Origin of the sequence: Streptomyces diastaticus subsp. diastaticus (assembly GCF_011170125.1) — a bacterium.
Classification (GTDB): Bacteria; Actinomycetota; Actinomycetes; order Streptomycetales; family Streptomycetaceae; genus Streptomyces; species Streptomyces diastaticus.
Genome location: NZ_BLLN01000001.1, coordinates 339,492 through 397,162, shown reverse-complemented (window position 1 = coordinate 397,162; position 57,671 = coordinate 339,492). Strand labels below are relative to the sequence as shown.

Here is a 57,671-nt window from a genome sequence, read left to right as displayed (position 1 = left end):
CTGCCCCATCGGCGCCACCGCCGACGAGGGCGTCGTCGACCCGTACCACCGGCTCTACGGCCACCCCGGCATCACCGTGGTCGACGGCTCGGCGGTCTCCGCCAACCTCGGCGTCAACCCCTCGCTGACCATCACCGCGCAGGCCGAACGCGCCGCATCGCTCTGGCCCAACAAGGGCGAGGCCGACCCACGCCCCGAGCAGGGCCTGCCCTATGAGCGGATCGCGCCCGTCGCGCCGCTCCGCCCGGCGGTCCCGGCCGAGGCGTTCGCCGCGCTCGACCTGCCGTTCCTCGGGATGCCCGCGATGCCGCCGAAGCGGCGCGACGAGGCGGGGGCGACCGAGGGGGCGTGACCTCCGGCCGCCCGGCCCGCGACGGCGAAGGACCTGCACCCCCCTCCGAGTGCAGGTCCTTCTTCGTGCGCACACCGCCCCCCCGTACGGCCCCGGCGCGGCGGCCGGGGACCGTCCGGGGGCGGGTCAGGCGGCGGTGCCGACGCCGCCGCGACGGCGGACGGCGAAGACGACGCCGGCGCCGGCGAGGACGGTCACGCCGCCGACGAGGCCGAGCACCGGCAGCATCGAACCGGCGCCGGTCTCGGCGAGCTGACCGGTCGGCTCCAGGGTCTTCTTCTCCTCGACCGGCTTGTAACCGCCCTGCGGCTTCTTGCCCTCGGTCTCCTTGGCGTCACCCGGCTTCGGGGTGGCGCCCGCGCCGATCACCGTGAAGTCGTAGTAGGCGTACGCGGCGGTGACGCAGTTCTCCTCCTCGTTCAGGTAGCCCGTGAACCCGAACGCGTAGCCGGCGCCCAGCGGGGCGTCCTCGGCGACGGTCATGCGGAGCTTGATGTCGATGGTCTGGCCCGGGGCGAGCGTGGTCTCACCGAAGACGACGCCGAAGTCGTAGAGGGAGACCCAGCTGTCGCTCTCCGGGTCGTAGAAGGACAGCTCGACCTTCTCGAACAGGCCCTCGCGGAGTTCCAGGTCGTCGTCGTTCATGACGGAGGCCTCCCACTCCACCCCCTCGAGGGTCTGCTTCCCGGAGTTGGCGGCGCTCAGGGTGAACTCCTGAGTGGAGCCGGCGCGGACCTGGCCGGGCAGGCCGGAGACGGAGACGCCCAGGTCGGCCAGTTCGTTGCCGTCCTCGTCGAGGCAGATCTCGTAGCCGTCCTCCTCCTCGCCCTCGTCGTCCTCCTCGCCCTCGTCGTCGGACGGGGACGGCGAGGGCTCGGTGCTCTCGGTCGGCTCGTCGGTCGGCTCCTCGGACGGCTCGCCGCTCGGGTCCTCGGTGCCGGGGGTCTCCTCCGCGGGCGCCGAGTCGGTGGCGGTCGGGGCCGGCCCGGTCTCCTCCGGCGCGGTCGGCTCGGCCGACTCCGCGGGAGCCGTGGTCTCGCTCTCCGACGCGGTGGGCGCCGGGGTGGTCTCGCTGGTCCGGCCGTCCTGCTGCCCGTCCGTCGCGAAGGCGGCGGGGGCCGCGAGCAGCGCGACGGGGCTGATGACGGCGGTCGCGGCGGCGACGGCCATGGCACGGCGAAGCTTCATTCAGACCTCGTGTGTAGGCGTACCGCCTGGAGGGCGGTACGGAGGTGAAGGCGGCCGCCCGCCGCGGAAAAGCACGGAAGTGGCCGGTGTTCGCATGGATGACCGTGCGCCCGCCCGAATGGTTGTACGGAACTTCACAGAATTCTTACGCGGTCGGGCACATGCCCCGGGCAGTGTCCCGGTTGCCGCTCCTTGATCCCGTAATGCCCGGTGGGTGAGGAGCCCCGCTTCCGGACACGCGAAAGGGCCCCGCGGCGTCCTCGTCCGGACGCGGCGGGGCCCTTCGGTGCGGCACGGTGTCGTCGGGCGCCAGGGTGCCGGGCGGCGGCGCCGGGGGAGGGGAGTGGCGCCGGAGAGCCGTACGGAGGTGAATGAGGGGGTGCCGGGCCCGCGCGGGGAGGACGGGGGCCCGAGACGACCGGTCCCGGGCGTCCCCGGAGCCGGCCGTTCAGGGGGTGACCGGACCGCTGTCCCCTGCCGTCCGGTCACGCTGGAGCGAGGTCCCACGACGTGCGGACAGGCGCCGCACGTCTCATCGCTCCAGTGAAAGCCACGCGTGGTTCTTGCTGGCCCGCCCCTGGCTGGCACGGACACCGGGACCAACGAAGCCCGGCGCCCACCGGTCACGCGCCGTACGGGTGAGAAGCGATGCGAACTCAGGTGCGGGGGCTTGCGGCAGGCCCTCAGACCCGGCCCCGCGAGAGTTCGAGGAGCGTCATGGCGAGCGAGGTGCCAGGCGCGCCGAGGGCGTCCCGGTAGTGGCTGAGGATCTCCATCTCGCGGGAGAGGTTGACGCGGCGGCCGCCCGAGGAGATCCGCGCCTCCTGGATGACGGCGGAGACCGCGATCCGCTCCTGGACCAGGCCGATGATCCGGTCGTCCAGCGCGTCGATCCGCTCCCGCGCCCCGCCGATCAGCTCGGCCGCCTCGGGGGTGCGGGCGCCGGTGCGTTCGGCGGGCTGGGCGGTGGCGGTCGGGGCGGTCGGGGTGGTGGTCATGGGAAGGGCTCCTGCTCCGTCGGGGCCGGTCCGGGTGGGCCGGTGAGGTGGGGCGGTGAGGTGGGGCGGGCGGGGAGCCCCGGGTGCGAGAGGTCCGGGAAACGGAAGGCGCCCCGGGCCGTTCGGCCCGGGGCGCCTTCGCACGCTTGTCAGTGGATCAAGCAGCACGACCATGGCAGCCGGCGGGCCGGGTGCCATAGGTAAAGAGGAAGCTCAGGTGCTGGATCACGGGGTCAGTATGCACCCGCCGCCGGGACCCGGGGCAAGCCGGGCCGGATGGTGAGACGGCCCACACGTGAACGGGCGGCCCCGGACCCGAACGGCCCGACACGGCCGCCCGGCCCGGCGTGGAGCGGGTCCCTCCACGGGGACGAGACGGAATGAAGCGGACCGGGGCCCCGTTAGAATCAGTGGACATCCACCCTCTGTGATCAGCCCATGAATCACCCGATCACCCGCCGGAAGGCCGCCGCAGTGCCCTCAGCGTCCCCCGCGTCGCCCGCCACCGCCGAGACCGTCCTGGTCGTCGACTTCGGCGCGCAGTACGCCCAGCTCATCGCCCGCCGCGTCCGTGAGGCCCGCGTCTACAGCGAGATCGTGCCCAGCACGATGCCCGTCTCCGAGATGCTCGCCAAGAACCCGGCGGCCATCATCCTCTCCGGCGGCCCGTCCTCGGTGTACGCGGAGCACGCCCCCACCCTGGACCGCGCGCTCTTCGAGGCCGGCGTCCCGGTCTTCGGCATGTGCTACGGCTTCCAGCTCATGGCGCAGACCCTCGGCGGCACCGTCGACAACAGCGGCGCCCGCGAGTACGGCCGTACCGAGCTGACCGTCTCCAAGTCCGCCTCCACCCTCTTCGAGGGCACCCCCGACGAGCAGTCGGTGTGGATGTCGCACGGCGACGCCTGCTCGGCGGCGCCCGAGGGCTTCACCGTGACCGCCTCCACCGCCGTGGTGCCGGTCGCCGCCTTCGAGAACGACGAGAAGAAGCTCTACGGGGTGCAGTACCACCCCGAGGTGATGCACTCCACCCACGGCCAGCAGGTGCTGGAGCACTTCCTGTACCGGGGCGCGGGGCTCTCCCCGACCTGGACCATGGGCAACGTCATCGAGGAGCAGGTCGCCGAGATCCGTGAGCGGGTCGGCACCAAGCGCGCCATCTGCGGCCTCTCCGGCGGCGTGGACTCCGCGGTCGCCGCGGCCCTCGTCCAGAAGGCCGTCGGTACGCAGCTGACCTGCGTCTACGTCGACCACGGCCTGATGCGCAAGGGTGAGACCGAGCAGGTCGAGAAGGACTTCGTCGCCGCCACCGGCGTGCAGCTCAAGGTGGTCGACGCCGAGGAGCGCTTCCTGACCGCGCTCGCCGGGGTCAGCGACCCCGAGCAGAAGCGCAAGATCATCGGCCGGGAGTTCATCCGCGTCTTCGAGCAGGCGCAGGCCGAGATCGTCGCCGAGGGCGAGGACGTCGCCTTCCTGGTCCAGGGGACCCTCTACCCGGACGTGGTGGAGTCCGGCGGCGGCGCCGGCACCGCCAACATCAAGTCCCACCACAACGTGGGCGGCCTTCCCGACGACATCGAGTTCGAACTCGTCGAGCCGCTTCGCGCGCTCTTCAAGGACGAGGTCCGGATGGTCGGCCAGGAGCTGGGCCTGCCCGAGGAGATCGTCCAGCGCCAGCCGTTCCCCGGGCCCGGGCTCGGCATCCGCATCGTCGGCGAGGTCACCAAGGACCGCCTCGACCTCCTCCGCGAGGCCGACGCCATCGCCCGCGAGGAGCTGACCGCGGCCGGGCTCGACCGCGACATCTGGCAGTGCCCCGTGGTGCTCCTCGCCGACGTGCGCTCGGTCGGCGTCCAGGGCGACGGGCGGACCTACGGCCACCCGATCGTGCTGCGACCCGTCTCCTCCGAGGACGCGATGACGGCCGACTGGACCCGGATGCCGTACGACGTGCTGGCCCGGATCTCGACCCGCATCACCAACGAGGTGGACGAGGTCAACCGGGTCGTGCTCGATGTGACGAGCAAGCCGCCGGGGACCATCGAGTGGGAGTGAGCCTGGCGGCTCAGGGTTGACGCTGGATGCCGTTGTGCCCCCTTGCTGGGGGTGCGGCGGCATTTGGTGTTTCCGGGGTGCTTCCCGCCGCGGGGTTTGCGTGCGCGCCGTGGGGGCGCGCCACTGATGGCCTCAAGCGCCGGCCGGGCTGGGTTTTGGGCTGAGGTGGTGCCTGTAGTGCGGGTGCTGGATGGCCTCAGGCGCTGGCCGGACTGGGGGGGCCTCAGGCGCCGGCCGGGCTGGGTTTTGGGCTGAGGTGGTGCCTGTGGTGCGGTATCCGCACGGGGAGTCCTGTCGGGATACCCGTCATCTCCTGTCGGGTATCGGTGGCGGGTCCAGGCCGCCCCGTTTCCGTTCCGCGGCGGGGGCGCGCGGGCTCGCGCCCCCTTCCGTCGCAGGTCAGGGAAGTCTTCGTGGCCCAGAGGGCCCGGGCGGGGAGCTCGCGCGCCCCTGATGTGCCCCGGAGGCCGCCCATACGGCACAATTTGCAGTCACCGCGCGCCAGTTGGCGGGCCCTTGAAGCGGGCCCGGGACCGGTGCGCGCCGAGGGTGCCGTACGGCACCGGAACCAGCGGGACGACGGTGAAGGCGGGCATGGACCGTGGCGGGGCGAGAGGCCGGTAACACGGCGGACGACACCAGCGGGGCCGGCGGCGCGCCGTCCGCCCCCGCCCACCGCACGGGCGAGGCCCCGCTGCCCGTGCCGGGACAGCCGGGCGCCCCCGACGAGAAGCCCGCCTCCGAGAAGACCGGCCCGGCCGCCGAGGACGGCGCCGCGGAGGACGGGCAGGCCGACGCCCCGCACCCGCACACCTGCGCCTGCCCCGCCTGCCCGCGCGGCACCCGGGCCGCCCACCGCGAGGCGCAGGCCGCCTTCCGGGCCCGGCGCGACGCGCTCGCGGCGGGCGAGGGGCTGCCCGCCGCCGTCTCGTACTCGGCCGGGGCCTCGCGCCAGTGGATCTCCGACGAGCTGACGCAGGCGGCCCGCGAGGTCGGCGCCCGCGCCCGGGCCGAGGCCGAGGGCTGGTACGTGCTGCTGTGGCGGCGCACCCTGAACGTCGTCTGGGGGGCGGTCGCCGTGCTCTTCCTCGGCCAGGTCGCCACCGCCTTCGCCGCCGGCTGGACCGCCGCCCGTACCGCGGGACTGCTCGCGGCCCTGATCGGCGCCGGACTGCTCACCGGCGCCGCCCGGCTCCACGGACGGCGCGGCGGCGTCCTCGCCCCCGTGATCGGCGAGGACAACCGGCTCTCCACCTCCCGCGCGGTGGCCGCCCTCTGGGTGCTGCTCACCGCGTACGCCGTTCTCGTCCTCGCCGGGCGGCTGGCCTTCGCCTCCGGTGCGGAGGAGCGGGACACGCTCATCGCCGGGCTCGACCTGGCGCGCGGCGCGGGGCTGGTCACCGTGCTCGCCGTGACCTGCGCGGTGGCCGTCGTGGTCCGACGCGTCGTCGCCGTCCGCGTCCAGGGACAGCGGCTCCAGAAGGCCCAGGCGCCCCGCCCACGCGCCGCCGACCTGCTCACCGACGACAGCGGCCGCGCCCACTTCGCCGACACCCAGTACGTCCTGGTCAGTGCCGTCGCCCAGGTCTACGCGGCGGTCCGCCTCGCCCGCCGCCCCGACCAACTGCCCGATCTGCCCTGGGGCCTGGCCCTGCTCGTCCTCGTCTCCGCCGCGACCTACCTGGCGAGCAAGTACGCCGAGGGGTCCCGGCCCGTCATCCACGCCGTGGTGCGCGCCCGTGAGGCCGGGGACCTGGACGGGCCGATCCGGACGGGCGACGACATCGAGATCCGCGGCGCCGGGTTCCTGCCGCCGAGCGCCCGCACCCCGGACCGGCTCGCGCGGATGGTCGTGCGGATAGGGGCCGTCCACGTGCACGTGCCGCTGGTGCCCGTGCCCGGCGGCTTCACCAACCCGTCCGACACGACGCTGACCGTCCCGGTACCGGTCGAGGTCGAGCCCGGCAAGGCCGAGGTCCAACTGGTCTCGGCGGCCGGCGTCGAGACCAACAAGGTGACCATCGAGGTCGGCGACTGACCAGGTGCCAGACGCCGGTACGGTGAGCCGGGCCCCCGCGACCGACGGGGGCGGCGTGTGACGCGGAGGTCCCTCATGACGATGACCGGTGCCGGTACCACGAGGCAGCCCCTGACCGTGGTGACCGGCGGCAGCCGGGGCATCGGCGCCGCCGTCTGCGCCCGGCTCGCCGCCGACGGCCACGACCTCGTCGTCGGCTACCGGTCCGACCGGGCCGCCGCCGAGTCCGTCGCCGAACGGGTCCGCGCCGCCGGGCGCCGCGCGCTCGCCGTCGCCGTCGACACCGCCGACGCCGCCTCCGTCGACGCGCTCTTCGACGAGGCCGCCACCCTCGGCCCCGTCACCGGCCTGGTCAACAACGCCGGGACGAGCGGCCCCGTCGGTCGCCTCGCCGACGCCGACCCGGCCGGGATCTCCCGCGCCCTGGACGTCAACCTCCTCGGCTACCTGCTCTGCGCCCGCCGTGCCGTCCGCGACCTCTCGGCCTCCGGCGGCGGCGCACTCGTCAACATCTCGTCCGCCGCCGCCACCCTCGGCAGCCCCGGCGAGTACGTCCACTACGCCGCCGCCAAGGCCGGCGTGGACACGCTCACCGTCGGCCTCGCCAAGGAGGTCGCGGACGAGGGGATCCGCGTCAACTGCGTGGCCCCCGGGGTCATCTGGACCGGCTTCCACGCCGACCCCGAACGCCCCGCCAAGCAGGGGCCGGGCATTCCGCTGGGCCGCGCCGGGCAGCCCGAGGAGATCGCCGGAGCCGTCTCCTGGCTCCTGTCGCCCGACGCCTCGTACACCACGGGCGCCGTCCTCCGGGTCGCCGGAGGCCGCTGACCCGCTCCTCGCGCCCGCCCGCCACGTATGGCCGCCGTCCGGAACGGGCAGGGACGCCGACGAGCCCCGCACCCCACCTTGAGAGGCGGCCCCACCAGCCATGGCACACGGCACCCTGCTCGAACAGCCGGGCGGCCTCGGCCCCCGGCGCGGCCTGCGCGGCACCCTGCGGCGGTACGCCCTGCTGCCGCTCCGCGCCTTCCTCGGCGTCACCTTCGTCCACGCCGGCCTCGACAAGCTCACCGACTCGGCCTTCCTCTCCGCCACCGGCCCCGGCTCCCTCGGCGAACTCCTCGACGCCGTGCACGCCACGGCGGGCGCCCCCTTCCTCGTCGACCTCGCCCAGCACAGCCCCGTCGGCTTCGGCTACGCGCTCGCCCTCGGCGAACTCCTGGTCGGCCTCGCCACCCTGCTGGGCTTCCGGGCCCGCGTCGCCGCAGCCGGGGGCGCCCTCATCTCCCTGGTCCTGTGGCTCACCGTCAGCTGGCCGACCACGCCGTACTACTACGGCAACGACCTGGCCTACCTGCTGGCCTGGCTGCCGCTGGCCCTGGCGGGCGCGGAGCACTTCTCGGCGGACGAGGCGCTCCGGCAGCGGCGGCGGAGGGGCCGGGACATCGGGCTGGGTCTGGGGGACTGAGCCGGTCCGGGGCGGGGGCACGGGGTGGTGCGACCGGCGTGTCAGCACCCGTTGACGCCGCCCTCCGTCCTCCGCCTCCGCCGCCTGCGCCACAGGTGTCCGAACAGTCCCACCGCCGCCGCCAGCCACAGGCCGCCGCAGACCAGCGGGAAGAGCGCCCACCACGGGACCGTCCAGGCGGAGACGGCGTCGCCGGTGTAGAGGACGGCGGCGGTGACGAGCGCGATGCCGGCCAGGAGCCGGCCGGGCTGGGGTTCATGGCGTAGCACGGGTGACCTCCGTCAGACCGAAGCCTGTTTCGACGTGGACGGTGAGGACGCCGCCGTCCCCCGCGGGGTAGGTGGCCTTGCGGGAGACGTCGTTGCCGACCGACACCCCGCCGTCCCGGTCGCCGGGGAGGTGGACGGTGCCGATGCCGGACTCCGCGGTCAGGTCGACGGTGCTGGTGCGGGGAAGGAGGACCCGCAGGTGCCCGGTGGCGACGCGGGCCCGGACCGAGGCGCGTTCGCCCCTGGGCACCGTGACCTCGCTCAGGTCGAGGGTGGCGTCGCCGGTGCCGATGCGGTAGTCGGGGCGGAGCGCGGCCGTGTCGGCGGGACGCCAGGTGGGGGAGGACCAGTCGGTGGTGGCGTCGCGGGGGAGGTTGGCGGCGCCGGCCAGCGCGACGGCGGTCAGCACGGCGAGGAAGATCGTGCCCAGCCCGGTGCGGCCGAGGAAGGCGCTCACCGCGACACCGAGGCCGAGGACGCCGAGGGCGACGGCGAGCCCGGTCTGGAGCGCGGTGCCCAGCGGCTGGGTGTGCCAGCCGGCGAAAGCGGTGAGGGTGCCCGCCGCGCAGGCCAGCAGGAAGGTGAGGAAGCCCAGGGAGCGGGGGCGGCGCGGCCGTTCGGCCAGCGCGTCGGCGGGCCGCCGGCCGCAGCCGGAGGCGCGGGCCCGGGTACTGGCGGCGCCACCCGTCCCGTCGGCCAGGGCGGCCGGGCCCCAGAGGTAGCCGGTGGCGCCGTCGTGGGTGCCGTCCTTGACGATCGGGCCGCGCCACCACGACTCGGGTCCGTCCGGCACGGGCGGGGCCTGCGGCTCGGGGGGCATCCCCTCCTGTGCCCTCTCGCCCTGTTCGGGCCGGGTCCGGGACCAGTGGGCGGCCCCGGCGAGGAGCAGCCCGAGCAGCACGGCGAACCAGAGGAGCTGGCCGTTGTTGATGACCGAGAGGAGCAGTCCGCAGCCGACCAGGGCGAAGAGGACGGCGGTGAGCGCGGGCCCGTCGACGCGGCCGGAGAGCAGCCGCCGCGCCTCGTTCTCCTCCTCGCCCTCGTAGGGCACGAGCAGCCAGGCGAAGCCGTAGAAGAGGAGGCCGACGCCGCCGGTCGCGGAGAGCACGGCCAGGCAGATGCGGAAGATCAGCGGGTCCAGGCCGTAGTGCAGGCCGAGCCCCGCGCAGACGCCGCCGATCTTGCGGTGGCGCCGGTCGCGGCGGAAGCCGGGGGGCCGCTCCTCGGTGCGCGGCTCGGGGGCGGGCGGGGCACCGGTGGCTCCGGTGGGCGGCGGTGTCATGGCTCCATGGTGACGGGGCGGGCGGCCGGTGGGCAGCCGGTACGACCCTGGACGGACCCTGAGATCGACCCCGAGAGCCCGCCCGGGCCCGACCGCGCGGCCACGGGGCGGAGGGCCGGCCGGAACCACGGCTTCCGACCGCGCCGCGCCGCCGGACCGGGGGCGGCCTCCGGGACAACCCTGATGCCGGTGGCCGGGCCGCCGTGTGACGATCGGTCCATGCCGGACGCCGCAGCAGGGACCATCGAGCAGGAGCGGGAGCCGCGCAAGCTCTACCGCAGCAGCGACGGCCGCTGGCTGGGCGGAGTCGCGCGCGGCCTCGCCGGCCACCTCGGCCTGCCGGTCTTCTGGGTCCGGCTCGCCTTCGTCGCGCTCTTCGTCGCCAACGGCCTGGGCGCCCTGCTCTACGCCGCCTTCTGGTCCTTCGTACCGCTGGGCGTGGGCGGCCTCTCGCCGCAGCCGCCGAGTGCCCCGGCCAAGGCGGACCGGGGCCAGCTCGTCGCCCTGCTGGCGCTGCTCGTCGCCTCCATGGTCTTCGTCGCCTCGGTCGACCTGAACGGCACCGCCCGCGCCTACCTCTTCCCCGCCCTGCTGGTCGGCGCCGGTGTCGCCGTGGTCTGGCGGCAGGCCGACAACGCCCGCCGGGCCCGCTGGGCCGAGGCCGGGCTCAGGCGGCGGAACCTCACCCTGGCCAGGTCGGCGGCGGGAGTGCTGCTGGTCGGCGCCGGGGTCTCCGGGATGTTCGTCCTCCAGGGGTCGGCCGAGCACCTGGGCGCGGTCCTCCAGGCGTCGCTCGCGGTGCTGGTCGGGGTGGCGCTGCTGGCCGGGCCTTGGCTGGTGCGGATGGCGCAGGATCTCGGGCAGGAGCGGCTGATGCGTATTCGCGCCCAGGAGCGGGCCGAGGTAGCCGCCCACGTCCACGACTCGGTGCTGCACACCCTCACCCTGATCCAGCGCAACGCCGACCGGCCCGCCGAGGTCCGCCGCCTCGCCCGCTCCCAGGAGCGCGAACTGCGAAACTGGCTGCACCGGCCGGAGGGCTCGGGCCGCGCCGCCGAGGACGGGCCGGCGACGCTGGCCGAGGCGGTCAAGCGCACCGCCGCCGAGGTCGAGGACAAGCACGGCGTACCGCTGGAGGTCGTCCTGGTCGGCGACTGCCCGCTGGACGAGCCGCTGCCCGCACTGGTCCAGGCCGCGCGCGAGGCCATGGTGAACGCCGCCAAGTACGGTGGCGAGGGCGGGCCGGTGCAGGTGTTCGCCGAGGCGGCCGGGGAGGAGGTCTTCGTCTCCGTGCGGGACCGGGGCCCCGGCTTCGACCTGGACGCGGTCCCCGCCGACCGGATGGGCGTCCGCGAGTCGATCATCGGCCGGATGGAGCGGCACGGCGGCACGGCCCGGCTGCGCTCCGCGCCCGACGGCGGCACCGAGGTGGAGCTGGAGATCCGGCGGACGACGGCGGGATGATGGGTACGGGCGGCACCCTGACGGGCCGGCCGCGGCGGGCGAGGCGGGCGCAGAGGGCGGCCGGGCCGAGAGAGAGGGCGACGAGATGAACGAGACCACGGCGGGCGGCACCGAGGCGGCGGAGGGCGGGAGCGCGCGGCGTGTACGGGTCGTCCTCGTCGACGACCACCGGATGTTCCGCACCGGCGTCCAGGCCGAGATCGGGCAGACCGAGGAGACCGGCGTCGAGGTGGTCGGCGAGGCCGACGACGTGGACCAGGCCGTCACCGTCATCACCGCGACCCGCCCCGAGGTGGTCCTGCTCGACGTGCACCTGCCGGGCGGCGGCGGGGTCGAGGTGCTGCGCCGCTGCGCCCCGCTGATGGGCGCCGCCGAGCGGCCGGTGCGGTTCCTCGCGCTCTCCGTCTCCGACGCGGCGGAGGACGTCATCGGCGTCATCCGGGGCGGCGCCCGCGGCTACGTCACCAAGAACATCACCGGCGCCGACCTGGTCGACTCGGTCTTCCGGGTGCAGGACGGCGACGCCGTCTTCTCCCCCCGGCTGGCCGGGTTCGTGCTGGACGCCTTCGCCTCCACCGACGCCCCGCCGGTCGACGAGGACCTGGACCGGCTCACCCAGCGCGAGCGCGAGGTGCTGCGGCTGATCGCCCGGGGCTACGCCTACAAGGAGGTGGCCAAGCAGCTCTACATCTCGGTGAAGACGGTCGAGTCGCACGTCTCCGCGGTGCTGCGCAAGCTCCAGCTCTCCAACCGCCACGAGCTGACCCGCTGGGCGACCGCCCGCCGACTCGTCTGACGCCCCGGGGAGGGAGCGCGGCGGCCGGGCTCCCGGCCGCCGCGCCGTTCGGCCCCGCACCGGCGTGGTATGTGACGGTATGTCCGGTGCTCGGACCATAGTGGGCAGCTATGAGCACCACCGACACCGCCGACCTGCCCCCGGACAGCCCGCACGGCCCCACGTCCGCCGAACCGCCCGGCGCCGACTCCCGGCCGGACGTCCCGGTCGTCGCGATCGGCGTGCTCGGCATCGTCGCGGTCGTCCTGTGGGCGAGCTTCGGCAAGTCCTCGTTCCAGAGCTTCTCCGACACGGCCCTGCCGTGGGTGCTGGAGAACTTCGAGTGGCTCTTCGTGATCGCCGCCGACGTCTTCCTGGTCCTCTGCGTGATCCTCGCCTTCAGCCGCTTCGGCCGCATCAAGCTGGCGCGCACCGCCGAGGACGAACCGGAGTTCACCGACTTCGCCTGGGTCGCCATGATGTTCGCCGCGGGCATGGGCATCGGCCTCATCTTCTACGGCGTCGGCGAACCGGTCGCCCACTACCTGAGCCCGCCGCCCTCCACCGACGCCACGGCCGGCACCCCCGAGGCGGCCGGCCGGGCCCTGGAGTACTCGTTCTTCCACTGGACGCTGACCCCCTGGGCGATCTACGGCGTGGTCGGCCTCTCGCTCGCGTACACCACCTTCCGGCTCGGGCGCGGCAACCGGATCAGCGCCGTCTTCGTCCCGCTCATCGGGGAGCGGCGGGCCAACGGCGTCGTCGGCCGGCTGCTCGACCTGCTCGCCGTCTTCGCCACCGTCTTCGGCACGGCCACCAGCCTCGGCATCGGCGCCCTGCAGATCGCCACCGGCCTCCAGCTGACGGCGGGCGTCGAGAACACCACCGGGCTCCAGCTGCTGATCATCGTGGTGCTCGGCGCGGCCTTCGTCGTCTCCGCCTTCACCGGGCTGCACGGCGGCGTGAAGTGGCTCAGCTCGGTCAACCTGGTGATGGCCGCCCTGCTGATGCTCTTCATCTTCCTCGTCGGCCCGACCGTCTACATCCTCGACGCCATCCCCTCCAGCGTCGGCGGCTACTTCAACGAGCTGATCTCGATGGCCACCCGCACCGGCGCCTTCACGGACAGCGAGTGGCTCGGCCAGTGGACGATCTTCTACTGGGCGTGGTGGCTGTCCTGGGCGCCGTTCGTCGGGACCTTCATCGCCCGCATCTCCAAGGGGCGTTCCATCCGCGAGTTCCTCCTCGCCGTGCTGCTGATCCCCTCCGGCGCCTCCGCCGTGTGGTTCTGCGTGCTCGGCGGGACCGGCATCCGGCTGGACGAGACGGGCGTGGTCGACATGGCCGAGAAGGAGTCGGAGGGCACCGAGGCGACGCTCTTCTCGATGCTGGACGCACTGCCGCTGCCCGAGGTGACGGCATGGTTCGCGATGGTCCTCATCATGATGTACTTCATCACCAGCGCCGACTCCGCCTCCCTCGTGATGGGCTCGCTCACCAGCCGGGGCGCCCTGCACCCGCGCGCCTGGCTCAACGTCACCTGGGGCGTGCTGATGGCCGCCGTGGCCGCCGCGCTGCTCATCGCCGGCGGCCTCGACTCCCTCCAGTCGGCCACCATCCTCGTCGCCCTCCCCTTCGTCGTCGTCATGCTGGGCCTGTGCTGGGCCACCGTCCGCGAACTGCGGGAGGACCCCACCGCGGGGCCCCGCCGCCACCAGGCCCTGCACGGCCTGCGCGACGCGGTCCGCCGGATGATCGGCGAGGCCATGTCGGAGGGCCGGGTCGACACCACCGCCCACCCCCGCTTGCGTCGCGCGGCCCGCAGCCGCGCCCAGGGCGACGACGGCCGGAGCGAGGCGGCCCCGTCCGACGGCGGGAAGCGGGGCCAGGACCCCGGCCAGGAACCGGACCACAAGGAGTAGGCCGCGCCCGCCGGGTGAAGGGGGCCCGGCCGGAAAGGACCACGCCATGCGGCGCTACATCCTCACGGGCACCCCCGGAGCGGGCAAGACCACCGTCCTGCGGGCGCTGGCGGCCCGCGGCCACCGGACCGTCGGCGAGGCGGCCACCGCCGTCATCGCCCGCGAGCAGGCCCAAGGCGTCCGGGAGCCGTGGACCGACCCCGGCTTCCTCACCCGGGTCACCGCCGAGCAACGCGCCCGCGAGGCGCGGGCCGACGCGGCGCCGGACCCGGCCGGTCTCTGCTTCCTCGACCGCTCCCCGGTCTGCATGCACGCCCTCGCGGCCTACCTCGGCCACCCCGTCCCGCCCGACCTCACCGCCGAACTCGGCCGCATCACCGCCGCCGGCCGCTACGAGCCCCACGTCTTCCTGCTCCGCCCCCTCGGCTTCCTGGAACTCACCGCGGCCCGCCGCATCACCTACGAGGAGTCCCTCGCCTTCGAGAAGCTCCATGAGGAGAGCTACCGGCGCTTCGGCTTCCGGCTGGTGGAGGTCGCCCCGGCGACGGTGGAGGAGCGGGTGGAGCGGATCCTGGCGGAGGTGGGGGAGCGGTGAACACGCGCGGCACCGTCCCCGGCAGACGGCGTGCCCGACGGGGCGGCCCCGCCCGACGGCGGGCTGGCGGGCCCGGTCGTACGAGGTCAGGCGGTGGCTCGGCCCGTACGAGGGGCAGCGTCGCCGGCACCGTGCCCGCCCGCGGGAGGAGCCGTCGCCGTCCTCGGCCACCGCCGCCTCCAGCGCGTACGCGAACGGCGCCGGCCGCCGGGCCGCGCGCGGGGGTCAGCGCCGGGCCGGTCGTCAGGACCGCCCCGAGTGCCGCCGGGCGGGCGCGCGGGGGCGGAGCGTGCCCCGGTCGGCCGGGGCCAGGGTGCTCCCCGTCCGAGGAGCGGGCCGACCGGCCGTACGAGTGCCGGGCCGGGGGGAAGGGCGCCGGTGGTAGGTTCGGCGGCCGAGACGTTCCGAACGATCGTTCCACGGGGGGACTGTGCACATGACAGGACGGAAGGGCCGGCGCCGGGGAGCGGCCCGCATCGCGGCGGGAGCCGTCGCCGTGCTGCTCGCCACCGGATGCTCGGCGAGCGTGAGTGCCACGGGCTCGGTCAGCAAGGAAGAGGTCGCGAAGCGGGCCTCGGCGGCACTCGGGGAGAAGGTCGGCCGCGTGCCCGACTCGGTCACCTGCGAGGACGACCTCAAGGCCGAGAAGGGCGCCACCGTGCGCTGCGAACTGGCGGTCGACGGCGAGAAACAGGGTTTGACCGCCACCACGGCCTCGGTCGGGGGAGGCAAGGCCGAGATCGACTTCAAGGTGGACGACGGTCCGGGTGCGGGCACGTCCGCCGCGCCGGAGCCCACCGGTCCGCCGAACGCGGGGGCCGGGGCGCCCGCCGTCGACAAGGCCGAGGTCGCTCGCCAGGGCAAGGCGGCCCTGGCCGCGCGGACCGGCCGGCAGCCCGACGCCCTGGCCTGCCAGGAGGACCTGCCGGCCCGCGTGGGCGCGACCGTGCGCTGCCAACTGGCCGCGGACGGCGAGCAGTACGGTGTGACGGTCACCGCGAAGTCGGTCGACGGCGACGACGTCCGGATGGACTTCGCGGTGGACGACTCCCCGGGCGGCTGACGGGTGCTTCCGTCCCGCGGGGGCGCGGGGGCGCGGCGGGGAGCCGCGCCCCGGGCGCCGCCCCCTACGCGGGCAGCGCGTGCAGTTTCTTGCCGTGCAGGGCGAAGACCCGCTCACCGTCGGTGGCCACCAGCCAGGCGTGGTGGTCGCCCGAGCCGTCGTTGAAGGTCCAGCGCACCTTGCCCGAGCCGGCGTCGAGGGCGGCCACACCGCCGTCCTTGTCCAGGTCGGTGGCGGCGTAGACGACGTCGCCCGCCTTGACGTACTGCCTCGGGACCTGGAAGCCGGCCTCGGCCAGCGCCTCGGACCGCCAGATCTCCTTGCCGCTCCCCGGGGCGACGGCCCGTACCGTCCTTCCGCTGTCGGCGATGTAGAGCACGCCGTCCACCACGGACGGTTCCTTGAACGTGGTGAAGCGGGTGGCCTTCAGCGACCACTCGCGGGCGCCGTCGGCGAGTGCGTACGCCTGGAGCCGGTCGCCCTGGGGGACGATCACCAGCCCCGCGTGGACCGTGAAGAAGCCGTAGTTCGTCTTGTCGGTCTTCTGCGTCCACACCTGCCGCCCGGTGGCGGTGTCGCGCACGGTCAGGTTCTTCTTGAAGTCGGTGTAGACGAGGTGGCGGCCCTCGACGGCGGCGTGGATGCCGTTCTGCTCGGTCCCCAGGTCGCGCTGCTCGCTCCAGACGAGCTTGCCCGAGCCGCTGTCGAACGCCGCGATGACGTTGGTGTGCGAGGAGTTGTCCTCCTCCAGGATCTCGGCGACCACGTACACCTGCCGGTCGTCGACCGCGACGGGCCGCGGCTGCCGGTAGCCCTTGCCGAGCCGTCCCCGCCAGGTCTCCTCGCCGGTCGCCGGGGAGTAACCGGCGACCGTGCCGTCGTACTTGCCGCTGGCCAGGTACAGGGTGTCGCCCGCGACGAGCAGCGGGGCGCCGGGCGTCGCGCCCTCCGGCAGCGACCACCGCTCCTTGCCGGTGGCGGCGTCCAGGGCCTTCAGCGGCGAACCACTGGCGATCACCATGCCTGCCACGGCGACGAGTTCGTCGTTGTCGCCGTAGGTCTGGGCGGGGACCGACTCCGTCCACAAGGGCTTCGGCCCCTTGCCGCTCCCGCCCCCGTCCCCGCCGTCCGAGGAAGGCTTTCCGCTCCCGGCCGGCTCCGTGCCGCCGGAACCCCCGGAGCCCGCCTCGTCCACCCCGTCCTCGCGGCAGCCCGCCGCCCCGGCCCCCAGGGCGGCCAGCGCGAGGCCGCCCCCGGCCAGCCGCAGCACCCGCCGTCTGGAGGTCCCGCCCGTCGTCGTGCCGCTCATGTGTCGTCCCCCTGTGACTGCGTCCGTACGGAAACCCCGTCTGCGCCCAGGAACGTAGGCCGCCGCCACACGGTTGCGGAAGGTGGTGCGGCCCAACCGGGACGACTTCGTGAACGGCCTGGTACATACGCACGGGCGACGGGACGGTGGCTCAAGGGGGAGGCGGGGAAGGCGCCGCCCCGTTCTTCCACGGTGACGTCCGCACCCTCCCGCTCCCCGGAACCGGTGCGGGAAGAGGAGAGTGACCGTTGCCCCGGACCACCACGGCGGCATCCCGAGCCCTCGACGTCACGCCCGCCAAAGTCCCGGTCGCGGGCGCGGTGATGGCGCTCGGCGTGCTCGCCTTCCTCCTCCGGGAGGCCCCGCGGTGCCCGGGGAGCCCTGGTTCCGCCGGCTCTGCCCGGCCGGGTACTGCGTGGGGCTGCCGGCCGTGGTCCAGCAGTGGCTGCCCTTGACCCGGGTGGCCGCCCTGTTCATGGGCACCGGGATGGGCCTGTCCGACTGCCGGCGCTGGAAGGGGGTGGTACCAGCAGCCGGGCAGGTCGTACGGCCGGACGGGACTGCCGCCGCTGTGAGGCCGGAGCGGGGGAGCGCGTGGCGCGAGCGGTGCCGGAGACGGGGGGAGGCCTCGGTCCCGCGCTGATCGATGCGCGCGGTGGCGACCGCGCCTCGTGGCACGCGTGCTCTTCCTGCTGACCGGTGCACTCAGCCTGGTGACCGGTTGCCCGTCGCGGTGGAGGCGGATGCCGGCGCCGCGCTCGTCATGGGAGGCGTGGGCGGCCTCTTCGTCCTGTTCGCGCTGCGCTCCGGGGCGGCCCTGACGCGCAAGTCCCCGCGCTCCCATTGCGACCCGCCTGTACCGGACGAAAACTGAAGGAAGCGCCCCTGCGTGCCCCGGGCACGGCCTGGTCCGGTGCGCGCCCAGCCGCTTCCCTTCCGGAGGACCGCATGTCCGAGCTTCCCCCGCCCCCCACCCCGTACCTGGAGACCGCCGCCAAGGAACTCGCGGAGGCGACCGACCCGCACCCCCGGATCTACGAGGTGCCGCCCGAGCAGGGGCGGGACATCCTCGCCGGGCTCCAGAGCGGAGAGGGCGTGGAGCGGCCCGAAGTCGACGAGGAGTGGGTGACCGTCGACGCCGGGCAGTGGGGGCGGGTCCGTACCCGGATCATCCGGCCGAGGGGCGCCACCGGGCCGCTCCCCGTCGTCCTCCACATCCACGGTGCCGGCTGGGTCTTCGGCGACGAGAACACCCACGACCGGCTCTTTCGCGAGCTGGCCGTCGGGGCCGGCGCGGCGGGCGTCTTCCCCGTCTACGACCGGGCGCCCGAGGCCCGGTACCCGACGCAGGTGGAGCAGAACTACGCGGTCGGCCAGTGGGTCCTGGAACACGGGGCCGAGCACGGGCTGGACACCTCGCGGGTCGCGGTCGCCGGCGATTCCGTCGGCGGCGCCATGGCGGCCGTCTTCACGATCATGAACAAGGAGCGCGGCGGCATCGACCTGAAGGGCCAGGTGCTGCTGTACCCGGTCGCCGACGCCGGCTTCGACACCGCCTCCTACGCCCAGTTCGCCGAGGGCTACTACCTCACCCGGGACGGCATGACCTGGTTCTGGGACCAGTACGCCCCCAACCCCGCCCAGCGCGGCGAGGTCTACGCCGCGCCGCTCCGGGCGACCACGGAGCAACTGCGCGGGCTGCCCCCGGCGCTGGTCATCACCGACGAGGCCGACGTCCTGCGCGACGAGGGCGAGGCGTACGCGGCGCGGCTGCGCGAGGCCGGGGTCGAGGTGACGGCCGTACGGGTCACCGGGACGGTCCACGACTTCCTGCTCCTGGACAGCCTGCGCGACACCCGCGCCGCCCACGTCGCCCGCCATCTCGCGATCGACGCCCTCACCAAGGCCCTGCACGACTGAGACCCGTACGCCCCCACGACGCGCCGCCGCCCACCGGCCGGGCGGCGGCCCGTGGTGCAGGGGTGCCGCCGGACGGGTAACCGCATCAGCATGAGCCACACACACCAGGGCGACGGGCGGACTCGGCGGCGGAGCGGACCGGAGGAGGCGAGGGGGCGGCCCGGGCGGCCGTGGGGCGTGGTGCCGGCGATCGCCTGCGTGGCCGTGCTGACGGCGTGCGGCGGCAGCGGCACGGCCGACACGGGCGCCGCCGACAGGAGCGGCGACACGCAGACCTCACCGGCCGCCGGTCCGGCCGCCAGCACGGGCACCCCGCCGTCGAGCGCGGCCCCGTCCGCCGAGGGCCCCGACGAGGGCGGGGGCGGCCCTCCGGCCTCCGCCCCGGCCACGCCCCGGCCCGCTGCCGTCGGCCGGTGCGAGGCCACGGGGCTGGCGCTGACGCTGAAGGCGCACGGACAGGAGATGAACAGCAAGTACTTCGACCTGCGCCTGACCAACACCGGTACCGAACCCTGCGACCTGGTCGGCCACCCCGGCGTCTCCCTGCTGGACGCGGGCGGGGAGCGCGTGGGCGAGCCCGCCACCCGCAGCAGTGACGGGGCGGGCGGCGGCCCGGTGCGGCTGCGGCCCGGGCAGGCGGCCCACGCGACCGTCAAGACGGCGGGCGAGGGCGTCACCGACGGCCGCTGCTGGCCCGAGGCGGCCACGCTGCTCGTCTACCCGCCCGGCTCGAAACAGACGGTGACCACCCACGGTCTCGACGGCCTCCGGGTGTGCGGGGACAGCTTCCAGGTCGGGCCGGTGGGCGATCGCGCGCCGTGACCCCGTCCCCTCCCGTACACGGGACAGGCGGCCACGAGGGTGTCCTCGTCGCCGCCTGCCGCGTACCCGGTGGTCCGTGGTCCGTACGGGGGTGCCGCTCAGCGCCTGTTCCCCGTGAGGAGGCGGTAGAGCAGCAGCACGATCACGGAACCGACGATGGCGGCGATCCAGGTCGACAGGTGGAAGAACCCGTTGATCGAGTGGACGCCGAAGATGACCTTGCCGAGCCAGCCGCCCAGCAGACCACCCACGATGCCGATCACCATCGTGACGAGGCAGCCTCCCGGGTCCTTGCCGGGGGTGAGTGCCTTGGCGATGGCTCCGGCGATGAGGCCGATCAGAATCCAGGCGATGATGCCCATGAGCGCGTCCTTTGCTTTTCTCGGTATGCCCTGAAGTCGCTACTACACGAGTGTCGTACCGGAGGACACATTCCCCGGGCGCGCCCTCCCATGTCCACCCGTTCGGCCCGAGTCGTGGGCCCCCGGCCGCCGCCCCGCCCACGGGGTCAGCCAACTTCCCGCACCAGTGGTGGGCGTAGGGCTCCTCGCCGGCGGCCGGGAGGTCGGACGTCCTCCTCGCCGCCAGCAGACCCCGTCCGGCAGCGGCTCCGGGTCAAGCCTGCCCCGGCTCACCCCCGTACGCGACCTGGCCTCCGCCTTCCTGCCCGCCGGGCACTTCCGCGCCGTCCGCGCGCACAGCGTCTCCCGCATCTCCCGATCGAGGGCGTCGAGGAGTGTCCGGGCCCCGTCGGCCGGCTGCCGGGCACCGACGGCCGGTTCGACCTCACCGTCGACCGCACGGGACGCGAGGAGCACCACGTCCTGCGGGAGGACACACCTCCTGCCGCACCGAGGCCCTGGCCGCCCTGGCCCACGCCTCGTACCCACCGTTCCGGTCCGCCCGGCCCGGCCGGGGGCACGGGCTCATCCGCGCCCTGATCCTCGCCCGCCGGACCGGGGCGGCCGGTGATGGATCACCCCGGCCTTCATGACGAAGTCGACGCGGCCGGTCGCCTCGATGTCGCTGAACGGGTCGCCGGGCATGGCGACGAGGTCGGCGGTCCTCCCCTCGGCGATCACCCCGAGATCGTCGAGGCGAAGCAGCTCCGCGGCGACGCTGGTGGCGGCCTTCAGCGCGCGCAGCGGGGAGATCCCGGCCGAGACCAGCGCCGGGAACTCCCGCCAGTTCTCCGCGTGCGGGAACATCCCGGCGTCCGTCCCGAAGGCGATCCGCACGTCGCTGGCGGCCAGGTGCTCGGCGGCCGCCAGGAGCGCGTCGTGGAACTGCCGGAACTTGCGCCGCTTGTAGGGCGGGCGGGTGCTCCAGTACGCGTCGTCGTCCACCCGGCGCGCGTCGGCGAGGATCGTGTACAGCGTCGGGACGAGGAAGACCCCGGCTTCCTCGATCATCGCCAGGGTCCCGGCCGAGGCGAGATTGCCGTGTTCGACGCTGCGGACACCGGCCCGCACGGCACGCTGGACGCCCTCGTCGCTGTAGACGTGCGGGGTCGCCGGGACGCCGAGGTCGGCGGCGGTGGCGACCAGGGTGTCCATCTCCTCCTGGCTGTAGGCCGGACGGCTCGGGTCGTCCGACGGCGAGCTGAAACCCCCGGACGCGGCGAACTTGATCCAGTCGGCACCGGCCCGGACCTCCTCCCGCACCCGGGTACGGATCTCGTCGGGGCCGTCGGCCGCGGCCATCTCCAGCACCCGTTCGCGGCCCTGCCGCTGGTCGTCGAGGACACCGCTGAAGTCACCGTGGCCGCCGCGCGCCGAGATGAGATGCGGGGCGACCAGCATGCGCGGCCCCTCGACGAGCCCGGCCGCCACCGCGTCCCGCAGGTCCAGGGTGGTGTAAGCGACGTCGGCGCAGGTCAGGTCGCGGATCGTGGTGAACCCGCCGGCCAGCAGGCTCCGTAGCACGGGGACCGCCCGCAGCGCCGCGGCCGCCGAGGACCCGACCAGCGAGCGGAGGATGTCGGGCTGGATCGCGACATGGGTGTGGCAGTCGATGAAGCCCGGGGTGAGCGTGTGCCCGGTGAGGTCGACGGTCTCCGCGTCCGGCGGCGGCGAGAGATCCGCTCCGACGGCTCGTACGCGGCCGTCCTCGACCCACACCTCCAGCCCTTGGGCCGGAGCGTCGGCGAGACCGTCCCACACGGACGCCCCGCTGATCAGAAACGCGGTCACACGGACCACCTCCCGCACGGGCCGGCAGGAGCCGGGCCCCGAGACCCACGCTAGGGCGTGCCGCCCCATCCCGCACGGCGCCCGTCCCGCACCCCGGGGCCGTGCCGGAGCCGGGGCGGCCTCCGTCCGGCGCGGACCAGGCAGAACTCGTTTCCCTCGGGGTCGGCCAGGACGTGCCAGGACTCCTCACCCGTCTGGCCGACGTCCGCGTGGCTGGCACCGAGCGCGAGAAGGCGCGCCGGCTCGGCGTCCTGGTCGCGGTCGGTCGGACTGACGTCTAGGTGCAGCCGGAGCCGCCGGGGGCGCGGGTCCTCGGTCGGGCTGAGGACGAGGGTGGGCCGCGGGCCGCCGAAGCCGGTGCCGGGGGGCCCGGTCTCGATGCTCCCGTCGTCCTCCCGGCCGACCTCGACGTGGCCGAGGACCTCGCTCCAGAAGACGGCGAGCCGTTCAGCGTCGGCGGCGTCGACGACCAGCTCACTGATGCGACAAGCCATGCCGGGCAGTGTAGGCGCCCCCGGCGGGCCCCGCCGGGCACCCTGGTGCGCCCCCGTGTTCTGTGCCACCCTCCCCAACGGGCGTGTCGGCGCCCTGAGTTCCGGCGGAGAGGGGACCCGCGGTGCGGACGCGTCGTACGTTCACGGGGCGGGGTGCGGCCGCCGTCGCGGCCCTCGCCCTGGCCCTGACCGCGTTCACCGGCCAGGGCCCGGCGGCCGCCGCCGGACGCGAGCCCCTGCCGGCGGACCCGACCCTCGCCGACCTGACCTTCCTCACCGGGCACAACGCCATGCACAACACCGAGGACCAGCGGAGGTCCGCCCTCGCGGCCCCCAACCAGCCGCACAGCGTCGCCCGCCAACTGGACGACGGGGTACGGGCGCTGATGCTGGACGCGCACCACGCGAACGGCCGGGTGCGCATGTGCCACGCGATCCCCGTCCTCAACCCCTGCGGCTCCAACGTCGACGCGGCCACCGTCTTCACCGCGATCGCCGACTTCCTGGAGCGCGACCAGGAGGCCGTCATCACCGTCTTCCTGGAGGACTACACCACCGCCGACCAGCTCACCGCGGAACTCGGCGCCCTGCTCGCCGACGGCGGCCGGCTCGGCGGCCGGGTCTTCCGGCCGGACACCGCGGGGGTGCGCGAGAACGGCTGGCCGGCCGTCAGCTCCCTGCGTGCCTCGGGACAGCGGCTCCTGCTCTTCACCGCCGACACCGCCGCCTCCGGCCGCGAGAACGGCAAGAACCGGCTCGGCTTCATGAGCCAGAAGGACTGGACGGTCGAGAATCACTGGTCGATGGGTGGCGGCATCGGCGACGCCGACTGGACCTGCCGCAGCCGCTGGGACGACGTACCCCTCACCCAGGAGGAGCCCGGCTTCCGCCGCCTCTTCGTGATGAACCACTTCCGCGACGTCCCGGTGTACCCGACGTACGCCAACGACAACGCCAAGCTCCAGGACCGGGCCGAGAACCACTGCCTGCCCGCCGCGGCGAAGAAGCCCAACTTCCTCGCCGTCGACCAGTACGGCGACGGCGACCCGATGGCGGCCGTCGACGCCCTGAACACGTACACCTACCGACAGCGCGGGTGAGTACGGCTACTCAAGCCGCCGTGCTCCTTCCCTGACACCGTGGGACCCGACAACGACCACCACGGTTCCTCAGGAGGCCCCGACATGCCCGCCGCACCGCGTTCCGCCGGTACGACCCTCCGCCGCTGCCTGCTCAACCCGCTCGCCCTCGGCTACCTCGCCGTCGTCGCCGCCGTCTGGGTGTGGATCGGCGTGGACACCCTCCTGGTCACCCACGCCGACGCCAGTACGGCCGCGGTCTGGGGCTTCTTCGTCACCGCACCCACCTCCCTCCTCCTCGCCGGCCTCCCGGGGCCGCTCCCGTTCCTCGGCGTCGCGGCCGGAGCCCTCGTGCAGGCCCTCGCGCTGGGAGCGGGGTACCGGTGGCTGGCCTCCCGCGGTCACGGCCACGGCCGGACGGGGGCGAGCCACGCCTGAGGGGCGTCCCGCGCCCCCGGTCGGTCGCCCGACTCCGGGACTCCGGCTCACGCCACCCGCGTCGCCCCCGCGAACGGCATCTCGCTGATCGGGGCGACGCGGACGGGGGCGTTCGGGTTCGGGGCGTGGATCATCTGGCCGTCGCCGATGTAGAGGCCGACGTGGCTGATGGAGGAGTAGAAGAAGACCAGGTCGCCGGGGGCGAGTCGGTCGCGGGAGACACGCTGGCCGGCGTTGATCTGGGTGTAGGTGGTGCGGGGGAGGGAGACACCGGCGGCGCGCCAGGCGGCCTGCGTCAGGCCCGAGCAGTCGAAGGCGTTCGGGCCGGTCGCGCCCCAGACGTACGGCTTGCCGATGGCGGTGCGGGCGAAGGCGACGGCCTGGGCGGCACGGGAGTTCGGGGCCTTGACCGCGCCGGCGGCGGGAGAGGCGGCGGAGGACGCGGGGCGGGCCTGGGCGCGGGAGGCGCGCGGTTCCTTACCGGTGACCTCGGCGCGTTCGGCGGCGGTCAGGCGGGCGAGCAGGGCGCGGGACTCGGCCAGCTTGCCGGTGACCGTCTTCTTGTGCGCACGCAGTTCGCCGCGGCGCTTCTCCAGCCCGGCCAGGACCGTGTCGGCCTCGGTGCGCAACTGGTCGACGACGCGCATCTTCTGGCGCACCCCGGCGATCTGGGCGGACTGGCGTCCGGCGGCGCGGTCGGCGCGGGCGGCCCGGTCGAGGTAGCCGTCGGGATCCGAGGTGAGGAAGAGCGCGACGGACGGGTCCACCGCACCGGCGCGGTACTGCGCGGCGGCGGTGGCGCCCAGCGCGGTACGGGCCTGGTTGAGCTGGGCGGTCCGGCGGGCCGCCTCGTCCTGGAGCCCGTCGAGGCGGCGTTCGGCCTTGTCGGCCTTCTCCTTGGCGCCGTTGTACTTCTCGGTGGCGATCTCGGCCTCCCGGTGGAGCCGGTCCACCTTGGCCTTGACCTGCGCGGGCGTCGGGCCGGGCGCGGCCTGCGCCACGGGCGAACCGGCGACCACCGAGCCCGCCGCCCCGGCGAGGGCCAGCGCGGTGGCGGTGGCGTTGCGCAGAGAGGCTCCCGGCGTGAGGCGCCCGGGGGCGGGGAGATTCACCGCCAGCTTGCGGAATCGGGGCTTCCGGTGCGAGGCCACAGCCGCGCGTCCTTCCGGTCGGGGTCAGGGGAGCGAGCCGGGTCCCGGTGGGGTCCGCGCAGGGGAGCGGGTGCCGCCGGGCCGTCTCGTAGGCGCGGCCGGTGCCTGTGGACTATGCCGAGTGCCGGGTGCGCCAGGGAGGAGCTAAGCCCGAATGTCACGGCCCAGGGCTGGATTGTCCGCAAACATCCGGTCGGAACCGCCGACCGACCGCTTGTGACCACTTCCCCGCCGCCTCTGCCCTCCCCGCCGGGACCCCATGATCGAATGGCCCGCTGCCCGCTGCCCGCTGCCCGCTGCCCGCTGCCCGCTGCCCGCTGCCCGCTGCCGTCGCGTACGAGCCGCGCCCGCCACCGCCACCGCCGCCGCACCCGGCGCGGCCCGTCCCGCCTCCGGCCGGGGAGGCGGGACCACCGCGTACGCGGCCCCCGCCGCGAGCCGCACCGGCCCGGGCAGGGAGGACGCGTACGGCGGCTGCCACGCACCCGGGGCGGACGGTGAGGCGGCGTGCGGTGGGCGCGGCCTCGGGCCGAGCGGCCTCGGGTCGACCGCCGGCCGGCCCCCCGGGAGACCTCCCGGACGACCCGGCACGGCCTCACCGCGAGCCTGGCCGCCTCCGCCTGCCACGTGGTGCGGGGGAGCCCGGCTTCCCGAAAGGGCCACCGCTTCGGCCCCGGCCGCCGGTGAGCGGGTGCCGTCCGACGAGTTCCTCGCCGTCGGCCCTGTCCGCGCCCGCCGCGGCACCTTCGCCCGCGAACGGTGTCCGGCCCCGGGCCGCAGCCCGTCGGCCGGCGTCGTCCCGGCGGGCAGGACCCTGGTGGGCCGGGGGCGCCGGGGGCCTCGTTAGGGTGCGAGCCATGGACGTCCTCATCAATGTGTTCGTCGGCCTGCACATCATCGGCATCGCCTCACTCCTGGGTGGTTTCCTCACCCAGATGAAGGCGATCGGTGCGGGCACGGCCCGCTTCATCCCCGCCATGCTCCACGGCGCCCTCACCATGCTCGTGACCGGCATCCTCCTGGTCGGTCTGCGCGAGATGGACGGCGGCACCCTCAACCACATGAAGATCGGCATCAAGCTGCTGGTCCTCATAGTCATCCTCGCCCTGGTCTACGTGAAACGCGACGACGAGAAGGTCGACAAGGGCGTCTTCGCCGCCGTCGGCGGCCTGACCGTGCTCAACATCTTCATCGCCACCCTCTGGACCTGACCCCGCCGCCCCCTGTCCGGGGTTCCGCGGGCCGCGGTGCACGGCGAAGGCCGGGTTCCCCACCGAACGACGGTGAGGAACCCGGCCTTCGCCGTGCGTGGCCGCCCGTACGGGCCTTGAGCGCCGGTCAGGCCGGCCGCACCACACTGTGGATCGGCATGTAGTAGATCGACTCGACCCGGACGTCGGCGCCGGGCTTCGGGGCGTGGATCATCTCGCCGCCACCGATGTAGATGCCGACGTGGCTGATGTCGTCGTAGAAGAAGACCAGGTCACCGGGTTGGGCTGCGTCCACGGAGACCTTCTGGCCGACCCCCACCTGGTCCCAGGTGGTGCGAGGCAGCGAGATGCCGGCGGTCTTCCAGGCGGCCTGGGTGAGGCCCGAGCAGTCGAAGGAGTCGGGGCCGGCCGCACCCCAGACGTACGGCTTGCCCATCTGGGCGCGGGCGAAGGCGATCACCTTCTCGGCCTTGGCGGCGTACGAGGAGCCGGGGGCCGTGGAGCCGCCGCCGGAGCCGGTGCCCGGGCCGGAACCCGACCCCGCGCCGCCTGAGCCGGCCTCCTCGCGCTCCTTCTCCTCGGCCGCCTCCCGGGCCTCGCGCTCGGCCTCCTCCTGCTTCGCGCGCTCCTTCGCCTTGCGCTCGGCCTCGGCCTGCTTCTTCCGCTCGATCTCGGCGAGCCGCGCCTTCTCCTCGGCGGTCAGCTCGGAGAGCAGCGTGCGGGCCTCGGTGAGCTTGGCCTGCACCTCGCGCTTGGAGTCCTTGAGGGTGCGCTGCGACTCGGTGAGGCTCTCCAGCTGGCGGGCGGCCTTGGCGCGCTCGCGGCCCGCCGCCGCCTGCTGGGTCCGGTAGTCGTCGACGACGGCCTTCTGCCGCTGGGTGAGGCGGTTCATGAGCTGGCTCTGGTCGAACCAGCTCTGCGGGTCGTCGGCGAGCAGCAGGGTGGCCGTCTCGGACATGCCGCCGCTGCGGTACTGGGCGGCGGCGAAGGCGCCCAGCTCGCCGCGGGCGGCGTTCAGTTTGTCGGCCCGCTCGGCGACGCCGTCCAGCAGCTTGTCGACCTTGGCGCGCTGGGTCCTGGTCCGCTCCTGGGCGGCGTTGTACTTCTGGGTGGCCGTACCGGCCTCGCGGTAGAGCCGGTCCACCTTCTTCTGCACCTCCTCCAGGGAGGGCTTCGGCGCGGCGGGCCGCTGCGGGGCCGCCTGCGCGGTCTGGGAGAGCAGGGCCACCGAGGTGAGGGCGGCCGTGGTGAGGCCGAGGGCACCGGCGGTGCGGTGGCGGGGGGCGCGGGGCTTGCGGTGCGACGCCAAGGCGTGCGACTCCTTCCGTGGACCGCCTGCCGGGTTAGCTGTCGGGTTCGGGCGTACGGAAGGCTGCCCTACGGTTCCGGCGGCCGGGCCGGGCTGCGTGCCCGGTCCGTGGCGGGTACCGATTCACCCCGGTGGTGCGCGGTGGGTCCCCGGCTCCGGGGCCCGTGGGGGCGTACCGGATTCGGCAGGGGGCGGTGCGCTCCGGCGCGAGTCGCCGGTGGGGGACGAACCGACCCGGCGAGCACGCTAGCCAACTCGTGTGGTGCCTGTGAAGGTTGGTGAGCGATATGCCCGATACATTTTCGTTATCTTGTCGGTGGACGGTCGAAAAGCGGTGTCGCGCGGGTGCCGGCCGGCCTCCTCCGTGACCTGGCCCACAGCGCCCGCGTGCCTCCGCGGTGTCCGATACGTCACGTTCCCCGTGGCGGGCGGGCGGGCCGCCCGGAGCGGGGTCCGGTTGTCGGCGCGGCGGCCTAGACTCGGTAGGCGATGAGCAGCCTCTTTGACGACAGCTTCCTGGCCGACCTCCAGTCCTCGGCGCCCTCCGCCCGGCTCGGCGACGAGCCGCCGCCCCCGCCCGAGGAGGAGGCGCCGGAGGAGATCCCGGCCGATCTGTTCGGCGGGAGGTTCGACGCGCCCGTGGACCGGGACGCGTACTACCGGGACGGCGCCCCGCGTCCCGCCGTCGATCCGGCCGCCCTGCTCGACGGGCTCAACGACGAGCAGCGCGCCGCCGTCGTCCACAGCGGGTCGCCGCTGCTCATCGTCGCCGGAGCCGGTTCCGGCAAGACCCGTGTGCTCACCCACCGCATCGCCCACCTGCTCGGCGAGCGCGGCGTGCACCCGGGCCAGATCCTCGCGATCACCTTCACCAACAAGGCCGCGGGCGAGATGAAGGAGCGCGTCGAGGAACTGGTCGGCCCGCGCGCCAGCGCCATGTGGGTCTCCACCTTCCACAGCGCCTGCGTGCGCATCCTGCGCCGGGAGTCGAAGCACCTCGGCTTCACCTCGTCGTTCTCGATCTACGACGCGGCCGACTCCAAGCGGCTGATGGCCCTGGTCTGCCGCGACCTCGACCTCGACCCGAAGCGCTTCCCGCCGAAGTCCTTCACCGCCAAGGTCTCGAACCTCAAGAACGAGCTGGTCGACCCCGAGGACTTCGCCGCCCAGGCCGCCGGGGGCACCTCCCAGACGGAGTCTGGGGGAGGTTTCGAGAAGACGCTGGCGCAGGCGTACACGATGTACCAGTCGCGGCTGCGCGAGGCCAACGCGCTCGACTTCGACGACATCATCATGACCACGGTCCACCTGCTCCAGGCGTTCCCCGACGTCGCCGACCACTACCGGCGCCGCTTCCGGCACGTCCTGGTCGACGAGTACCAGGACACCAACCACGCCCAGTACTCCCTGGTCAGGGAGTTGGTCGGCACCCCGGCCGACCGCCCGGTGGACGTCCCCGAGGGCGCCGAGTCCGACCACGACCCGCTCCACCCGGCCCCCGAGCCGGCCGAGCTGTGCGTGGTGGGCGACGCCGACCAGTCGATCTACGCCTTCCGCGGCGCCACCATCCGCAACATCCTCCAGTTCGAGGAGGACTACCCGAACGCCACCACGATCCTCCTGGAACGGAACTACCGCTCCACCCAGACGATCCTCACCGCGGCCAACGCCGTCATCGAGCGGAACGAGAACCGCCGCCCGAAGAACCTCTGGACCGACGCCGGGGCGGGCGCCGGCATCACCGGGTACGTCGCCGACACCGAGCACGACGAGGCCCAGTTCGTCGCCGAGGAGATCGACCGGCTGACCGACGCGGGCGACGCCAAGGCGGGTGACATCGCGGTCTTCTACCGCACCAACGCCCAGTCCCGTGTCTTCGAGGAGATCTTCATCCGGGTCGGCCTGCCCTACAAGGTCGTCGGCGGTGTCCGCTTCTACGAGCGCAAGGAGGTCCGCGACGTCCTCGCCTACCTGCGGGTCCTCGCCAACCCGGAGGACAGCGTCTCCCTGCGCCGCATCCTCAACACCCCCAAGCGCGGCATCGGCGACCGGGCCGAGGCGATGATCGACGCCCTCTCGCAGCGCGAGCGGATCAGTTTCCCGCAGGCCCTGCGCCGGGTCGACGAGGCGTACGGCATGGCGGCCCGCTCGGCCAACGCCGTCAAGCGGTTCAACACGCTGATGGAGGAGCTGCGCACGGTCGTCGAGTCCGGCGCCGGGCCCGCCACCGTGCTGGAGGCGGTCATGGAGCGCACCGGCTACCTCGCCGAACTCCAGTCCTCCACCGACCCGCAGGACGAGACCCGCATCGAGAACCTCCAGGAACTGGCCGCCGTCGCCCTGGAGTTCGAGCAGGACCGCAGCGAGGAGGAGGGCGCCGGCACCCTCCCGGAGTTCCTGGAGCAGGTCGCCCTGGTCGCCGACTCCGACCAGATCCCCGACGAGGACGAGGACGGCTCCGGGGTCATCACCCTGATGACCCTGCACACCGCCAAGGGCCTGGAGTTCCCCGTCGTCTTCCTCACCGGCATGGAGGACGGCGTCTTCCCGCACCTGCGCGCCCTCGGCCAGACCAAGGAGCTGGAGGAGGAGCGGCGCCTCGCCTACGTCGGCATCACCCGCGCCCGCGAGCGGCTCTACCTGACCCGCGCCGCCATGCGCAGCGCCTGGGGCCAGCCCTCGTACAACCCGCCCTCCCGCTTCCTGGAGGAGATCCCCGAGCAGCACCTGAAGTGGAAGCGGACGGGTGCCATGGGCGCCCCCGCCGCCGCGAGCCCGCGCGGCCCGGCCGGTTCGGTGGCCTCCTCGCTCTCCTCCTCCACCCGCGCCAAGGGCGCCCCGGCCTTCGCCACCCGCCGGGCCGCCGAGCAGCCGGTGGTCTCGCTGGCCGTCGGCGACCGTGTCACCCACGACCAGTTCGGTCTGGGGACCGTCGTCGGGGTCAAGGGCGCCGGGTCGGCCGCCGAGGCCACCGTCGACTTCGGCGGCGAGAAGCCCAAGCGGCTGCTGCTGCGGTACGCCCCGGTCGAGAAGCTGTAGCCCGGGCCGGGTCAGCCCTGGTGCAGGACCCGGTACGTGCAGACGTTGACGCCGGCGGGGCTGGTCGTGGTGGAGACCAGCTCCAGCGGGCGCTTGCCGCCGTCGGCCGGGTAGAGCGACTTGCCGCCGCCGAGCAGCACCGGCATGACGATCAGCTTCAGCTCGTCGGCCAGCCCCTCGGCGAGGAGCGTTTGGGCCAGTGAGGGGCTGCCCAGCACCAGGAGGTCGCGTCCCTGGCCCGCGCGCAGCTCGCGGATCAGCTCCAGTGCCTGGTCCCCGGCGAGCAGCGTGCTGTTGTTCCAGGTCAGGTCCGCCTCGCCGAGCGTGCCGGAGACCACGTACTTGCGGATCGCGTTCATCCGGTCGGCGAACGGGTCGTCCTTCTGCCGCGGCCAGGCCGCCGCCATCCCCTGCCAGGTGCGGCGGCCGTAGAGCAGGGCGTCGGCCTTATCCAGTACCGAGTCCCAGGCGCCGCCGACGATCTCCGGGTCGAAGTAGGGGCCCGACCAGCCGCCGTGGGCGAAGCCGCCGTCGGTGTCCTCCTCGGCGCCGCCGGGCGCCTGGACGACGCCGTCGAGGCTGACGAACTCGGTGATGACGATGCGCATGGCGGGACTCCCGGGATCGGCGCGTACGGCGGTTCCGTACACGGTGCCGCAGGACAGACCCGTCAGGCGGCACCGAATCATCGCGTCGCGCCCCTGTTTCCGGCCGGGTCTCGCCGAGACTGGGCGGGCGCGGTCCCGGGGGCGGCCGGAGGGGCACGCCGACAGACCGCCGGGAGGAGCGAGGCGTGCGGTCACCGATCCCCGAGTACCTGGACGAGGTCCTGCGCAACTGTGCGGACGACCGCGCGGGCGCCGTCGCCGACTACGTCCCCGAGCTGGCCGCGGCGGACCCGGAGCAGCTCGCCGTCGCCGTCTCGGCGGTCGACGGCACGGTCTACGAGGCGGGCGACAGCCGCAGCCCGTTCACCATCCAGTCGATCTCCAAACCCTTCGTCTACGCACTGGCCCTCGCCGACCGGGGCTGCGAGGCGGTCCTGGCCAGGATCGGGGTGGAGCCCTCGGGCGAGGCGTTCAACGAGCTGTCGCTGGAAGAGGGGTCGGCCCGCCCCCGCAACCCGATGATCAACGTCGGCGCCCTCACCGCCCACACCCTCGCGGGGCCGCCCGGTGCCCCGCGCGAGGAACGGTTCGAACGGATCGTCGCCGGCATCTCCGCCTTCGCCGGACGGCGGCTGGAAGTGGACGAGGCGGTCTGCCGCTCCGAGTGGGGGACCGCCCACCGCAACCTCGCCATCGCCCACATGCTGCGCGGTTACGAGGTCATCGAGGAGGACGCCCCCCGCGTCGTGGCGGACTACATCCGCCAGTGCTCCCTGCTGGTCACCACCCGCGACCTGGCGCTGATGGCCGCCACCCTCGCCAACGGCGGCGTGCAGCCCGTCACCGGCGAACAGGTGGTCAGCCGGGAGGTGGTCCGCCAGGTCCTCAGCGTCATGACGACCTGCGGCATGTACGACGCGGCCGGCGACTGGGTCACCACCGTCGGCATCCCCGCCAAGAGCGGTGTCTCCGGCGGCATCCTGGGCGCGCTCCCCGGGCAGGTCGGCATCGGCGTCCTCTCCCCGCGCCTGGACCGCCACGGCAACAGCGTGCGCGGCGTCCGGGTCTGCGAACGGCTCTCCGCCGACATGGGCCTGCACCTGATGGAGGCCCCCGCACCGGCCCGCTCCGCGCTCCGCGGCGGCCGTGTCCTGCACGGCCCGGGCAGCAGGTCGGCCCTCGTCCACGAACTCCAGGGCACCCTCCAGTTCGCGGGCGCCGAACGCCTGGTGCACGGCATCGCCCACACCCCGCCAGGCCACGACGAGATCGGCCTCGACCTCACCCGGGTCCACTCGGTCAACTCCGTCGCCCGCCGCATGATCCTGGAGACGGTCCGCCGCCTCACCCTCGACGGCCACGCCGTCACGCTGATCGACCCGGAGGGCGTCCTGCCCGACCCCGAGGCGGGCGACGGCGTCCGGCCGCGTGTCGTCGACACCTGGGAGTGGGGTGCGGCCCCCGGTCCCGGAAGCTGAGGGACGGGCGGTCGCGGGCTACTGCGGGTCGAGTCCGTGGCTGCGGAACCAGGCCAGCGGGTCGATGGAGGCGCCACCGCCCGGGCGGACCTCGAAGTGCAGGTGCGGCCCGGTCGACTTGCCGGAGGTGCCGGCGTGGCCGATGGTCTGGCCCGCCTTGACCTCACCGCTCTGCATCGTGGTGCTCGACAGGTGGCAGTACCAGGTCTCCGTACCGTCCTTGGCGGTGACGATGGCCATGTTGCCGTAGGCGCCGTTCCACTGGGTGCGGACCGTGCCGTCGGTCGCCGCCATCACGGGCGTGCCGTGCGAGACGGGGAAGTCGATGCCGGTGTGCACGGAGAGCCAGTTGATACCGGCCTGGCCGTAGTAGGCGCTCAGACCGTGCTGCGCCACCGGTAGCGCGAACTTCGGCCGCAGCCGCTCGGCGCGGGCGGCGTCCTCGGCCGCCTTCTTCCGGGCGAGCTCCTGGCGCTCCTTCAGGTCGATGCGCTCCTGGGTCCGGCTGGCCCGGTCCGCGAAACTGCTCACGTCCGCCTGGAGGTTGCTGAGCTGGGTGTCGAGAGTGCGGTTGGCGACGGCGGGCTTCACCGCGGAGGTGTCCGGCGCCGCCTGCGTCGTCACCTTGTCCTGGTCGTCGCCGCCGAGGTCGCCGACGGAGGCCGCCGCGATCCCGGTCACGCCCATCACGCAGACCGAGGGCACCGCCACGGTCAGCAGCGCCGACCGCTTCGCGGGCTGCCGCCGCCGCGAGGAACGTCCGCCCCGGGACACCTGCCGTCCGACGACCGCCGCCCGGCCGTCACCGGCACCCTCGTGGTCCTCGTACGGGTCGTAGTAGTCGGTGGGTTCGTCCCCCTCGCCGCCGTCGGCCGTGTCGGCGTGCGGCGCCTCGTCCTCGGGGGCGTCGGCGCGCCCGGCGCCGGGGACCTCCCCGGGAGCCTCGCCGTCGGCGAGGTGGGCCGCCGTCTGCCAGGCGCCGGTGTCGAACTGCCCGGTGGCGTACCCGGTGGTCTCCTGGACCGCCTCGAACGGGGCGGTCTCGTAGGGCTGGGCCGTCTCGAACTGGCCGGTGTCGAACGCGGCCGTGTCGAAGGTGTGCTGTTCCGGCTCGGCCGGGGCGCCGGTGGCCTGGTCCCAGTGCTGCGCCGTGCCCCACTGGCCGGTGTCCCACTGGCCCGTCGTGTCCCACTGGCCGGTGTCGAACTGGCCGGTGGCGTCGTACGTGCCCGGCGGCGTCCACGTGCCCGTCGTCTGGGCCGGTGCGCCGGAGGGGTCGCTCTGCTCGTAGCCGGGGGCCGCCCACGCGGCGGTCGTGTCGTACGTGCCGGTGCCGTACGCGATGCCGCTGCCGGAGGTGTCGTACGTGCCCGTCTCGTACGTGCCCGTGTCGTACGGCGCAGGCGGCTGCTGTGCCTCCTGGCCCGCGTACGGGTCGAACGTCCGGGTGTGCTGCTCGGTCAGCGTGGCCGCCTGTCCGGCGTCCGCCCACTGGGTGGCGTCGTACTGGCCGGTGTCGTAGGCCCCGGTCGCGTAACCCGCGTTGCCGTAGAGCCCGCTCATCCCGGAACCGTAGGTGGGGTCGCCCGCATAGGCGCCCGTGTCCGGGGCAGGTGCGCTGTAGCTCTCGTACCCGGTGTAGCCGAACTGCGCGTTCTGCTGGTCGTACGTGGCGTACTGCGTGTAGTCGGCGTCTGGAGCCGGGTCGGGGGTGTGCGTGCTCCCCGACGGGTGACGGTCGTTCACCAACTTCTCTTTCGCCTCGACAGCAGGGCTGGGGGTCTGGCGTGGGGCACCCCCAGAGGCAGAGCAGTGCGGCGACTGTACCCGCCGGTTCGCGGACCCGACAATCTTCGGCAGGTTTCCTGGTGTTGAGAAACGGGCATTCGGTCGCCTTTCGGGGGACGGCGGGCGCAGGCTTGGCCGGGGATTCGATTCCTGTTCGAATGCGTCCGGTGGCGCGAGGGCCAGGTGGGACGCCTGATGGTTGCGGCCGTTGCCGATTCGAGTCCCGCTCGACACGGGAGCGAGATGGCGAACCGGGGTGAAGGGTGTGTTTCGGGCGTGGCGGGGCGACTCCACCGCAAGGTGATGGCCAAGGCGTTGCGCGGTGTGGGGGCGTTCGGCGGGCGGCGCGCGGCTCAGACGGCGGGGTCCGTGAGGCTGTCCGGCGCGCCTGGGGCAAGGCGCGGGCGGGCCGCGGCCTCCGGTCCGGCCGCCCGGCTGCCCCGCGGTGCGGCGAGGGCCCTCGCCGCACCGGCGCGGCCGCCCACTGCCGGGTGGACCGGGAGCGCGAGATGGCTGATGCCGATGACCGGGACGTTGTGTGTGGCGGGTGCGCGAATGCCGCTGCGGCTCTTGGCCGCCGCGCCGCTCCTGGGCCGGTCGGACAGCCGGCGGACGCTTCCCGCGTGTGATTTCCCCCTCCCGTCTCACCCCGAAACGGCCGGTTGGGCGATGCTGGGGATAACGTTCGTTCACATTCCGGCCCGTGAGGGTGCGCGAACATCTCGCTACATGGAGGCAGTGATGGGTGTGGCAGCCGGACCGATCCGCGTGGTGGTGGCCAAGCCAGGGCTCGACGGCCATGACCGCGGGGCCAAGGTCATCGCCAGGGCCCTGCGTGACGCGGGCATGGAGGTCATCTACACGGGGCTGCACCAGACGCCCGAGCAGATCGTGGACACCGCCATCCAGGAGGACGCGGACGCCATCGGACTCTCCGTCCTCTCCGGTGCCCACAACACGCTCTTCGCCAAGGTCGTCGAACTCCTCGCGGAACGTGACGCCTCCGACATCCGCCTCTTCGGCGGCGGGATCATTCCCGAGGAGGACATCCCGCTGCTCAAGGAGAAGGGTGTGGCGGAGATCTTCACGCCCGGGGCCACCACCGGGGCGATCGTCGAGTGGGTCCGGGCCAACATCGGCGTGGCGAAGTAGGGCTCACCGAGGCGGAGGGGCGAGGGGGCGGAGCCGGTTCGACCGGGCGCTCCCGCGGCCGGCCACCGGGTCGGCCCCGGTCTTCCGGTGCGGCGGCCGCGTCACGCTTCTTCCGGTCCGGAGGTCTCGCCCGGCGGCGGTCGGACCTCATACCGGGGCCCGGGTCAGTTCGGCGTGCATGGCCTCTCGCAGGCGCAAGGTGCCGGTGAGGCGTTCGAAGGCGTCGGTCCAGTAGGCCGTGGTGGAGTTGGCCGGAGGGTCGAGCACAGGCGGTTCGGGCCGGGTGAGCGCCGCGAGGCGGGTGGCCTCCGCCGGGTCGAGGCACCGCTCGGCCAGGCCCATGATGCCGCTGTAGCTCCACGGGTACCCGCCCGCCCGGCGGGCCGTCGTCAGCGCGTCGACCACGGCCGCGCCGAGCGGTCCGGTCCACGGGGCGGCGCAGGTGGCGAGGAGCTGGAACGAGTCGGAGAGCCCGTGCGCCGCGATGAACCCCGCCACCCAGTCCGCGCGTTCCCCGGTGGGCAACGCGCCGAGCAGCCTGGCTCGCTCGGCGAGGGAGACCGCTCCCGGCCCTTCCGCCACGGGCGAGCCGGGCGCGCCCAGCAAGGCACGTGACCAGCCCGCGTCCTGCTGGCGTACCGCCGCCCGGCACCAGGCACCGTGGAGCTCACTCCGCCACCCCTCGTCCACCGGCAGCGCCACCAGCTCCTCGGGGGTACGCCCGCCCAGTCGCCCGGGCCAGGTCGCGAGCGGTGCCGCTTCCAGCAACTGCCCGAACCACCAGGAGCGTTCCCCCCGATTGGCGGGCGGCTTGGCGGTGACGCCGTCGCGCTCCATCCCCGCGTCGCACTCGTGCGGGGCCTCCACCGTGATCCGCGGTTCGCCGCTCAGGGCGAGGCTGACGCAGGAGGCGGCCCGCTCCGCCATCCGTCCGGCCAGCGCCGACCCCGGCAGCGAGGAGAGCAACTCGGCCGCGGTCGAGCGGACGTTACGGCTGCGGTCCGCCAACGCCTCGTCGAGGAAGGGCTCGTCCGCCTCGCTGAGTCCGGCCCGCAGGGAGTCCAGGAAGAGCAGGCGGTCCTCGGCGCGCTCGGTACGCCAGGTCGAGGCGAGGAGTTCCCTGGCCCGGGCGGGGTCACGCTCCCGCAACGCGCCCAGCAGTGCGGCGCGTTCGGCGAACAGCCCCTCGTCCCACAGCCGCGCCACGCCCTCCGCGTCGTCCGGCGAAGGGCTGCCGGCCGCCCCGCCCGGCGCCCCGCGCAGCGCGAACCGCCAGGCCGGATTGAGCTGCGCCAGCCACAGGGCGCGAGGCCCGGCGAAGGCCAGTGCGGCCGGCCGCAGATCGGTGCGCGCCCGCGCGGCGTCCAACAGGGCGGGGAGCAGTTCGTGCGGTGCGGCGTACCCCTGCTGAAGCGCGGTGGCCAGCCACTGCGGCAACAACTCCGTGAGATCCGGCGCCGTACCCCTGCGGTCCGCGCCCCCGGCCGCCCGGACGGCCAGTAGCTGCGCCAGCCGGTTGCGCGCGGCCCGGGGCAGCGGCGGCCGGTCGTCCGCTCTCGCCGGCGGCGGGAACGGCGCGGCGGGAGCAGCCGGTCGCAGGCCGGCCCGGCGCCGTACCGTCCGCACGGCGGCCGCCGCGAGCAGCGCTCCTGGCGCGCTCCCGCCCGCGCTCGCGGTCTGCGGGTTCGCCCGGCGATCGGTCCCGAGCAGAGCGGTCTTCACCAGCTCCTCCCAGGGGAGGGAGCGAGGGGTGGGAGCGCCGACCGGGTCGAGGGGCCCGGCGGTTTCCGGCCCGCGGGTCCCGGTCTCCCGGGTCGCGCCTGCTGTCGCGCCTGCTGTCGCGCGCGCTGTCGCGTCTCGCGTCTTCACCGTGCTCCGCACCGGTGTGCCTCCTCTTTCCTCAGTCCTCGCCACGTGCTGTCTCCGTCCCTGACTTCCGCTCGTACCGGCCTCGGACACGGGCCGTGGTTGGTGCGGGCGGGGCACCCGGGTGGGAATGCCCCGGTGTCTTCTGTGCGGGCGGTACGGCTCACACCGCACGGGTGGCGCGGTCCCGGGCCGGGCCCCGCCCGCCCGCCGTCGTGCCGCTCGGGCGGCGCGACGGCGGGCTCCGCGCCGACGGCCGCCCGGCCAACGGTTCCCGTGGCCCTCGGCAACCGGGGCCCCGTCGGCGGTGAGCCTCCGACCGGGGACCCGACGGCATCGCCGGTCGCCGGCCGCTCGTCCGCCTGCACCGGCCGCTCCCCTTCACGGCCGCCGTCTCCACGGCCGGGGGACCGGACCGGCACCGACCGCCCACGCTGCGGCGAGCCGGTCCGACCGGGACGCCGGGCTACCGGGACCGGCGTCCTCAGCTCAGCGACACCACCGCCTCGTCCCCCTCCACCCAGGCGGCCAGCGGCGTGAACCCCCGGTGTCCGCACTCGCCGAAGACGGTGAGCGGTGCGCCGCCGGAGAGGGCCAGCAGCCGCCACAGGCCCTGGTTCGCGACGGCGGTGGCGCTCAGCGGGAGGGCAGCGGAGCCGTCCGGGGCGGCGAGCTGCCAGCCCCGGCCGTCGGGCAGCGGCGCCGGTATGACGGGGCCGAGGGTGACCGGGCAGCGCGGCGCCCACGGGTCCTCCCGCACTGCTCGCCCGTACCGGCCGAGCGCTTCCGTCACGTCCACCCCCGTGGGGCGTGACAGCGGCGCGGCCGGCGCACCGAACCGCTCGCCCAACTCGGCCCGCCACCCGGCGCCGGTCGGGAACCAGGTCAGCTCCGCCTCGACCGCCAGACCGGCCGGGAGGGTCAGTTCCGGGGCTCTTCCGGCGGCCCCGTAGGAGAGGACCAGGGCGGTGCGGCCGGAGCCGGTGCCGTGCAGCCAGGCGCGGCGGGTGGTCAGGCGGGCGTCGGCAGTGTCGTACTGCGCGAGGACCAGCCAGGTGTCCCGGAGCGGTGGCCCCTCCGCACGCACCGGCAGCCCCAGGCGCGCGCCCACCACCGAGGAGAGCTCCGCGGGCAGCTCGGCCTGCCGGCCGCGGGCGCGCACCAGCAGGTACAGCAGGGAGGTCTCCTCCAGGAGCCGCACCGGCCAGCCCGGCCCCGAACCGGGAATGGCGCCCAGCTCCCGGACACGCGCGGCCAGTCCTGGCGCCTGCGCGTCGACCATGCGGGCCGCCGTCTCCTCCCAGAGGGAGTACCCGGACTGCTCGGCCGCGGCGAGGCCTCCGCGCAGCAGGTCCTCCAGCCGCTGCTCCAGCTCGGTGGCGCCCGCCGAGACCCGCTCGCCGCGCTGCTCGGCGCGCCTGCGCGCCGCCTCGGAGCCGGCGGGCGTGACCGTGGCGGCCTTCTTCTTCACGGTGCGTTCCGCGCGCCCCGCCAGCCAGGTGCGGGCCCAGTCGGGTGCCCGCTCCCCGCCGCCGGGCGCCACCGGCCCCTGCGGGTCACTCCACAGGAGGAGCAGCCCGAGCGCGTGCTTGCACGGGAACTTCCGGCTCGGGCAGCTGCACTGGTACGCCGGACCGGTCGTGTCGACGACCGTCCGGTAGGGCTTGCTGCCGCTGCCCCTGCACAGGCCCCATACCGCTCCCTCGTTCGAACATCCGGCCTCGGACCACGGTCCCGAAGTGCCGAGTTTGCTTCCCGCTTTGCGCGACGCGGCGTCAGGAGCAAGTGCGAGCACCTGCTCCGCCGCCCAGCGCACCCCCTGCTGAGTCATGTCCGCGAACGTAGGGCCCGCCACTGACAATCCGTCATCGTCGCAGGTCGGGGCGATTGTCAGTGGCGGGGTGCACGGTGGTGACCAGCAATCGAGCCGAAGGGGGATCGTGGGAATGAGCGTGTCGGTGGAGAGCGGGAAGGCCGCGGGGGACATGGCGGGCGGGCCGGCGGAGCGGGGCGGGCAGCAGGGGGCGGGCGACGTGCGGGATTCGAACAAGCGGCAGCGCGAGGGCGCCGGACAGGAAGCGCTGCGGCCGCACGCCGAGACCGCCTTCGCCGACGAACTGGCCGCCCTCGCCGCGCAGGACGACCGGCCCCGCCCCGCACGGTGGAACCTCTCCCCGTGGGCCGTCGCGACCTACCTCCTGGGCGGCACCCTGCCGGACGGAACGGTGGTCACCCCCAAGTACGTGGGTCCGCGCCGCATCGTCGAGGTCGCCGTGACCACCCTCGCCACCGACCGCGCACTCCTCCTCCTCGGTGTCCCGGGCACCGCCAAGACCTGGGTCTCCGAGCATCTGGCGGCCGCCGTCAGCGGCGACTCCACGCTGCTGGTGCAGGGCACCGCCGGTACGCCCGAGGAAGCCATCCGCTACGGGTGGAACTACGCCCAGCTCCTCGCCCACGGCCCCAGCCGGGACGCCCTGGTGCCCAGCCCCGTGATGCGGGCGATGGCCGAGGGCATGACGGCCCGGGTGGAGGAACTGACCCGCATCCCGGCGGACGTGCAGGACACCCTCATCACGATCCTCTCGGAGAAGACCCTGCCCATCCCGGAACTGGGCGCCGAGGTGCAGGCCGTCCCCGGCTTCAACCTCATCGCGACGGCCAACGACCGCGACCGCGGGGTCAACGAGCTCTCCAGTGCCCTGCGCCGCCGCTTCAACACGGTGGTGCTGCCGCTGCCGGAGAGCGTCCAGGCGGAGGTCGACATCGTCTCCCGCAGGGTCGAGCAGCTCGGCCGCTCCCTCGACCTGCCGCGACTGCCCGACGGCACCGAGGAGATCCTGCGGGTCGTCACCGTCTTCCGCGAGCTGCGCGGCGGTGTCACGGACGACGGGCGCACGAAGGTGAAGTCCCCCAGCGGCACCCTCTCCACCGCGGAGGCCATCTCCGTCGTCACCAACGGCCTGGCGCTCGCCGCCCACTTCGGAGACGGCGTCCTGCGGCCCGGCGACGTGGCCGCGGGCATCCTCGGCGCCGTGGTCCGGGACCCGGCCGCCGACCGGGTCGTCTGGCAGGAGTACCTGGAGACGGTCGTCCGCGAGCGGGACGGCTGGAAGGACTTCTACCGTGCCTGCCGCGAGGTCAGCGCGTGACCCGCGCCCCGGGCCGCGGCGCCGGGCCCGTGTCCGGCGCGCGCCCGCACGACGGCGCCGCGCGTCGCGGTCGCGCGCAGGACGGCAGGGAGGGCGAGGAGAGGGGAACGGCGATGCGGCGGGCGGCGGACGGCGCGGGGCGCGGGGCCGCGACGGGCAGCACGCCCCGTGGGGGAGGCGTCACCGGGGAGGACCGCCCGGTGGTGGCGCGGGCCACCTCCCAGGGTCCCTGGCTGTTCGGTGTGCGGCACCACGGACCCGGCTCGGCACGATCGGTGCGGGCCGCGCTGGACGCGGTCCAGCCCCGGGCCGTCCTCATCGAAGGGCCACCGGAGGCCGACGAACTGGCCCACCTCGCCGCGGACCTGGAGATGCGACCCCCGGTCGCCCTGCTGGCCCACGCCACCGACGATCCGGGCCGCTCCGCGTTCTGGCCGTTCGCGGAGTTCTCCCCGGAGTGGGTCGCTCTGCGCTGGGCCCTGGACCACGGCGTCCCGGTCCACTTCATCGACCTGCCCGCCACCCACACCCTCGCCCTGCGTGCCGCGGACGACCTCGCGACCGGAAAGGCAGGAAAGGCCGGAAGGGGCGACGACGGGGAGAACGGCACGACGGGCAGGGCGGGGGAAGAAGAGGAACGGTCCCCGGGCCCCAACGGCCCGCCCGACGCCGACGCCGACGCGTCCGCCGACGCGGGTGGTGAGCCGCGCCGCCCGCACCCTGAGGCCCTGCGGGTGGATCCGCTGGCCGTGCTCGCCGAGGCCGCCGGGTACGACGACCCGGAGCGCTGGTGGGAGGACGTGGTCGAGCACCGGGGTGGTACCGGAGCCGGCACGGAGGATGACGCGGGGGAGACGGCGCTCGCCTCGTTCCACGCCCTCGGCGAGGCGATGGGGGCGCTGCGCGAGGAGTTCGGGGACGGCGGGCACGCGCGGGACCTCGTCCGTGAGGCGCACATGCGGGTGCGGCTCAAGGCCGCCCGCAAGGAGCACGGGGACTCCGTCGCCGTGGTCTGCGGCGCCTGGCACGTGCCCGCGCTGGCGCGGCGGACCACGCTGGCCGCCGACCGCGCGCTCCTCAAGGGCCTGCCCAAGGTCAGGACCGGCCTCACCTGGGTGCCGTGGACCCACCGCAGGCTCGCGCGGGCCGGGGGGTACGGAGCGGGCATCGCCTCGCCCGGCTGGTACGGCCACCTCTTCTCGGCGCCCGACCGGCCGGTGGAGCGCTGGCTCACCAGAGTCGCCGGGCTGCTCCGCGAAGAGGGACGGCAGGTCTCCTCGGCACACGTCATCGAGGCCGTCCGGCTGGCCGAGGCCCTCGCCACGCTGCGGGGCCGCCCGCTGGCCGGACTCACCGAGACCACCGACGCGGTCCGCTCCGTCCTCTGCGAGGGGTCCGACGTACCGCTCGCGTTGATCGAGGACCGGCTGACGGTCGGCGACGTACTCGGCGAAGTGCCCGCCGCAGCGCCGGCGGTGCCGCTCCAGCGCGACCTGGAACGCCTCCAGCGGAGCCTGCGGTTCAAGCCCGAGGCCGCCGACCGCGAGATCGACCTGGACCTCCGCAAGGAGAACGACGCGGCCCGCAGCCGCCTGCTCCACCGTCTGCGCCTGCTGCGCGTCGACTGGGGGGCGCCGACCGTCTCGCGCGGGGGCACCGGCACCTTCCGGGAGAGCTGGCGCCTGTCCTGGCAGCCGGAACTCGCCGTGCGGGTCGCCGAGGCCGGCGTCTGGGGCACCACCGTCGCCTCCGCCGCCACCGCCAGGGCGCGCTCCGACGCCACCTCGGCCGGCCAGCTCGCCGACATCACCGCGCTCGCCGAACTCTGCCTGCGCGCCGAGCTGTCCGATGCCCTTCCCGAGGTCATGCGGGCCCTGGCCGACCGGGCGGCGCTCGACACCGACGTGGGCCACCTGGCGCAGGCGCTGCCCGCCCTGGTGCGCTCGGTGCGGTACGGCGACGTACGGGGCACGGACACGGCCTCCCTCGCGGAGGTCGCCGCCGGACTGGCCGAGCGGATCTTCGTGGGACTGCCACCGGCCTGCACCGGCCTCGACACCGACGGCGCGCAGGAACTCCGGCACCGGATCGAGGCGGTGCACACCGCGGTGGGACTGCTCGCCGACACGGCGGCAGCCCGGGTCGACGGCGCCGGGCTGCGGGAGCGGTGGCGGGTGGTGCTCCGGGCGATCGCCGACCGGGAGACCGCACCCGGCCTGGTCCGCGGGCGGGCGGTCCGCCTGCTCCTCGACGAGGGCACCCTCGACGAGGAGGCGGTGGCCCGCCGGATGGGCCTCGCCCTCTCGCCGGGGACCCCGCCCCCGGACGCGGCCGCCTGGGTCGAGGGCTTCCTCGGCGGGGCAGCGGGCGGCGGCATGCTGCTGGTCCACGACGAGCGTCTGCGCCAGTTGCTGGACGTCTGGCTGGCGTCGGTCCCGGCCCCCGCCTTCACGGACGTACTGCCCCTGCTGCGCCGTACCTTCTCCGCCTACGAGACGGGGATACGCCGCACCCTCGGCGAACTGGTCCGGCGTGGCCGCCCCTCCGCGGGCGACCCCGCCGCCGGAGGCGGAACCCTCCCCGGGGCCCCGGCCGACGGCTTCGGCGCAGGTCTGGATCTCGAACGCGCCGAGGCCGTCTCCGAGGCCCTGCGCCACCTCCTGGGCGACCTCGCGCAGGTGGGGGCGGTGGACGGAGGAGCCGGCTGACCGGACGAACGGTCAGCCGGTCAGCCGGCCGGACGGACGAACGCAGGAACGGTGACGACCGCACGAACGACGACGGCCGACCAGGGCGGACCGGCAGGCGAAGGCAGGTGGTCCGGCCGGGCGGTCGCCCGCTCGGACAACCGCCCGGCCGGGCGGGCCGGGTGAGGGAGGGGAGCAGGGGGGACCGCGGAGATGAACGACGACAAGGAAGCCGGGACGGTGGCGGAGAGGACGGGGGACGGCGTGGAGGCGAGTGAGGTGCTGGAGGGCGGCGAGGTGGCCCGGTGCGGCGAGGAGGAGCGGCTGCGGCGTTGGCGGATGGTGCTCGGGGGCGGGCCCGCCGACGGCACCGGGTACGCGCCGTCGGGCGACGACGCTGCCATGGACAAGGCGTTGGCCGCGCTGTACGGCCGGGCCGAGGGGCGGGGCAGGGCGGGGGCGGAGCGGGCGGCGGGGCTCGGCGGGTCGGCTCCGTCGGTGGCGCGCTGGCTGGGCGACATCCGCACGTACTTCCCGAGTTCGGTGGTGCAGGTGATGCAGCGGGACGCCATCGACCGGCTCGGACTGTCCTCGCTGCTGCTGGAGCCGGAGATGCTGGAGGCGGTGGAGGCCGACGTGCACCTGGTCGGCACGCTGCTGTCGCTGAACAAGGCGATGCCCGAGGAGACCAAGGAGACGGCGCGGGCCGTGGTCCGCAAGGTCGTCGAGGAGCTGGAGAAGCGACTGGCCTCCCGTACGCGCACGGCGCTGACCGGGGCGCTCGACCGCAGCGCCCGGATCAGCCGCCCGCGCCACCACGACATCGACTGGAACCGCACCATCGCCGCCAATCTCCGGCACTACCTGCCCGAGTACCGCACGATCGTGCCGGAGCGGCTGATCGGGTACGGCCGGGCCTCGCAGGCGGTGAAGAAGGAAGTGGTGCTCTGCGTCGACCAGTCGGGGTCGATGGCGGCCTCGGTGGTGTACGCCTCGGTGTTCGGCGCCGTGCTGGCCTCGATGCGGTCGATCGCGACCCGGCTCGTGGTCTTCGACACGGCCGTGGTGGACCTGACCGACCAGCTCGACGACCCGGTCGACGTCCTCTTCGGCACCCAGCTCGGTGGCGGCACCGACATCAACCGCGCCCTCGCCTACTGCCAGAGCAGGATCACCCGGCCCGCCGACACCGTCGTCGTCCTCATCAGCGACCTCTACGAGGGCGGGATCAAGGACGAGATGCTGAAGCGGGTCGCGGCGATGAAGGCGGCGGGCGTCCAGTTCGTCACCCTCCTCGCCCTCTCCGACGAAGGCGCCCCCTCCTACGACCGCGAGCACGCGGCGGCTCTCGCGGCACTGGGTGCCCCCGCCTTCGCCTGTACCCCCGACCTCTTCCCGGACGTCATGGCGGCGGCTCTGGAGAAGGGGACCATCCCGATGCCCGAGGGGGCGGCGGGCTGAAGGGCGCGCCGGGCTGTCGGCGGGCACCGGGCGGCTGGCCCGCGCAGGGCCGCGCCCCGGAGCTCCCACCCCCGTCAGGAGGCGTCCGCCCCAGCGTGCGGTGCCGCCCTCCGTCGTGCGGTGCCGGCCCCCGTGAGAGAGCGCCCCACGGCCGGCTCGCCCGTGCGCCGAGCCGCCGCCCCGCCCCGTTCGCCCTTGGCGAAGACGATCAGCCGGCGCGGCGGACTCCGGGCCGGTCCGGGTACCCCGATGTCCACCCCGCGCTCACGCGGGCGCCTCCGACCAGGCCGAGGGCGCGCCACCCGGTGCGGTGCCGTCCGCGGCGCAGGGTGCCCCGCCCGGCCGCGCACCCGCCCGCAAGGCGGGAAGCGACCGGCCGGGGGAGGGGACTGCCCGGCGAAGGAGCGTCGTCCACAGGCGGATTGTGGCGCCAGGGGCGAGGCCGCGCCCGCTTCCGGGCCGTGCCGGAGGCCGGCCCCGACGGCCTGCGGCGGCGGGCTCGCGGCCTCGCGCCCGGCGGCCCGCCGGGAAGGCGCCCGGCGGGCCGGCGGGTCACGGCCGCCGGCGCTCCGGGGCGTGCCGGGCGCGAGGCCGGGGAGCCGCTCGGCCGGAGGAGAGCGGCGGCACTCTGTGACAGGTATCACCGCTCAGGTGTGATCTGCGATTTAGGGGTGTCACTGAAGCAGCGTTAACCTGCCAGACGGACATGCCGCGTACCGGTGACCGAGTACGCCTCCCCTGTGACAGTGCGCAGTCACGTTGCCCGCCGCGGCACGCCCATGCAGACCATTGACCGCACAGCGGCGAGACCACTGATAAGGGACGGACGCGCGTGGACCTGTTCGAGTACCAGGCGAGGGACCTCTTCGCCAAGCACGGTGTACCGGTGCTGGCCGGTGAAGTCATCGACACGCCTGAGGCAGCCCGCGAGGCGACCGAGCGGCTGGGCGGCAAGTCCGTCGTCAAGGCCCAGGTGAAGGTCGGCGGCCGCGGCAAGGCCGGCGGCGTCAAGCTGGCCGCGACCCCCGACGAGGCGGTCGCCCGCGCGACCGACATCCTCGGCATGGACATCAAGGGCCACACGGTCCACAAGGTGATGATCGCCGAGACCGCCCCGGAGATCGTCGAGGAGTACTACGTCTCGTACCTCCTCGACCGGACCAACCGCACCTTCCTGGCCATGGCCTCGGTGCAGGGCGGCATGGACATCGAGGAGGTCGCGGAGAAGACCCCCGAGGCCCTCGCGAAGGTCCCGGTCGACTCCAACACCGGTGTGACCATCGAGAAGGCCCGCGAGATCGTGGCCCAGGCGAAGTTCCCGGCCGAGGTGGCCGAGAAGGTCGCCGAGGTCATGGTGACGCTGTGGGACACCTTCGTCGCCGAGGACGCGCTCCTCGTCGAGGTCAACCCGCTCGCCAAGGTCGCCTCCGGTGACGTCCTGGCGCTGGACGGCAAGGTCTCGCTCGACGAGAACGCCGACTTCCGCCAGCCCGGCCACGAGGCCCTCGAGGACAAGGCCGCGGCCAACCCGCTCGAGGCCGCCGCCAAGGCCAAGAACCTCAACTACGTCAAGCTCGACGGCGAGGTCGGCATCATCGGCAACGGCGCGGGCCTCGTCATGAGCACCCTGGACGTCGTCGCGTACGCCGGTGAGAAGCACGGCAACGTGAAGCCGGCCAACTTCCTCGACATCGGTGGCGGCGCCTCCGCCGAGGTCATGGCGAACGGCCTGGAGATCATCCTCGGCGACCCGGACGTCAAGTCCGTCTTCGTCAACGTGTTCGGCGGCATCACCGCCTGCGACGAGGTCGCCAACGGCATCGTCCAGGCCCTGGAGCTGCTCAAGACCAAGGGCGAGGACGTCACCAAGCCGCTGGTCGTGCGCCTCGACGGCAACAACGCGGAGCTGGGTCGCAAGATCCTGTCGGACGCGAACCACCCGCTGGTGCAGCGCGTGGACACCATGGACGGTGCGGCCGACAAGGCCGCCGAGCTCGCGGCTGCGAAGTAAGGACGAGGGACTCCCACACCATGGCTATCTTCCTCACCAAGGACAGCAAGGTCATCGTCCAGGGCATGACCGGTGCCACGGGCATGAAGCACACCAAGCTCATGCTGGGTGACGGCACCAACATCGTCGGTGGCGTGAACCCGCGCAAGGCCGGCACGTCCGTCGAATTCGACGTCCCCCAAGGCCCGAACGGCCAGGGAGGTGCCCCCACCGAGGTCCCCGTCTTCGGCTCGGTCGCCGAGGCGATGGAGAAGACCGGCGCCGACGTCAGCGTCATCTTCGTGCCCCCGAAGTTCGCCAAGGCCGCCGTCGTCGAGGCGATCGACGCCGAGATCGGCCTGGCCGTCGTGATCACCGAGGGCATCGCCGTGCACGACTCGGCCGCCTTCTGGGCGTACGCGTCGAGCAAGGGCAACAAGACCCGGATCATCGGCCCGAACTGCCCCGGCCTGATCACCCCCGGCCAGTCCAACGCCGGCATCATCCCGGGCGACATCACCAAGCCCGGCCGCATCGGTCTCGTGTCCAAGTCCGGCACGCTGACCTACCAGATGATGTACGAGCTGCGTGACATCGGCTTCTCCTCCGCCGTCGGCATCGGTGGCGACCCGGTCATCGGCACCACGCACATCGACGCCCTCGCGGCGTTCGAGGCCGACCCGGAGACCGAGCTGATCGTGATGATCGGCGAGATCGGCGGCGACGCCGAGGAGCGTGCGGCCGACTACATCAAGGCCAACGTCACCAAGCCGGTCGTCGGCTACGTCGCGGGCTTCACCGCGCCCGAGGGCAAGACCATGGGCCACGCCGGCGCCATCGTCTCCGGTTCCTCCGGCACCGCCCAGGCGAAGAAGGAGGCCCTTGAGGCCGCCGGTGTCAAGGTCGGCAAGACCCCGACCGAGACCGCCGGGCTGGCCCGCGAGATCCTCGCCGGCTGACACGCGGACCGGGTCCCGCGCCTGACGGCGCGACCGGCGACGCCAGAGGGCCCGCACCCCCCTGCCGGGGGTGCGGGCCCTCACGCGTACCCGGGGGTTCGGGCGGTGGTCAGCCCGGCAGCGGCTTGACCCGTTCCGGACCGGCCGCCGGGTGCTCGCGCAGGGTGTCCCGCAGCGAGCGCTCCTCCTCCGACAGCGGGCCGGGGCCCGCGTGCGGCGGGACCCCCGTGACGGCCTCGCCGGCCGCGGGCGGGCGGACGTAGTGGTCGGGGGCGACGCTGACGCAGAAGCCCGTCGCCCCGGCGACCAGCGCGGTGAGCGCCACGGCCGACCGCGTCCACCCGCGTACCCGGCGTTCACCCACCGTACGGATGACCGCCCCCTGCTCCGTGGTGGCCGGTCCCATGGGGGACAGGGCGTCGAGCCGCCGGTGCAGGGCGGCCGGGTCGGCGAGGGCGGGGACGCGCTCGGCGACCGCTGCCCGGGCGGACAGCACGCGGTGGGCCGCGGCCCGGGTGGTCGCCTCGGTCTCCGCCGCCGTCTCGGGCAGGTCCAGGCCCACACCGTCGTAGAGGAGCAGGCTGCGGCGGTGGCGGGGGGCCAGCGAGAGGAGCGCGTCCATCAGGTCGTGGTCGGCGCGGCCGCGTGGCGGGGTCACGACGCCACCGGGCCGGGCCGGACGGCGGCGGGCCGCCCGCATCCGGTGCCAGGGCGAGAGGGCGTACTCGTGCGCGGCCGCCCGCACCCAACCCGCCGGGTCCCGGTCCACCGCCACCTCCGGCCAGCGCGCCCAGGCCAGCTGGAACGCACGGTCCACCGACTCCAGCGCCACGGTGTGCCGGCCCGTCAGCAGATAGGTCTGCCGTACGAGGACCCCCGCGCAGGAGGCGTAGAGGGCGTCGAACGCCTCGCGAGGGGTGGCGCCGGCGGGCCTCGTGGGGCGGGGGGCCGCCGTCCGCGCGGGGGAGGGGCCGCCGGAGCCCGGGGGTGTGGTCCGAGGGCGCGGAGGTTCCGGGACGGCGGGCTGCGGCGGGGCGGTTCCCGGCCGGCTCCGTCGCGGTCCCGCCGTGGGGGGCGCCGTCCCCGTCGCCTGACTCCTGGCCGCCGTCCCTACCGGAGCGGTCGGTCGCTGCCCGCGTCCGGGAGGGGGGCCCGGTCTCCGCGCGCGGCTCCCGTCCTTCGCCGGCTCCGCCGGCCGCGCCGCCTTGACGGGCTGTCCGGCCGGGCGGCCGGCTGAGGGCGGGGCGGCGGTGGTGAGGAATCGGGCGTACGCCTCCAGGGCGCGGCCCCGGGGGGTGGCGCGGCCGGTCTCCCAGGAATGGATGGTCGTGCTGGTGACGCTCATCCGCTCGGCCAGTGCCGCCTGGCTGAGGGAGGCCGCCTCGCGGAGTCTCCGGCGTTCCGCGGGGGTCGGGAGCGTCGGGGCGGGACGGTTCGTCATGTCGCGTTCTCCACAGCAGGGACCGGGGCCGCCGGGACCGGCCGGAAGCACGGGCACACCTCACCTGTCCGTACGGAAAAGTACATAACCGTATCTTCGGCGACACATCCGGTCTTCGCCTGTTGCGCGCATCCCGTCCGTGGCATTGGGAGCATGGCCGGTGTGACCCGAATGACCGATGACTCCCTTTCACCCGCCGCCCGGCTCACCTCCCTTGCCGACCGCGTGCGCGACCGGTCCCCGGCCCTGGCGGGCTGTCTGCTCGGCGGGGCGGTCGCCGCCGGCCTGGGCCTGGGCGCGTACGCGGTGGTGGTCATGGCGCTGTGGATCGGTTCGCCCTACCCGGACAGCGGGCCCGGCGGCGCCACGGGGACCGCCGCCGGCCTCTGGCTGCTCGGCCACGGCGTCGGCCTCACCCGCACCGACACGCTCACCGGGACCCCCGCCCCGCTCGGCCTCACCCCCCTGCTGCTCGCCGCCCTCCCCTTCTGGCTGGTCCGCCGCGCCGCCCGGGAGGCCGCCGAGCCCGAGACCCCGGAGGCGCCCGAGATCCCCGGCCGCACCGTCGTCTGGGGCGTCACCACCGGTTACGCCGCCGTCGGCGCCCTCGTCGCCCTCCACGCCACCGGCGGCGAACTGCGTCCCGCCCTGCGCGAGGCCGCCTGGCACCTGCCGCTGCTGGCGCTCGTCGCCGCCCTCGCGGGCCTGCGTTCGGTACGCGGCAGGAGTGCCGACGCGCCGTCACCCGTGGGCGCGGACGGGCGGTTCGGGGGAGTCCGCGCCGCCTTCGGCGGGCGGCGTGGTGCCGCCGCCTGCCGGGCGGGCCTCGCCGCCGCCCTCGTTCTCGCGGGCGGCGGCGCCGTCCTCGTCGGCGCCTCACTCGTCCTGGGCTGGGAACCCGCCCGCGCCTCGTACCTGATGCTCACCGACGTCTGGTCGGGGCGGCTCGCCGTCCTCCTGCTCGCCCTGGCCCTGCTGCCCAACGCCGTGATCTGGGGCGCCGCCTACGCGCTCGGCGCCGGGTTCCAGGTCGGCGCCGGCACCCTCGTGACGCCGCTCGCCGCCACCTCGGGGCCGGACCTGCCCCCGTTCCCGCTGCTCGCCGCGCTCCCGACCGACGGGCCCGGTACGCCGCTGACCTGCGCGGTCGCCGCGATTCCGGTGGCCGCCGGGGTGACCGCCGGCTGGTTCACCGGACGGGCCGCCATCCCGGCCGCGCGCCCCGACGCACCGGACGGGGCCGCGCGTCCCGCCGAGGAGGCTCCCTGGTCGGCCTCGGCCACCGCCGGGGCGGCCGCGCTGGCCGCCCTGGTCGCCGGTCTGGTCTGCGCGGTGGCGGCCCGGGCGGCGGGTGGCCCGCTCGGGGTGGCCCGCCTCGCGGAGCTGGGCCCGGTCTGGTGGGCGGCGGGCGGGGCCGCGGGTGCCTGGACCCTGCTGCTCGGCGTGCCCACCGCCCTGGCCGTGCGCGCCTGGCGCCGGCGGGCCCGCCGGCCCCGCGACCCCGAGGCCGAGAACGGCCGGTGGGCCGGGGCCCGTCTCCTCGGCATCGCCATGACCGGGACGGGGCCGGCCGTCCCCGGCGCCGCCGCGCCCGACGGGGAGGCGATGCCGACGGGCGACGCGGGCAAGGGCCAGGCGGGCAAGGGCGAAGCGGGCAAGGGCGAAGCGGGCAGGGGCGACGAGGACACGGCGCCGGACGAGGACGCGGAACGCGTCGACCCGCCCGACTGGTGGGAGCGGGTCTCGCGCCCCGACCCGGTGGCCGCGCTCGGCGGCTCACCCCTCGGCGCCCCGCACGACCTGTACGACCAGCTCCCCGCCCACAGGCCGCAGGAGTGGCGGGCGCGGCCCGCCGGACCGCAGGCCCCGCCGGGAGAGGGGCCGCCGGGCGGGGAGTGAGGCGGCGGGGCCGCGACGGCAGAGCGCCTCCCACCGCACCCTCGGGGTGCCGGCGGGAGGCGCTCGGTGTCCGGACGGGCGGGCCGCCGCCCCGCCCGGGACCTCAGCCCTCGGTGTCGTTGTCGACGCCCAGCAGGGGTCGCAGGTCCTTCGGGAGGTGCTTCTCGCAGGTGTCGCGGGTGGCGTTGGTCAGCGCGTCGTCCATGCAGGTGTAGTAGTCGCTGTAGACGAGCCGGGCGCTGAACATCGCGGCCACCAGGGCGAGCCCCAGCCCGGCCGTGACCAGGCCGCTGACGGCGGCCGTGGTCTGCTGGCGGGTGCCCGCCTCGGTGGCGGCCGGGGCGCTCCCGCCCGGCGCGCGCTCGGCACCGGCGGTGGCGTCGGCGGGCCTGGACCGCATCTTCAGGGAGGTGACGCCCCAGTAGACGGAGAGCGCGCCGAGCAGCAGGGCGACCGAGGGCCAGTTGAACAGGGCGAAGAAGAACGACCACATGCCCGACAACAGGGCGTACCGGGCGCGGCGCTGACCGGGGTCGCGCGGGTCCCAGCGCGGACCGGGCGGACGGCCCTCGCCGTTGTCGTCACGGGAGCCGGGGCCGGAGCCGAAGGGGTTGGGGGAGCGGCCGGGCTGGCGGTCGCTCCACCGGCCGCCCCCGCGTCCCTGCCCGGAGTCGTCGCCGGAGCCCCCGGCGGGCGTCCGGGGGCGCCACGGCTGGTCCGGCTGCCCCTCGGGCGGCGGCGCGAACGGGTTCGCGGACTTCTCGGACCCGGAGCCGGACTCGCGCCCGGACTCCCCGGAACCGGACTTCGGCCGTCGGTCCCCGGCCCCGCCCTCCGGGCCGGCCGGGTTCTTCCGCTCCTTCTCCGTGCTGCCCCGGCCGCCTCCCGACGACGAGGAGTCGCTCCCCCTGACCGCCACCACGCCCCGCGCGTCCGGGGCCGTCGCGGTGGCGCCCGGCAGGGCGAGGCCCCCGAAGCCGGGGGCGGCGGTGGGCAGGGGGAGGCGGATGCTCGCGGCGGAGCGTCGGTCCGGCATCAGGTGCGTGTCTTCCCTCGGTGGTCCGGCCGACGGCCCGGCCGGGGCGTCGGCCGGGTGGCGTCGGCCGTGCGCGGATGTGCGGTGGCGGCCGTGGTCGCCGGTGGTGGTCCGGTGCGGCGGTGCGGATGGTGCTGCCGGGACGGGCCCGAGGGCCCGGACGGGCCCCTCCCAGACGCTACCGCCCCCTCGGGCCCCCGTCCCGTGGGGGCCGGTGAGTGTGCCGGTATCGTTGCTGACGGTCGGGAGCTTCGTAGAGTTCCCCGTATCGCGGAGAGCGCGACCTTTGTACGACCGCACAAAGGCGTACGACCGGACAAGGCAGCGCCTCCCGCACCGCCCGTACGGGCGTGCCCGCACGTCCGGCGTCACCGTAGAAAGGCCCCCGCCGTGGCCTCGCCGCTTCCCAGCGCCGCGTCTTCACGCCCGAAGCGCCTCGTCGTCCTCGTCTCCGGCTCCGGGACCAACCTGCAAGCCCTGCTCGACGCCATCGCCGGCCAGGGGGCCGAGCGGTACGGCGCCGAGGTGGTCGCCGTCGGCGCCGACCGGGGCGGGATCGCCGGGCTGCGACGGGCCGAGGGCGCCGGCATCCCCTCGTTCGTGTGCCGGGTCAAGGACCACCCCGACCGGGCCGCCTGGGACCGGGCACTGACCGAGGCGGTTGCCGCGTACGAGCCGGACCTCGTCGTCTCGGCCGGGTTCATGAAGATCCTGGGCAAGGAGTTCCTCGCCCGCTTCGGCGGCCGGGTGGTCAACACCCACCCCGCGCTGCTCCCCAGTTTTCCCGGGGCCCACGGCGTACGCGACGCGCTCGCGTACGGCGTCAAGGTCACCGGCTGCACCGTTCATCTCGTCGACGACGGCGTCGACACCGGCCCGATCATCGCCCAGGGCGTGGTCGAGGTCGTCGAGGAGGACTCGGTGGAGGGCGAAGCCGCCCTCCACGAACGCATCAAGGACGTCGAGCGCACGCTGCTCGTCGAGGTCGTGGGGCGTCTGGCCCGCGACGGCCACCGCATTGAGGGACGAAAGGTTCTTATTCCGTGACCGCCGAAGGTACGAAGCGGCCCATCCGCCGCGCGCTGGTCAGCGTCTACGACAAGACGGGCCTGGAGGAGCTGGCCCGCGGGCTGCACGAGGCGGGCGTCGAGCTGGTCTCCACCGGGTCCACCGCCGGGCGGATCGCCGCCGCCGGTGTCCCCGTCACCAAGGTCGAGGAGCTGACCGGCTTCCCCGAGTGCCTGGACGGCCGGGTCAAGACGCTCCACCCCCGCGTGCACGCCGGCGTCCTCGCCGACCTGCGCCTGGAGAGCCACCGCGAGCAGCTCGCCGAGCTGGGCGTCGAGCCGTTCGAGCTGGTGATCGTCAACCTCTACCCGTTCCGGGAGACCGTCGCCTCCGGCGCCACCCCCGACGAGTGCGTCGAGCAGATCGACATCGGCGGCCCCTCGATGGTCCGCGCCGCCGCCAAGAACCACCCGTCCGTGGCGGTCGTCACCGACCCCGGCCAGTACGGCGCCGTCCTGGAAGCCGCCCGCGACGGCGGTTTCGAGCTGGCCGCCCGCAAGCGGCTCGCCGCCAAGGCGTTCCAGCACACCGCCGCCTACGACGTGGCGGTCGCCTCCTGGTTCGCCGGCGCCTACGCGGCCGCCGACGACAGCGGCTTCCCCGACTTCCTCGGCTCCGCGCTGACCCGCTCCACCGTGCTGCGCTACGGCGAGAACCCGCACCAGCCCGCGGCGCTCTACACCACCGGCGAGGGCGGCCTCGCCGAGGCCGAGCAGCTCCACGGCAAGGAGATGTCGTACAACAACTACACGGACACCGACGCCGCGCGCCGGGCCGCCTACGACCACCAGGACCCGTGCGTCGCGATCATCAAGCACGCCAACCCCTGCGGTGTCGCCGTCGCCGGTGACGTCGCCGAGGCCCACCGCAAGGCGCACGCCTGCGACCCGCTCTCCGCCTTCGGCGGCGTCATCGCGGTCAACCGGCCCGTCACCCGGGAGCTGGCCGAGCAGGTCGCGGAGATCTTCACCGAGGTCATCGTCGCCCCGGACTACGAGGACGGCGCCCTGGAGGCGCTGACCCGCAAGAAGAACATCCGGGTGCTGCGCTGCCCCGAGGCTCCCGCCGCCACCGTCGAGACCAAGCAGATCGACGGCGGCGCCCTCCTCCAGGCCACCGACCGCCTCCAGGCCGGCGGTGACGACCCGGCCAACTGGACGCTCGCCACCGGCGACGCGCTCGGCGAGGGCGAACTCGCCGAACTGGCCTTCGCCTGGCGGGCCTGCCGCGCCGTCAAGTCCAACGCCATCCTGCTCGCCAAGGACGGCGCCTCGGTCGGCGTCGGCATGGGCCAGGTCAACCGCGTCGACTCCGCCAAGCTCGCCGTCGAGCGGGCCGGGGCCGAGCGCGCCCGGGGGGCCTTCGCCGCCTCCGACGCCTTCTTCCCCTTCCCCGACGGGCTGGAGATCCTGCTGGAGGCGGGTGTCCGTGCCGTCGTCCAGCCCGGCGGCTCGGTCCGCGACGAGCAGGTCGTCGAGGCCGCGAAGAAGGCCGGCGTCACCATGTACTTCACCGGGACCCGCCACTTCTTCCACTGACCCGGTACGCGCGTACGGGCGAGGGCCGCGTCCCCGAGCGGGGGGCGCGGCCCTCGGCCGTACGCGCGTCCTCGCGCGGATCAGTAGCGCGGGCGGTTGAACCAGGCGCGGCCGTCCTCGGTGACCATGGCGGCGATCCATATACCGCTGATGGCGACCCACAGGACGTAGAAGAGGATCGTGCCGGCCGCTCCCTGACCCAGGCCGCCGAGGAGCCCGAGCAGGCCGATCAGGCCGCCGATGGCGCCGTAGACGATCGTGGTGATCCTGACGCCCTGGGCGCCGTTGGAGAACTTGACGCCCAGCATGATCGAGAGGACCGCCAGAGCGAGGCAGACGAGGGCGAACACGACGAGGACACCCGCCGCGGCGGTGCCGAGGTCGCCGACCGAGCCGAACGGGTTGTCGTCCCCGAGGTCCGCGCCGGAGTCCTCCGCCACACTGCTCGCGTCCTTGATGAAGGCGCCGCCGAAGGCCAGCAGCAGACCGCCGATGACCTGAACGGCGCCCACGATGAAGAGCAGCACCCGAGCGGTCTGGAGCAGCCCCGGCATCTCGGTCGGGAAACCGCCCCCGGGGCCGCCCGGGTACGCCGGCTGCTGCGGGTAGCCGTAGCCGGGCTGGCCAGGCTGGCCGCCCTGCGGGTAGCCGTAGCCCGGCTGGCCCTGGGGCGTGCCGTAGCCGCCCGGCTGGCCCTGCGGGGGCGGGCCGTAGGGATTGTTGGGATCGCCGAAACTCATGGCGGGATTCCTCCGTTGAAGCGCGGGGACGCGCGGCCCGCGCAGGAGGTGGCGATGAACGACGTAAGCGGCGCTTCCCCCCGGCACTGCCCGCGGCACTGTCTGCGCATCATCGTTCTCAATACCCTGGTGTCTTGTCCAGTCGCCGACGGCGGATGTTGTGCAAGTGCAACCTCCGTGATCATTCGGTCGGAGTGGGGCGAAGTTGGCTGAAAAGGGCTGCTCGGCGCGGCCGTTCACGGAACCTCCCCGGTGCTGCCCCGCCCCGGATTGGCGGCCGGGGCCGCGCATCCGCGAGGATGGGGGTATGAGCGCCCAGATTCTCGACGGCAAGGCCACCGCGGCCGCGATCAAGTCCGAGTTGGCCCAGCGTGTGGCCGCTCTCCGGGACCGGGGCGTGCTGCCCGGCCTCGGTACCGTCCTGGTCGGCGAGGACCCGGGCAGCCAGAAGTACGTCGCGGGCAAGCACCGCGACTGCGCCCAGGTGGGCATCGCCTCCATCCAGCGCGAACTGCCCGCCACCGCGACCCAGGAGGAGATCGAGGCGGTCGTCCGGGAACTCAACGAGGACCCGGCCTGCACCGGTTACATCGTGCAGCTGCCGCTCCCCAGGGGCATCGACGAGAACCGCATCCTCGAACTGATGGACCCGGCCAAGGACGCCGACGGCCTCCACCCGACCAACCTCGGCCGCCTCGTCCTCAACGAGCCCGCACCGCTGCCCTGCACCCCCTTCGGCATCGTCACGCTGCTGCGCCACTTCGGCGTCGAGATCAACGGTGCCGAGGTCGTCGTCGTCGGCCGCGGGGTCACCATCGGCCGCCCCATGCCGCTGCTGCTCACCCGCCGCTCCGAGAACGCCACGGTCACCCAGTGCCACACCGGCACCCGCGACCTCGCCGCCCACCTGCGGCGCGCGGACATCGTCGTGGCCGCCGCCGGAGTCCCGCACCTGGTCAAGCCCGAGGACGTGAAGCCGGGCGCGGCCGTCCTGGACGTCGGCGTCAGCCGTGACGAGAACGGCAAGATCGTCGGCGACGTCCACCCGGGCGTCGCCGAGGTGGCCGGCTGGATCTCCCCCAACCCCGGCGGCGTCGGCCCGATGACCCGCGCCCAGCTCCTCGTCAACGTCGTCGAGGCGGCCGAGCGCCAGGCCGCCTCCGCCGCCTGATCCCCCGAGGAGGCCGCCACCGATGAGCGCCGACGTACCCGACGCACCCGACGAAGAGCCCGCCGCCGAGCCGGCTCCCGAGGCCGGGGTGAAGACCGGGCCCGACCCCGGGAAGGGCGGGGCCAGCCGTGCTGGGGCGGGGGTGCGCACCGGGGTGGCGAAGCTGGGCTGGACCCGGCGGGAGCCCGGGTCGCGCCGCTTCCCGCGGATCACCCGCTCCATCGCCCGGCCCGAGGGCGGGGGGCGGGCCGCCGCCGGGGACGCGCCCGCGCCCGCCCGGCAGTGGCCGATGCTGCTGGTGCTCTCCCTGGTGGGGCTGGGGCTGGTCCTCACCGCCTTCGACGTGACGCGGGTCGGGACCCTGCTCATCGGGGTGGCGCTGCTCGTGGGTGCGGGACTGCGGTGGGGGGTGGCGTCCGTGGGGATGCTCGCTGTCCGCTCGCGGTTCACGGACCTGGCGGCGTACTCCGTGCTGGGGGCGGCGATCGTGGTGCTCGCCCTGATGCAGCAGCCCAGCCCCTGGCTGGAGTTGCCGTTCCTCGACCGGACCTTGCACTTCACGGTGGACTAGGTGTATTGCCCTGTGAGGTTGGGGACGCGGCTGGCGGGTGGTTGCCCTTTCAGCGCGGTGTGTCCGCGGTGGTGATTGTAGGTGTGCAGCCATTGCGGGAACGCTTGGCGGCGCTCGGCTTCTGACCGGTAGGGGCGTGCGTAGGCCCACTCGTCCAGCAGGGTGCGGTTGAAGCGTTCGACCTTGCCGTTCGTCTGGGGCCGGTAGGGCCGGGTCCGCTTGTGGGCGATCCCGGTCGCTGCCAGGGCATCGCGCCAGTCGCGTGAGCGGTAGCAGGAGCCGTTGTCGGTCAGTACCCGTTCGACGGAGATCCCGGCCTGGGTGAAGAAGGTGTGGGCCCGCTGCCAGAAGGCGGTGGCGGTCTCCTTCTTCTCGTCCGCGTGGATCTCGCTGTAGGCGAGGCGGGAGTGGTCGTCGACGGCGGTGTGCAGGTAGCTGTAGCCGAGGTTGGGACGGCCGTGGACGGCGCGGGGCCGGGCGGGGTCGCGGTGCGCGGAGCTGTTGCGGCCGCCCTGAGCCCTGCCATGGACCTTGTGTCCGCCGCCGTCGGGGATGTTGCCCAGTTTCTTGATGTCGACGTGGACGAGTTCGCCGGGCCTGGCGCGTTCGTAGCGGCGCACCACGCGGCCGGTG

Annotated in this window: 46 protein-coding genes and 1 riboswitch (2 of these 47 cut by a window edge); of the genes, 28 read left to right on the top strand and 18 right to left on the bottom strand. The window is 74.5% G+C overall.

Annotated elements, in window-relative coordinates; genetic code table 11:
* Positions 1-352: the 3' portion of a GMC oxidoreductase gene (locus tag Sdia_RS01735; RefSeq protein WP_100452375.1), read on the top strand. It extends 1,523 nt beyond the left edge of the window; the window shows 352 of its 1,875 coding nt (coding positions 1,524-1,875); its start codon lies beyond the left edge, outside the window; its stop codon occupies positions 350-352.
* Positions 353-478: 126 nt separating this feature from the next.
* On the opposite strand, the gene Sdia_RS01730 is transcribed toward Sdia_RS01735, so the two are convergent.
* Both Sdia_RS01730 and Sdia_RS01725 read right to left on the bottom strand, forming a co-directional pair.
* On the bottom strand, positions 479-1,540 hold the full coding sequence (locus tag Sdia_RS01730) for an LPXTG cell wall anchor domain-containing protein (protein ID WP_229830998.1): 1,062 nt from the start codon (positions 1,538-1,540) through the stop codon (positions 479-481).
* Positions 1,541-2,223: 683 nt separating this feature from the next.
* A complete protein-coding gene (locus tag Sdia_RS01725; protein ID WP_100452377.1) occupies positions 2,224-2,538 on the bottom strand; it encodes a chorismate mutase in 315 nt (104 codons plus the stop codon).
* A 474-nt stretch (positions 2,539-3,012) separates the two neighbouring features.
* Between Sdia_RS01725 and guaA the strand changes: the two genes are divergently transcribed.
* The 4 genes from guaA to Sdia_RS01705 all read left to right on the top strand — a co-directional run bounded on the left by guaA (position 3,013) and on the right by Sdia_RS01705 (position 8,099).
* Positions 3,013-4,593, top strand: a complete 1,581-nt coding sequence (guaA, locus tag Sdia_RS01720; protein WP_189500177.1) for a glutamine-hydrolyzing GMP synthase — start codon at positions 3,013-3,015, stop codon at positions 4,591-4,593.
* A 601-nt stretch (positions 4,594-5,194) separates the two neighbouring features.
* Positions 5,195-6,631, top strand: a complete 1,437-nt coding sequence (locus Sdia_RS01715) for a hypothetical protein (RefSeq protein ID WP_100452378.1) — start codon at positions 5,195-5,197, stop codon at positions 6,629-6,631.
* Positions 6,632-6,706: 75 nt separating this feature from the next.
* Positions 6,707-7,459: an SDR family NAD(P)-dependent oxidoreductase gene (locus tag Sdia_RS01710; RefSeq protein ID WP_100452379.1), complete on the top strand. Its 753-nt coding sequence runs from the start codon at positions 6,707-6,709 to the stop codon at positions 7,457-7,459.
* A 100-nt stretch (positions 7,460-7,559) separates the two neighbouring features.
* Positions 7,560-8,099, top strand: coding sequence for a DoxX family membrane protein (locus Sdia_RS01705; protein WP_115069749.1), 540 nt, complete (start codon positions 7,560-7,562; stop codon positions 8,097-8,099).
* 41 nt (positions 8,100-8,140) lie between these two features.
* Here Sdia_RS01705 and Sdia_RS01700 read toward each other — a convergent pair whose 3' ends face one another.
* Both Sdia_RS01700 and Sdia_RS01695 read right to left on the bottom strand, forming a co-directional pair.
* A complete protein-coding gene (locus tag Sdia_RS01700; RefSeq protein ID WP_100452381.1) occupies positions 8,141-8,368 on the bottom strand; it encodes a hypothetical protein in 228 nt (75 codons plus the stop codon).
* Positions 8,355-9,650, bottom strand: coding sequence for a PspC domain-containing protein (locus Sdia_RS01695; protein ID WP_124287253.1), 1,296 nt, complete (start codon positions 9,648-9,650; stop codon positions 8,355-8,357). Before Sdia_RS01695 ends, Sdia_RS01700 begins: the two co-directional genes overlap by 14 nt.
* A 219-nt stretch (positions 9,651-9,869) precedes the next feature.
* Here Sdia_RS01695 and Sdia_RS01690 point away from each other — a divergent pair, with 219 nt between their 5' ends.
* The 5 genes from Sdia_RS01690 (at position 9,870) to Sdia_RS01670 (ending at position 15,469) form a co-directional block, all read left to right on the top strand.
* A complete protein-coding gene (locus Sdia_RS01690) occupies positions 9,870-11,114 on the top strand; it encodes an ATP-binding protein (RefSeq protein ID WP_100452383.1) in 1,245 nt (414 codons plus the stop codon).
* Between the two features lie 85 nt (positions 11,115-11,199).
* Positions 11,200-11,910, top strand: a complete 711-nt coding sequence (locus Sdia_RS01685; RefSeq protein ID WP_100452384.1) for a LuxR C-terminal-related transcriptional regulator — start codon at positions 11,200-11,202, stop codon at positions 11,908-11,910.
* Positions 11,911-12,020: 110 nt separating this feature from the next.
* On the top strand, positions 12,021-13,811 hold the full coding sequence (locus tag Sdia_RS01680) for a BCCT family transporter (protein WP_189500144.1): 1,791 nt from the start codon (positions 12,021-12,023) through the stop codon (positions 13,809-13,811).
* A 46-nt stretch (positions 13,812-13,857) separates the two neighbouring features.
* Positions 13,858-14,406 (top strand): ATP/GTP-binding protein, encoded by a 549-nt coding sequence (locus Sdia_RS01675; protein WP_189500143.1) that lies wholly within the window; start codon positions 13,858-13,860, stop codon positions 14,404-14,406.
* 475 nt (positions 14,407-14,881) lie between these two features.
* Positions 14,882-15,469, top strand: coding sequence for a DUF4333 domain-containing protein (locus tag Sdia_RS01670; RefSeq protein ID WP_100453297.1), 588 nt, complete (start codon positions 14,882-14,884; stop codon positions 15,467-15,469).
* A gap of 64 nt (positions 15,470-15,533) precedes the next feature.
* On the opposite strand, the gene Sdia_RS01665 is transcribed toward Sdia_RS01670, so the two are convergent.
* Positions 15,534-16,778: a PQQ-binding-like beta-propeller repeat protein gene (locus Sdia_RS01665; RefSeq protein ID WP_100452387.1), complete on the bottom strand. Its 1,245-nt coding sequence runs from the start codon at positions 16,776-16,778 to the stop codon at positions 15,534-15,536.
* Between the two features lie 948 nt (positions 16,779-17,726).
* Here Sdia_RS01665 and Sdia_RS01660 point away from each other — a divergent pair.
* Complete coding sequence (locus Sdia_RS01660; protein WP_100452388.1) at positions 17,727-18,698, top strand: alpha/beta hydrolase; 972 nt, start codon at positions 17,727-17,729, stop codon at positions 18,696-18,698.
* 90 nt (positions 18,699-18,788) lie between these two features.
* Complete coding sequence (locus Sdia_RS01655) at positions 18,789-19,520, top strand: DUF4232 domain-containing protein (protein WP_189500142.1); 732 nt, start codon at positions 18,789-18,791, stop codon at positions 19,518-19,520.
* A gap of 98 nt (positions 19,521-19,618) precedes the next feature.
* Here Sdia_RS01655 and Sdia_RS01650 read toward each other — a convergent pair whose 3' ends face one another.
* From Sdia_RS01650 to Sdia_RS01640, 3 genes are all read right to left on the bottom strand, one after another.
* Entirely contained in the window at positions 19,619-19,882 is a 264-nt protein-coding gene (locus Sdia_RS01650; protein ID WP_100452390.1) for a GlsB/YeaQ/YmgE family stress response membrane protein, read from the bottom strand.
* A 564-nt stretch (positions 19,883-20,446) separates the two neighbouring features.
* Positions 20,447-21,712: a metal-dependent hydrolase family protein gene (locus Sdia_RS01645; RefSeq protein WP_100452391.1), complete on the bottom strand. Its 1,266-nt coding sequence runs from the start codon at positions 21,710-21,712 to the stop codon at positions 20,447-20,449.
* A gap of 50 nt (positions 21,713-21,762) precedes the next feature.
* Positions 21,763-22,206, bottom strand: a complete 444-nt coding sequence (locus Sdia_RS01640) for a VOC family protein (RefSeq protein ID WP_185393051.1) — start codon at positions 22,204-22,206, stop codon at positions 21,763-21,765.
* A 122-nt stretch (positions 22,207-22,328) separates the two neighbouring features.
* Here Sdia_RS01640 and Sdia_RS01635 point away from each other — a divergent pair, with 122 nt between their 5' ends.
* A complete protein-coding gene (locus Sdia_RS01635; RefSeq protein ID WP_100452393.1) occupies positions 22,329-23,306 on the top strand; it encodes a PI-PLC domain-containing protein in 978 nt (325 codons plus the stop codon).
* A gap of 84 nt (positions 23,307-23,390) precedes the next feature.
* Positions 23,391-23,723: an SCO4225 family membrane protein gene (locus Sdia_RS01630; RefSeq protein WP_115069755.1), complete on the top strand. Its 333-nt coding sequence runs from the start codon at positions 23,391-23,393 to the stop codon at positions 23,721-23,723.
* A gap of 47 nt (positions 23,724-23,770) precedes the next feature.
* Here the strand turns inward: Sdia_RS01630 and Sdia_RS01625 are convergent, their stop codons facing one another.
* On the bottom strand, positions 23,771-24,874 hold the full coding sequence (locus Sdia_RS01625) for a C40 family peptidase (protein ID WP_189500141.1): 1,104 nt from the start codon (positions 24,872-24,874) through the stop codon (positions 23,771-23,773).
* Between the two features lie 857 nt (positions 24,875-25,731).
* Between Sdia_RS01625 and Sdia_RS01620 the strand changes: the two genes are divergently transcribed.
* The gene (locus tag Sdia_RS01620) at positions 25,732-26,085 is read left to right on the top strand and encodes a hypothetical protein (protein WP_100452396.1); all 354 of its coding nucleotides are present in this window, start codon (positions 25,732-25,734) and stop codon (positions 26,083-26,085) included.
* Between the two features lie 127 nt (positions 26,086-26,212).
* Here Sdia_RS01620 and Sdia_RS01615 read toward each other — a convergent pair whose 3' ends face one another.
* Positions 26,213-27,394 carry a C40 family peptidase gene (locus Sdia_RS01615; protein WP_100452397.1) on the bottom strand — a complete coding sequence of 394 codons (1,182 nt, stop codon included), beginning with the start codon at positions 27,392-27,394 and terminating at the stop codon, positions 26,213-26,215.
* An 8-nt stretch (positions 27,395-27,402) separates the two neighbouring features.
* Positions 27,403-27,591: riboswitch (cyclic di-AMP (ydaO/yuaA leader) on the bottom strand.
* A 292-nt stretch (positions 27,592-27,883) separates the two neighbouring features.
* Here Sdia_RS01615 and pcrA point away from each other — a divergent pair.
* Positions 27,884-30,433: a DNA helicase PcrA gene (gene pcrA, locus Sdia_RS01610; RefSeq protein WP_189500140.1), complete on the top strand. Its 2,550-nt coding sequence runs from the start codon at positions 27,884-27,886 to the stop codon at positions 30,431-30,433.
* An 11-nt stretch (positions 30,434-30,444) separates the two neighbouring features.
* Here pcrA and Sdia_RS01605 read toward each other — a convergent pair whose 3' ends face one another.
* Positions 30,445-31,041, bottom strand: a complete 597-nt coding sequence (locus tag Sdia_RS01605; protein ID WP_100452399.1) for a dihydrofolate reductase family protein — start codon at positions 31,039-31,041, stop codon at positions 30,445-30,447.
* Positions 31,042-31,226: 185 nt separating this feature from the next.
* Here Sdia_RS01605 and Sdia_RS01600 point away from each other — a divergent pair, with 185 nt between their 5' ends.
* The gene (locus Sdia_RS01600; RefSeq protein WP_100452400.1) at positions 31,227-32,519 is read left to right on the top strand and encodes a glutaminase; all 1,293 of its coding nucleotides are present in this window, start codon (positions 31,227-31,229) and stop codon (positions 32,517-32,519) included.
* An 18-nt stretch (positions 32,520-32,537) separates the two neighbouring features.
* Here the strand turns inward: Sdia_RS01600 and Sdia_RS01595 are convergent, their stop codons facing one another.
* On the bottom strand, positions 32,538-34,265 hold the full coding sequence (locus Sdia_RS01595) for a M23 family metallopeptidase (RefSeq protein WP_115069760.1): 1,728 nt from the start codon (positions 34,263-34,265) through the stop codon (positions 32,538-32,540).
* A 783-nt stretch (positions 34,266-35,048) separates the two neighbouring features.
* On the opposite strand from Sdia_RS01595, the gene icmB reads away from it, so the two are divergent.
* Positions 35,049-35,459, top strand: coding sequence for a coenzyme B12-dependent isobutyryl CoA mutase small subunit (gene icmB / locus Sdia_RS01590; RefSeq protein WP_100452402.1), 411 nt, complete (start codon positions 35,049-35,051; stop codon positions 35,457-35,459).
* 147 nt (positions 35,460-35,606) lie between these two features.
* Here icmB and Sdia_RS01585 read toward each other — a convergent pair whose 3' ends face one another.
* On the bottom strand, positions 35,607-37,181 hold the full coding sequence (locus tag Sdia_RS01585) for a DUF5691 domain-containing protein (protein ID WP_370464543.1): 1,575 nt from the start codon (positions 37,179-37,181) through the stop codon (positions 35,607-35,609).
* Between the two features lie 628 nt (positions 37,182-37,809).
* The gene (locus Sdia_RS01580) at positions 37,810-39,156 is read right to left on the bottom strand and encodes an SWIM zinc finger family protein (RefSeq protein ID WP_189500139.1); all 1,347 of its coding nucleotides are present in this window, start codon (positions 39,154-39,156) and stop codon (positions 37,810-37,812) included.
* 127 nt (positions 39,157-39,283) lie between these two features.
* Between Sdia_RS01580 and Sdia_RS01575 the strand changes: the two genes are divergently transcribed.
* The 5 genes from Sdia_RS01575 (at position 39,284) to sucD (ending at position 47,574) form a co-directional block, all read left to right on the top strand.
* Positions 39,284-40,477, top strand: a complete 1,194-nt coding sequence (locus tag Sdia_RS01575) for an ATP-binding protein (protein ID WP_185393750.1) — start codon at positions 39,284-39,286, stop codon at positions 40,475-40,477.
* Positions 40,478-40,590: 113 nt separating this feature from the next.
* Positions 40,591-43,185, top strand: coding sequence for a DUF5682 family protein (locus Sdia_RS01570; protein ID WP_371874221.1), 2,595 nt, complete (start codon positions 40,591-40,593; stop codon positions 43,183-43,185).
* Positions 43,186-43,503: 318 nt separating this feature from the next.
* Positions 43,504-44,625 (top strand): VWA domain-containing protein, encoded by a 1,122-nt coding sequence (locus Sdia_RS01565; RefSeq protein ID WP_371874223.1) that lies wholly within the window; start codon positions 43,504-43,506, stop codon positions 44,623-44,625.
* Between the two features lie 832 nt (positions 44,626-45,457).
* The gene (gene sucC, locus Sdia_RS01560; protein WP_100452405.1) at positions 45,458-46,636 is read left to right on the top strand and encodes an ADP-forming succinate--CoA ligase subunit beta; all 1,179 of its coding nucleotides are present in this window, start codon (positions 45,458-45,460) and stop codon (positions 46,634-46,636) included.
* Between the two features lie 20 nt (positions 46,637-46,656).
* On the top strand, positions 46,657-47,574 hold the full coding sequence (gene sucD, locus Sdia_RS01555) for a succinate--CoA ligase subunit alpha (RefSeq protein WP_100452406.1): 918 nt from the start codon (positions 46,657-46,659) through the stop codon (positions 47,572-47,574).
* A gap of 109 nt (positions 47,575-47,683) precedes the next feature.
* Here sucD and Sdia_RS01550 read toward each other — a convergent pair whose 3' ends face one another.
* Positions 47,684-49,015, bottom strand: coding sequence for a helix-turn-helix domain-containing protein (locus Sdia_RS01550; protein ID WP_189500137.1), 1,332 nt, complete (start codon positions 49,013-49,015; stop codon positions 47,684-47,686).
* Between the two features lie 153 nt (positions 49,016-49,168).
* Here Sdia_RS01550 and Sdia_RS01545 point away from each other — a divergent pair, with 153 nt between their 5' ends.
* Entirely contained in the window at positions 49,169-50,914 is a 1,746-nt protein-coding gene (locus Sdia_RS01545) for a cell division protein PerM (RefSeq protein ID WP_229830991.1), read from the top strand.
* 103 nt (positions 50,915-51,017) lie between these two features.
* On the opposite strand, the gene Sdia_RS01540 is transcribed toward Sdia_RS01545, so the two are convergent.
* Complete coding sequence (locus Sdia_RS01540; RefSeq protein ID WP_115069764.1) at positions 51,018-51,950, bottom strand: hypothetical protein; 933 nt, start codon at positions 51,948-51,950, stop codon at positions 51,018-51,020.
* 390 nt (positions 51,951-52,340) lie between these two features.
* Between Sdia_RS01540 and purN the strand changes: the two genes are divergently transcribed.
* Positions 52,341-52,997 carry a phosphoribosylglycinamide formyltransferase gene (gene purN / locus Sdia_RS01535; protein WP_100452410.1) on the top strand — a complete coding sequence of 219 codons (657 nt, stop codon included), beginning with the start codon at positions 52,341-52,343 and terminating at the stop codon, positions 52,995-52,997.
* The gene (gene purH, locus Sdia_RS01530) at positions 52,994-54,556 is read left to right on the top strand and encodes a bifunctional phosphoribosylaminoimidazolecarboxamide formyltransferase/IMP cyclohydrolase (RefSeq protein ID WP_100452411.1); all 1,563 of its coding nucleotides are present in this window, start codon (positions 52,994-52,996) and stop codon (positions 54,554-54,556) included. The genes purN and purH overlap by 4 nt, the downstream gene beginning before the upstream one ends.
* 80 nt (positions 54,557-54,636) lie before the next feature.
* On the opposite strand, the gene Sdia_RS01525 is transcribed toward purH, so the two are convergent.
* The gene (locus tag Sdia_RS01525; protein WP_100452412.1) at positions 54,637-55,296 is read right to left on the bottom strand and encodes a hypothetical protein; all 660 of its coding nucleotides are present in this window, start codon (positions 55,294-55,296) and stop codon (positions 54,637-54,639) included.
* Between the two features lie 307 nt (positions 55,297-55,603).
* On the opposite strand from Sdia_RS01525, the gene Sdia_RS01520 reads away from it, so the two are divergent.
* Positions 55,604-56,467 carry a bifunctional methylenetetrahydrofolate dehydrogenase/methenyltetrahydrofolate cyclohydrolase gene (locus Sdia_RS01520; protein ID WP_115069766.1) on the top strand — a complete coding sequence of 288 codons (864 nt, stop codon included), beginning with the start codon at positions 55,604-55,606 and terminating at the stop codon, positions 56,465-56,467.
* Between the two features lie 22 nt (positions 56,468-56,489).
* Positions 56,490-57,038 (top strand): DUF3017 domain-containing protein, encoded by a 549-nt coding sequence (locus tag Sdia_RS01515; protein ID WP_189500136.1) that lies wholly within the window; start codon positions 56,490-56,492, stop codon positions 57,036-57,038.
* Here the strand turns inward: Sdia_RS01515 and Sdia_RS01510 are convergent.
* A protein-coding gene (locus Sdia_RS01510) for an IS481 family transposase (RefSeq protein ID WP_191835331.1) crosses the window boundary here: on the bottom strand, positions 57,035-57,671 show its 3' portion. The gene runs 362 nt beyond the window's last position; the window shows 637 of its 999 coding nt (coding positions 363-999); the start codon falls outside the window, past its right edge; the stop codon is at positions 57,035-57,037. The two genes, Sdia_RS01515 and Sdia_RS01510, sit on opposite strands and share 4 nt — an antisense overlap.

Coding starts and splice junctions, on each gene's coding strand:
- Sdia_RS01620 (WP_100452396.1), top strand. CDS start 25,732: ATGGACGTCCTCATCAATGTGTTCGTCGGCCTGCACATCATCGGCATC.
- Sdia_RS01685 (WP_100452384.1), top strand. CDS start 11,200: ATGAACGAGACCACGGCGGGCGGCACCGAGGCGGCGGAGGGCGGGAGC.
- Sdia_RS01650 (WP_100452390.1), bottom strand. CDS start 19,882: ATGGGCATCATCGCCTGGATTCTGATCGGCCTCATCGCCGGAGCCATC.
- Sdia_RS01605 (WP_100452399.1), bottom strand. CDS start 31,041: ATGCGCATCGTCATCACCGAGTTCGTCAGCCTCGACGGCGTCGTCCAG.
- Sdia_RS01655 (WP_189500142.1), top strand. CDS start 18,789: ATGAGCCACACACACCAGGGCGACGGGCGGACTCGGCGGCGGAGCGGA.
- Sdia_RS01565 (WP_371874223.1), top strand. CDS start 43,504: ATGGTGCTCGGGGGCGGGCCCGCCGACGGCACCGGGTACGCGCCGTCG.
- Sdia_RS01525 (WP_100452412.1), bottom strand. CDS start 55,296: ATGAGTTTCGGCGATCCCAACAATCCCTACGGCCCGCCCCCGCAGGGC.
- Sdia_RS01550 (WP_189500137.1), bottom strand. CDS start 49,015: ATGACGAACCGTCCCGCCCCGACGCTCCCGACCCCCGCGGAACGCCGG.
- Sdia_RS01540 (WP_115069764.1), bottom strand. CDS start 51,950: ATGCCGGACCGACGCTCCGCCGCGAGCATCCGCCTCCCCCTGCCCACC.
- Sdia_RS01515 (WP_189500136.1), top strand. CDS start 56,490: ATGAGCGCCGACGTACCCGACGCACCCGACGAAGAGCCCGCCGCCGAG.
- Sdia_RS01695 (WP_124287253.1), bottom strand. CDS start 9,650: ATGACACCGCCGCCCACCGGAGCCACCGGTGCCCCGCCCGCCCCCGAG.
- Sdia_RS01545 (WP_229830991.1), top strand. CDS start 49,169: ATGGCCGGTGTGACCCGAATGACCGATGACTCCCTTTCACCCGCCGCC.
- Sdia_RS01520 (WP_115069766.1), top strand. CDS start 55,604: ATGAGCGCCCAGATTCTCGACGGCAAGGCCACCGCGGCCGCGATCAAG.
- Sdia_RS01570 (WP_371874221.1), top strand. CDS start 40,591: ATGCGGCGGGCGGCGGACGGCGCGGGGCGCGGGGCCGCGACGGGCAGC.
- Sdia_RS01690 (WP_100452383.1), top strand. CDS start 9,870: ATGCCGGACGCCGCAGCAGGGACCATCGAGCAGGAGCGGGAGCCGCGC.
- Sdia_RS01630 (WP_115069755.1), top strand. CDS start 23,391: ATGCCCGCCGCACCGCGTTCCGCCGGTACGACCCTCCGCCGCTGCCTG.
- Sdia_RS01580 (WP_189500139.1), bottom strand. CDS start 39,156: ATGACTCAGCAGGGGGTGCGCTGGGCGGCGGAGCAGGTGCTCGCACTT.
- sucD (WP_100452406.1), top strand. CDS start 46,657: ATGGCTATCTTCCTCACCAAGGACAGCAAGGTCATCGTCCAGGGCATG.
- Sdia_RS01730 (WP_229830998.1), bottom strand. CDS start 1,540: ATGAAGCTTCGCCGTGCCATGGCCGTCGCCGCCGCGACCGCCGTCATC.
- Sdia_RS01705 (WP_115069749.1), top strand. CDS start 7,560: ATGGCACACGGCACCCTGCTCGAACAGCCGGGCGGCCTCGGCCCCCGG.
- Sdia_RS01665 (WP_100452387.1), bottom strand. CDS start 16,778: ATGAGCGGCACGACGACGGGCGGGACCTCCAGACGGCGGGTGCTGCGG.
- Sdia_RS01725 (WP_100452377.1), bottom strand. CDS start 2,538: ATGACCACCACCCCGACCGCCCCGACCGCCACCGCCCAGCCCGCCGAA.
- Sdia_RS01680 (WP_189500144.1), top strand. CDS start 12,021: ATGAGCACCACCGACACCGCCGACCTGCCCCCGGACAGCCCGCACGGC.
- Sdia_RS01675 (WP_189500143.1), top strand. CDS start 13,858: ATGCGGCGCTACATCCTCACGGGCACCCCCGGAGCGGGCAAGACCACC.
- Sdia_RS01640 (WP_185393051.1), bottom strand. CDS start 22,206: ATGGCTTGTCGCATCAGTGAGCTGGTCGTCGACGCCGCCGACGCTGAA.
- pcrA (WP_189500140.1), top strand. CDS start 27,884: ATGAGCAGCCTCTTTGACGACAGCTTCCTGGCCGACCTCCAGTCCTCG.
- Sdia_RS01660 (WP_100452388.1), top strand. CDS start 17,727: ATGTCCGAGCTTCCCCCGCCCCCCACCCCGTACCTGGAGACCGCCGCC.
- Sdia_RS01710 (WP_100452379.1), top strand. CDS start 6,707: ATGACGATGACCGGTGCCGGTACCACGAGGCAGCCCCTGACCGTGGTG.
- icmB (WP_100452402.1), top strand. CDS start 35,049: ATGGGTGTGGCAGCCGGACCGATCCGCGTGGTGGTGGCCAAGCCAGGG.